A 57,671-nucleotide genomic window follows, 5' to 3' on the forward strand; every position below is an offset into this window, starting at 1 on the left:
AGTCAAAGGTTTTGTTTCCGCAAGCGTTTGCCTATAATAAGCAGCTCTATTTTTGCGGGAATAAGTCATGTCTCAAAAGATTAATGCAACAGATATTACTGAAGAAGAAGCGTTAAATGCGGTTTTCTTTGAGCGTGCGGATGAATTTATTAAACAAGCTAATGATTTTTGTCGCCCGCCAAAAGATAAAAAAGTTGATCCAGCTGAGCTACGTGGTCAAGTGAGCGCTGCAATGTTATTTGCCACTGCCCGCTTCAATACATGGGTAGCAGCAAATAACTTTAAAGATGGTAATGAAATGCGTGATGCGAAAGATCAGGTCATGTCTTATCTTCTTCAGCAATTTCAAATGATGCTTGAAGATAACTTCGATGAATATTGTGAACAATTCGAAAATTATTTACGTTTCCGTAAAAATGAAGATTTTCACGCTCATAAACATGATCATTAATATGATTTAAAGATCCAAATAAAAAGCCACATTTGAGTGGCTTTTTATTTGCGAGAAGACTTTATTTCTTTGCGGCCTGACCATATTGATCAGCCATCACTTCGACCAAATGTTCAGGTTTAATATACTTCTTAATTACTCTGTTAACGTCAGCAACAGTCAATTTAGTTAACTCTTGATCATGACGAATTCGGTCTTGCAATGTTTTGTTTGTTTCAAGCTGTAGATTTAACATGCCATGAATATTACGTTCATCTTCTAAAGCCGTAACTCGTTTCTTCATGATATCTGCTTTAGCAGCTTCAAGCTCTTGCTCAGTTACCCCATTTTTAACCAAGTCATTTAACACTTTGTGTATTGATGCAGACACTTGTGCTGAGCGACCCGAAGTATAATTTGCACTAATACTCAAAGCCCCTACATTCGTATCACGATCAAGTTGCAGCCCACTTCCAAAACCGTAGACTAGCGCATTTTTCTCACGAAGCTCTTGAGCTAAACGTGATGAAATTTGAGATTCCCCTAAAATATAATTCATTAAAATGAGAGCAGATGCATCTGGATGGTTTTTCCCAACTGGAATTGAAAGCACACTTTGGTAGCTACCAAATTCGCGCTGCTCAGATAAAACATGAACTTGCTGTGCTGGAAAATCAACGTGATCAATCAAGATTTTTTGATATGGCTGCTTACCGTTCCAACGACCAAATTCCTGATTCAGTAATATCTGCATCTTTTTCGCATCAAATTCGCCTGTAATAGCAATTTGAGCATGGTTCATTGCAAAGAAACGCTCATATAACTCTTTCACTTGCTCTTGAGTTGCGTTTTTCAACTGTTGTTTTGCCAGTTCAGGTTCAAAGTGATAACGCAAATCACCCGGTTGATATTCTTCAAGTAAACGTGAAAGTGTTAAGCCCGCTACTACATCTGGTTCTGTATAAGGACGATCAAGGCTTGATAAGCTTTGCGATTTAATTAAATCAAATTGAGATTGTTCAAATTTCGGATTTTTCATCACATCAAGAACAAACTTGAAAAACTCATCAAATTTTTCTGATTTAGACTGAATATTAATGGTCATGCCATTGCCATCAGCACTTGCATAAGCCGCACCGCCTGCATCAATTGATTTATCAGCAATATCTTGCAAACTGTATTTATCAGAACCACGAAGCAATAAGTATGACGTTAAATCAACTACCGTACCTTTATTAAATAAAGATTTTTCTGTTCCGAAGTCCATCGTAATCGTTGCGTAAGTACGATCATCACGTGTTTCAACTGGGAATAAAGCATACTTCATTCCATTTTTTAGTTTTCCACGGATAATCTTTTTCTCATTGCTTTCAACATATTGCTTTGAAGTTTTTAAAAACTCAGCAACTTCTTGTTGATATACCTTCGGATCTTTTAAAGGCTCTGCTTTAACATCTGTTTGATCTAATGTTTTAGGCTTATCTTTTGCATCGAGTTGTAATGCTTTTTTCTGGTCTTCAGGTGTTGGCAAAATATCGCCATCAATACGATGCTCAGCCACAAGGAACTGCTTTAAAGTTTGATTTACCTCATTGAGCTTCACTTTATCAATTGAATCTAAATCTTTAAAATATTGGTCCCATTGCCCATCCGCTACAGTGTAATCACTTAAACGGGAACCCAAAGCAACGGCGTCTTTATTGACTAACTCACCTTGTGTTTTCATTAAGCTTTTTACACGATTTAATTCAACTTCAGTAAACGGCTTCCCTTTTTCAATACCTGCTAACAAAGAACTTTCAACTTTTTTAGGGTCATTACTTGGTGAATAAATAGCACCTAAAAACACCACGTTAAAATCTTGGTCTAACCAAGTACTCGCTTCAACATTTGTGGTAATACCTGTTTCCACCATGTTTTGGTATAAGTGACCACTTGGCTGCATGGTATACAACATAGGTGCGAAAGCCAGTTCGGGTTGAATTTTGGTATTTTTACCATTCATATAGATATGGAATTTAGCCAGATCACTGCCCTTTTTCACCATGAATTGACGATTTTTTATTTTTGTAGAGTCAAGCACAGGAATCTGTACAGTTTTAGGAACCGCTCTTGCCGCAATTGGACTAAAATATTGATCTATTGTTTTTAAGACATCAGTCTTATCAAACTTACCTGAAATCACCATGACTGCATTATTAGGTGCATACCAGCTACGATAGAACTGATTCAATTCAGGCATTTTAATAGATTTAAGCTCAGGCAAATCGCCAATCGGTAAACGTCCTAAATATTGATTACCATAAGCTGACTTCCACATTTGATCCATCAGCACAGCAAAAGGCTGATCCATGCGGACTTCGCGTTCACGCTTTACAATTTCAATCTCGGAAGGAACAAACTTTTCTTGAAGAACTAATTTATCCATACGCTCAGATTCAAGATACAGCACCTGATCAAGCGCAGTTTTTTCTGGACGAACGATATTAGTATATTTTGTTGAATAATAATCGGTGCTGGCGTTTGTCATCAATGTATATTGATCTAAACGGCGCTGGAATTCTTCCCCTTTAACATTTTGTGTCCCCTTAAAAGCCAAGTGCTCAAGCAAATGAGCTAAGCCACTTTTACCTTGCGGGTCATTTAATGAGCCTGTTAAATAAATGGTATTAATAAAGATTTTATTTTCTTTGTCATTCGGCGCAAGCACTACCCGAAAACCATTATCTAATTTATATTCCTCAACATTTTGCTTACTTTTTACTAGTGTAGTTTGTGCCCAAGACGCAGCACTTAAACCAAGAATACATAGGGAGAGTGTCAGTTGTTTAAACTGCATAAACATATAAATACCAATTAATTTGAATAATAAAAAATCAATAGTTGTGGGACTATAGTAGGAAATTTGAACTAACTTTCATAGTAAAGTTTTGAAAAAAAAGCCGTTTATTTAAACGGCCTTATATTTTAAGGAAAAATTTCAGCTTGCATATAAAGCTTCCCATACCCTGAAACTTCAATACGTTCCTGATTCAGAACTTTGCAATATAAAACGCCCCCACGGTTAGAAGCCTGATAAGCCATAATATTATTTTTATCGAGTTTCTCTGCCCATAATGGTGCTATTGCCGTATGAATTGAACCCGTAACTGGATCTTCCTCAATGCCCGCGACAGATGCAAAATAACGCGATACACAATCATATTGTTGATCGGCTTTTGAGGTGATTGCAACATCCATCCCTGCAGTGGTAATCGCAGTCCGTTTACCTAAGGCTTTAAGTAAGTTCATGTCAGGCTGCTCATCTAACACGTCCTGCACTGATTCATATTCAACAATGTAGGCTTGAACATTTTGATAAACTGCTTTAAAAGGTTTTGTTAAAGCTTGACGTAAAATAGCTGGATAATCTTCAACTTGATGAGCTTTGCGAATTGGAAAATCCATTCTGATTTTACCGTCTTCATCTTGGTGAACTACAAAAAGACTTAAGTTTCGAACATGGAAATTAATGGTCTTTTTCTCGGTAAAATCTTTAAATAATACGAAAGCGCTGGCAAGCGTGGCATGCCCACAGAAATCAACTTCAACCGTTGGCGTGAACCAACGGATTTCATAGTTTTCAGAGTCTATAATTTTTACAAAAGCAGTTTCAGACAAATTATTTTCAAGTGCTATCTTCTGCATTAAATCTACATCTAACCACTCTTTTTCAACAACGACAGCGGCCGGATTTCCACGAAATAACTCTTTTGTAAAAGCATCGACTTGATACATTTTCATGATAGTGCTCTCTTTTGTAATAGGCCTATTTTCGAAAATTATTTAAAAGAAAAACAGATACAGTTTTTTTAAAATTAACATCACAGTAGCAATTTATGCATATAAAAAAACGGCTCATCCAGAGTGGAGAGCCGTTTAATACTCATTCTTAATGATGTTGAGTTAACTCAATTTCATCTTCATTGTTTAATATTTCTTTATCAGTCTGACCCATCAATTGGCTCGTAACAACACCAGCAGTCATTGATCCATTTACGTTTAATGCAGTACGCCCCATATCAATGAGTGGTTCAATTGAAATAAGAAGCGCAACCAATGTTACAGGTAAACCCATTGCAGGAAGCACAATCAACGCAGCGAAAGTCGCACCACCACCTACTCCGGCAACTCCAATTGAACTTAAGGTCACAATACCGACTAACGATGCAATCCACATTGGGTCTAAGGTGTTAATACCCATAGTTGGTGCAACCATCACTGCCAACATTGCAGGATACAAACCTGCACAGCCATTTTGACCAATAGTGGCACCAAAAGAAGCAGAGAAACTTGCAATAGATTCAGGCACACCCAAACGACGAGTTTGTGTTTCAATGCTCAGTGGAATACTTGCTGCACTTGAACGGCTAGTGAATGCAAACGTTAAAACTGGAGCAACTTTCTTAAAGAATTTAAGAGGAGAAACACCCGTCATAGTCAAAATAATGGCATGTACGACAAACATAATCGCCAAGCCTAAATAAGATGCAACCAAGAAACCGCCTAGATTTAAGATATCTGCGACGTTTGAACTTGCCACGACTTTTGTCATAAGCGCAAATACGCCATATGGTGTAAGTGTCATTACTAAGCGCACAAGCTTCATTACCCATGACTGCAACGTCTGAATCGCAGTCAGAATACGTTGACCTTTTTCCGCATCGTCCTTCATTAGGTTAAGCGCTGCTATACCTAAAAAGACGGCGAAAATAACTACACTGATAATTGATGTTGGGTTTGCACCAGTCAATTCAGCAAATGGATTACTTGGAATAAAGGAAAGAATAAACTGCGGTACACTTAAATCGGTAACTTTACCTACATAATCCGTATTAATCGCAGTTAAGCGTGCAGTTTCAGCAGCACCTTGCACTAAACCTTTTGCCGTTAAGCCAAACAGGTTGGTAACAAATACCCCTACCAGTGCAGCAATCAGCGTTGTAAAGAGTAAAGTACCAATCGTATAAAAACTGATTTTGCCTAAAGATGAGGCTTGGTGTAATTTTGCAACCGCTCCCAAAATAGACACAAATACCAAAGGCATCACGACCATTTGTAAAAGTTTTACATAGCCGTTTCCAACGATATTAAACCAGCTAATAGATTCAGCAAGAATCGGATGGCCACCGCCATAAATCAAATGTAGTCCTAAACCAAACCCCCCACCTAGAACTAAGCCAGCCAGAACTTTTTTAGATAAGCTCCAGTCCGTTTTACGTGTTTGGGCGAGTAAAAATATTAACCCGACAAAAACCACAATATTGATGATTAAGGGTATATTCATTCCCAAACTCCAAATTATTGCTTGTGTCATCTTTCAAGGGGGCATATTTGACCATAGCCGGCCTATATAAACTACCCTTTTCAACAATTTTATAGCATCAAGATGATTACAAACCTCTGTGAGAATATAAAATGACTTTTTCATACATATATATCACTTTTAATTTATAAATTAAGTTGGATATTTACGTATGAAAATCAATCACAACCTAAGCAACCTTTAATTCAAATTGTTGCTCAATAAAATTAATAAACTGCTTTAAATTGGTTCCCCAGGTTTCAGGCGACTGGGCAACCAAGTAGGTAGTAAAATGAGCGGATTCAGTATTAAGTTCAAAACAACTTAATGACACTTTCTCGACTACTTTGTTTAGATATGACTTTGGCAATAAAGCAAAACCAACACCTAATTCCACACAGCTTACAATCCCGTCCAGACTGCCCATTTCCATAATTTGTGAAGGCGGAACACTGTGATCATTTAAAAATAACTCGATTGCATGACGATAAGAACAACCTTGTCGAAACGCAATAAATCGGGTCTTTGCAAGCTTGGCAACATCTGGAAAGTGAGTTTGCTGTTTCGGACAAACCAAAACCAATTGTTCTTGCCAAACAGGTAAACTATACAACTCTGGAATTAAATATTTAGAAGCAACAAAAGCACAGTCGACCTCTCCTTGCTGCACAGCGCTTAACAAATATCGTGTCGGGTGAGTTTGCAGCTCAATCGGCAAATTCGGATATTGCTGCATACATTGATTGAGTAATTGAGGTAGACGTATTGCTGCTGTCGTTTCCATACTGCCCAAACGAATGGTTTCGTTCGGGTCAATATCACCCTCTTGAAAGATTTTTTTCGCTTTATTATGTAGAGCAATCATTTGAACAGCATAACTATGCAGCTGTTGTCCAGCATTCGTTAAAGTCACAGGGTTATTACGATTGAATAAAATAACCCCTAACTCTTCTTCAAGTTTTTTCACATGGCTCGTGATATTCGATTGCACGGTATACATTTTTTGTGCAGCTAAGGAAAAACTTCCACTCTCTGCAACAGCTAAAAAAAACTCTAGGGACTTAAGTAACATTTCACTATCTCAAAACAAGATAATCACCATCATATTAAATCATTTTTAAAGATTTAAAAACTCGCTTTTAATAATAAAAAAAATGAGCGTCCTCTCATGTCTACGTTTTATCGAATGAGCTTAATTGTCTTTTTGGCAACTTGTTTGGGAATTGGTGTTTTTAGATTTTCATATACTGCGCTTATGCCCATCATGATCGAGCAATACCACTGGACTCACGATTTTGCCAGTTTCTTAGGTAGTGCAAATTTATTGGGATATCTCATTGGTGCCTTATTAGCGCTATTAAGTATTAAAGAGAAGTACATCTCACCCTTCATCGTACTTTCAGCTATAGCGGGCAGCCTTAGCCTACTCTGCTGTTCATTCATGGATATGCCTTTGGTGTGGTTCATTGTCTGGCGTACGATTTCAGGTATTGCTGGCGGCTTACTAATGATTTTGGCGCCTAGCTTTGCAATGAAATACATTCCCACCACGCAAAGATTAAAAGTTAACTTTTTAGGATTTAGCGGGATTGGTGTAGGGGTTTTATCCGCCACTATTATTATTCCTCTACTTCAAAATATGCCTGTTCATTATGTTTGGAATATTTTTGCGGGTCTTTCGCTATTAGGAAGCTTAACTCTTTACCGATTATTAAGCCGTAATACTGCCCAATTTATTAAGCCACAATCGAGCGCTCTTCAAGCCTCACAAAAATCACGTTTAGGCCTTGTCATTATTATTGCCTATATGTGTAGTGCCTTTGCATATATTCCACACTCTTTGTTTTGGATGGATTATTTATCTGGAACTCTGCATTTCCCATTACAGCAAAGAAATTTATTTTGGGTTCTCTATGGAGTAGGAAGCTGTATTGGTGCACTTGTCGCTTATTGCTTAAGCAGACTAATCGGATATCTACAGGCCATTAAATGGTTATATACCATTTACTGCTTAGCCGTTGTTTTACCGTTCCTTTCACATACCGCATCTTTACTAGCCTTATCTTCGCTTCTGACAGGCTTACTGACTCCCGCAACAGTATTTATTAGTTCTTTTAGCCTGCTACAGATTTATGAGCAACGCTATCAAAAGCTTTGGAGCCTTGCCACCATTGGCTTTGCCAGTACTCAACTTTTGGGTGGTGTTGTCATTAGTACTTTGCATCATTTGCATTGGTCTTATGCCCATCTCTTTCTTTTGGGTGGAACTGTTCTTCTCTTTGCGGTTTGCCTTTTAATTCCCCTACGCCCTTCTTTCACCTCAACTTTCGGAGAAACCAAATCATGAAAACTCTGCTCTTTCCTTTATTTCTAGTTGCTTTCGTTCTTATTATTCAAGCCCTAGACCAGAGTTATCAAAAGAAAACTGGCTTTATTAAAACTCCGAAACATCCCGAGTTTATGCAATAAAAAAAGCCCTCAACCGAGGGCTTTCCTATATAAGATTTATTTAATCTTCCATGTGTTTGATAATCGCATCACCAAATTCAGAACAACGTAACAAGGTTGCACCCGGCATTAGGCGCTCAAAATCGTAAGTTACGGTTTTGGCAGCAATCGCTCCAGAAATTCCTTTAATGATCAAATCAGCTGCCTCTGTCCACCCCATATCACGCAGCATCATTTCCGCAGAAAGAATAATAGAACCAGGGTTTACTTTATCCTGACCTGCATATTTAGGTGCTGTGCCATGAGTTGCTTCATATACTGCAATAGCACCACCAATATTTGCACCCGGTGCAATACCAATACCTCCGACTTCTGCTGCCAAAGCATCAGAAATATAATCACCGTTTAAATTTAGCGTGGCAATCACAGAGTAATCGGCTGGACGCATGAGAATCTGCTGTAAAAATGCGTCTGCAATGACATCTTTGATAATGATGTCTTTACCCGTTCTAGGGTTTTTAATTTTAACCCATGGACCACCATCAATCAGTTCTCCACCGAAACGATCTAGAGCCAATTCATAACCCCACTCTTTAAATGCGCCTTCGGTGTATTTCATGATATTGCCCTTGTGAACCAACGTCACAGAAGGCTTGTCATTTTCGATTGCGAACTGAATGGCTTTACGGACTAAACGCTGTGTTCCTTCTTTCGATACAGGTTTAATTCCAATGCCACATCCTTCAGGGAAACGGATTTTTGTGACACCCATTTCTTCTTGAAGGAACTTAATGACTTTTTTTGCCTCTTCAGAATCAGCTTTCCATTCAATCCCTGCATAGATATCTTCCGAGTTTTCACGAAAAATCACCATATCGGTTAATTCGGGGTGTTGAACGGGTGATGGAACGCCTTCAAACCAACGCACTGGACGTACGCAAACATATAGATCTAATTCTTGGCGCAATGCAACGTTGAGTGAACGAATACCTCCACCTACTGGTGTGGTTAAAGGACCTTTGATTGATACAACAAACTCGCGAAGTGCTTCAAAAGTTTCTTCAGGCATATAGTTGCCATAAATTTTATTGGCTTTTTCGCCGCAATACACTTCCATCCATTCGATTGAGCGTTTGCCACCGTAAGCTTTTAAAATCGCAGCATCTACGACTGCTTTCATGGTTGGTGTAATATCCACACCAATACCGTCGCCTTCAATGAAAGGAATAATTGGATGATTTGGTACGTTCAGTGATAGGTCTGCATTTACTTTGATTTTGTCGCCGTCGGCAGGAACCACGATCTTCTGATAACCCATTGTGTAGATTCTCCCTTTTATAATACTTAATTAACTAAAAATAATTATCGATAAACAATACTTTCAACTTTTATTAACGCATAATAGCTTAATCGAATTTAATTCTTTTTGAGATTTATGTGGGAAATAAGCAAATTTCCCACTTAAATATAGCTCAATGTTTTCTCTAGTTATTTGAAAGAAGAAGCCATTTTTTATGAAAATTGTGATTCTCAACAAGCCATATGACGTTCTCTCCCAGTTTCGTAAAGACGAAGCGCACATGACCGTCTCTGACTTTGTTGATGACCCGACTTTGCGCTTAGCAGGCCGTCTTGATATGGACTCTGAGGGTTTAGTTTTTTTAACCGATCATGGTGGTCTGAATCAGTTCATTACCAACCCTGCAAATAAAAAATACAAAACGTATTTAGTTCAAGTTGATGGCGATATAACCGAAGAAGCACTTGAGCAACTTCGTAAAGGTGTGGAGCTAAATGATGGTATGACGCTTCCTGCCAAAGCCATTAAAGTCAGTGAACCTGAATGGTTATGGGAACGCAATCCACCCGTACGTTACCGTGCGAATATTCCAACTTCTTGGATTGAGATTTCAATTTGCGAAGGCCGTAACCGTCAAGTTCGTCGTATGACTTCTGCGGTAGGTTTTCCAACTTTACGTTTAATTCGTACTAAAATTGGCTCAATTGACTTAGTTCAACTTGGTTTAAGACCGGGTGATGTAAAAGAAATTGAACCATTACTCTACCCTGACTTTAAAGATGTACCAGCTGAACAGCCTTATCGCTCGCGTTCATACGTGAAAAAGCCAGGCGGTACAGGTGGCAAACCAATGGTTCGCAAGAACAAAGATGGTTCTGCGAAAAAGTCTGGTACAAAACGTATTTGGCAAATGGATGAAAGTGAAAAGCCACGTCGTAAGACCAATGGTACAACTCGCCCAAATACAAAAGCACCACGTGGTCGCGGACGTAATGGTCGATAAGATTTAATCTTTTAAAAGCTCACACCAGTGGGCTTTTTTAATGTCTTTTATTTTTAGGCAATAAAAAACCGGTGCATATGCACCGGCTCTTAAGCTATTTACTAACGTGTTAGTAATTAAGCCTCAACTGTTGCAAGAGCTGCATTAAATGTAGCACTTGGACGCATTACAGCATTTACTTTAGTTGGGTCAATTGCGTAGTAACCACCGATGTCCGCTGGTTTACCTTGTACTTGCGCAAGTTCAGCAACAATCTTCTCTTCATTTTCAGCTAAAGCTTTAGCAAGAGGAGCAAATTTAGCTTTCAACTCAGCATCTTCATTCTGAGCAGCAAGCGCTTCAGCCCAGTAAAGTGACAAGTAGAAGTGGCTGCCACGGTTATCGATTTCACCAGTACGACGTGATGGAGACTTGTCATTGTCAAGCAATTTACCAGTCGCTTCATCAAGTGTCTTCGCAAGTAACTTAGCACGAGCATTATTTTCTTTAATGCCCATTTCTTCTAAAGATACTGCAAGCGCAAGGAACTCACCAAGTGAATCCCAACGTAAGTGGTTTTCTTCAACAAGCTGTTGTACGTGTTTAGGAGCTGACCCCCCTGCCCCAGTTTCGTACATCCCCCCGCCCGCCATAAGCGGAACGATAGACAACATTTTTGCAGAAGTACCAAGTTCCATAATTGGGAACAAGTCAGTTAAGTAGTCACGTAAGATGTTACCAGTCACAGAAATCGTGTCTAAACCACGTACTACGCGCTCAAGTGTGTAACGCATTGCACGTACTTGAGACATAATTTGGATATCAAGACCAGTCGTATCATGATCTTTTAAGTACTTTTGTACTTTCTTGATCAATTCGTTTTCGTGTGGGCGGTACGGGTCAAGCCAGAAGATTGCAGGCATGCCTGAGTTACGTGCACGAGTTACTGCAAGTTTAACCCAGTCACGAATCGGAGCATCTTTAACCTGACACATACGCCAGATATCGCCTTCTTCAACATTTTGAGTCAATAACACTTCACCAGTGTCAAGATCGGTAATATTTGCAATACCAGCTTCTGAAATCTCAAAAGTCTTGTCGTGAGAACCGTATTCTTCAGCTTTTTGAGCCATCAAACCAACGTTTGGTACTGTACCCATAGTCTTCGGATCGAAGTTACCATGCCATTTACAGAAATTGATCATTTCTTGGTAAATACGGGCAAATGTTGATTCTGGCATTACTGCTTTAGCATCGTATTGCTTACCATCAGCACCCCACATTTTACCACCAGCACGAATCATTGCTGGCATAGAAGCATCTACGATGATGTCGTTTGGAGAGTGGAAGTTTGTGATGCCTTTTGCCGAGTCAACCATTGCAAGTGCAGGACGGTGTTCTTGACAAGCATGTAAGTCTTCAATGATTTCTTCACGTAATGAAGTTGGAAGAGTTTCGTTTTTCTCGTACAACCCAGCCATACCGTTATTAACGTTAATGCCTAATTCGTCAAATAACTTACCGTGTTTTTCGAAAGCTTCTTTATAGTAAATTTTCACACAGTGACCGAAAACGATCGGGTGTGAAACTTTCATCATTGTCGCTTTTACGTGTAAAGAGAATAAAATTCCCGCTTCTTTACAATCATCAAGTTCTTTTTCATAGAAATCACAAAGTGCTTTCTTGCTCATGAACATTGAATCAATGATTTCACCTTCTTGAAGCGCAACTTTTGGCTTAAGAACAATGCTCTTACCACTATTCGTGATAAGTTCCATTTTCACATTACGTGCGCGATCAAGTGTCATTGATTTTTCACCATGGTAGAAGTCACCTTCTTCCATATGTGAAACATGAGTTTGTGACCACTGTTTCCACTCGCTCATTGAATGAGGGTGTTTTTTCGCATAGTTTTTAACTGCTGCAGGAGCACGGCGGTCAGAGTTACCTTCACGAAGGACAGGGTTTACTGCTGAACCAAGGCACTTACCATAACGAGCTTTGATTGATTTTTCTTCTTCAGTCGTTGGATTTTCCGGATAATCTGGAATTGCGTAACCTTTTGATTGAAGCTCTTTAATACATGCAGTTAATTGCGCAACAGACGCACTAATGTTCGGGAGTTTGATAATGTTTGTATCTGGATCTTGTGTAAGACGACCTAGCTCTGCAAGGTTGTCGGATACCTTTTGCTCTTCACTTAGGTAATCAGCGAATTCTGCGAGCACACGTGCAGCTACAGAGATGTCACTTTTAATAATCTCGATGCCAGCTGGCTTGGTAAAGGTCTCAATGATCGGCAGTAGCGAATAGGTCGCCAATAATGGCGCCTCATCAGTCAGTGTGTAAATAATAGTTGACTTTTCACCAGCCATATATAGCCCCTTCCGTTTGATTGAGTGTTGAGGACCGAGCTTGTGGCCCAGTGCCTACGAACCGATATGCTTAAATAAAACCCTGAGAGTATCGGCTCTCATTGTCTTCCAGTCAACGAAATATCCAGTGATAACGACATTTCGCAGCGAAATAATACATAATTTAAATCTATTGATAATATTCCTATACCCAACTTTAAGTAATACATAATTCATCATTACTTTTTTATGGACTGAATACGATTAAATTACATGAGATATCTTTCAGAGTTCTGACAATTATTATACTTTTCATTCAAAACAAACTCAAAGATAAAACGGATTTCATCTTTTAGTAGCACTTAAAAATAAAAAACCGATGTACAAAACATCGGTTTTTTTTAAACTATTTATCTGTTATTTAAGCTTTTAACCATTTTTCAGTTTTAGCCTGATCTTCAATAATAAGTTCAACTTCAGTTAAATCAGATGTAGCACACTCAACTTCAAAAGATAGTAACTCATCGCGACGGAAAGCAAACACGGTATAAATACCGCCCTGCTTTGCATACTTCTCAACAAGTTTAGTGGTCGCTTTTAAACCATCAATTGCAATAATTACATCATTGGCAGAAATACCTGCTTTAGCTGCTGCGCTATCACGGCGAGCACTTTGCACGAGTACGCCTTCTGGCTTATCAACAAGTTTCAAACCAAGTGGCAAAGATTTGTCAGTTTTAACTCTATAACTTAAGCCAAACTCAGGGAACAGTTGATCAAGTGGCAATTCATCAGTGGTATTAATTAAATGATTAATTTGTTCAATCCAGCTATCACCCGTCAGTTCTTTACATAAATCAAAAATGGTTCTTTCATTTACTTGAAGACCATTTTGAGTGTTTTCATATAACCGACGCATTAAAGCATCAAGACTAGAACCACGCAGGCGTAAACCTAAATCTAGACATAACGCAACTAACGAACCTTTATTGTAGTAACTGGTGCCCGCATTATTCGAGTTCTCATCTTGACGATAAAATTTAATCCATGCGTCAAAACTTGATTCAGCAACTGTTTGAACAAAACGGCCCGGGTTTTGCAAATAACGGTCAATTTGTGCTTTGAGTAAATCAAGATAAGACTTCTGAGAAATTACGCCACTACGTAATAAAATCAGGTCATCGTAATATGAAGTAAAGCCTTCAAATATCCAAAGTAAAGAAGTATAGCCTTCTTGATGCAAATTATAGTTTGCAAAGTTTTCTGGGCGGATAAACTTGACTAACCATGAATGAAAATATTCATGACTACATAAGCCTAAAAAGCGTTGATAATCTTTAGAAGGTTCAGTTGGTTCATTCGACTTTGGCAAATCATCACGCGGTGTAATCAAGCTTGTGCTATTGCAATGCTCTAATCCGCCATAACTATTACCTGTTGCCATGGTCATAAAGGTATAGTTTTTAAATGGTGCCGAACCGAACATATTTATTTCAGCTGCACAAATCTTTTCAATATCGGCTTTTAGGCGATCAATATTGGTATTGTGCGAGCCAGAAATTACGAACTCATGTTCAATACCGTTCGTCTCAAAACTAAAGCGTGTTTGATCAGCCAATTCAAATGGACTATCAATGAGTTGATCGTAGTGATCTGCTTTTAAAGTAAATCGACCTTTAACTAAGCTTTTTGAAGCTAAGCCTGTTGCTAACTGAAAATGCTTTAATTCATCCGGCAAGAAAACTTCGACTTCACAAGCAGACTGCTCCTGCCCCTCTAAAGCCAAACATACACACGCTGGATTAATATATAGACGAGTCTGGTCTACATAAGCACCACGGACAGACAAATCATATGCATATACATCATATTCAATCGTCATTAATTCATGATCTGTATTAAATAAACGCCAGCGATTCTTGCTCGTTTTTTTAATGTCCAGCAGACGTCCAGCTTCATCATAAGCTTTAACGGATTCAATATGTTTTGAGAACTCTCGAATTAGATAACTACCCGGAATCCACGTTGGTAGCCAAAGTTCCTGATTCGGGTTGGCTAAAAAACGAATTGTCACGTGAACTAGGTGTTGTTTGTAATCATCGAACTCAATTTGATAATGCAACATAAATTCTTCAATTTAAAATAAGAACGGCTTCACATTAGATTATCACTTTTTTGTATCGTCTTGCGTAGATGTATTTTTTGGCAACAATTCCCACTAGCCTTCCATGAAAAAAAGGCATAGCATGCTGTGCATCTGTGTCCCGTATTTGCCAGTGAAAGTTAAGGTCATCCGTGAAATTTTTTCTATCTCTTTTTACCCTCTTTAGTATTTTTTGTACTACTCTAACCAACGCTGCATTACTGAACATTGCACCTGAAAGTGTTGAAGCTGCTGCATGGACTATTGTAGATACTCAATCGGGTCAAATCATTGCTGAGCATAATAGCCATGTTCAACGCGCACCAGCATCTTTAACCAAAATGATGGTTGCATACATTGCCCTAAAAGAGATTAAAGCTGGAAAACTGAAAAAAGAAGAAATCATTACTGCAACTCCTGTGGTTAGTGTTGTGCAGTGGGATGAATCACAAATGTATCTTAAAGCTGGTGAACAAATTTCAGTTGATCAGTTATTGGCAGGGTTAATCGTGATGTCTGCTAATGATGCAGCCGTGACTTTAGCTGAAAAAATCTCTGGTGATGTTCCGCGCTTCGTACAACGTATGAATCAGGAAGCTCAAGCTTTGGGTATGAAAGATACTCATTTTAGTAATCCTGCCGGAATTACGATGCCTGATCATTTCACTACAGCACACGACCTTAGCTTATTAAGTCAGGCGTTAATTAAACAAACTCCTGAATATTTGCATTATTCAAAAATGCCAAGCTTTAGCTATAACCAACGCTTCCATCATGCGACAAACCTTGCTCTAAAATATGACCCATATGTAGATGGCCTAAAAACGGGATATACCAAAGCAGCGGGTTATAATTTGGCACTCACAGCTTCACGTCCTTCATTCTCATCTGACTTAACTCAAAGACGTTTATTAGTCATTGTTTTAGGTACACCGAGTGCTGTAAAACGCGCTGAGATTGCAGATAAATTAATGAATCTTGCTTACGCCTATACACGTGATGAAGTGATTATTCCTGAGCAGAAATTAATTGCTGAACTACCTGTTGTAAAGTCGACTTTAAAAATGTTTAAGGTTGAAACAAAGCAACCAACAATTGTAACGACATCTTTATATGCAGACCCAGCACCAATTGACCTAAATACTTTTGATAATGCAACTCAACGCGTTCAAGTACTTGATAGTAACCAACAGCTCAAGGTGATTGCTCCACTTGAAACGACTCAAACACATGTAAACATTGAGCTCAATGAAAAACAATTAACTGCGCCATTAATGAAAGTCGTAAGTTTGGCAACAGTATCGATTTATCAAAATAATCAACTGATCCGTAGTCTTCAAATCGAAGATAACGTACATATTGAAGAAGCCAATATTTTCCAAAAAATCGCAATGTGGTTTTCTAGCCTCTTCTCTATTTTTTCATCAAGTGAACATAGTGCTGCAAAACTCTACCCTGTAGATTCGCACTAAAAACATCAAATTGTGCACAGACGCACAATAATTTTTATAAATAAAAGATGGCATAATTTAGCCATCTTTTTTTATAGAAAAATAATTAGGTGAAAAAATGACCCAAAATTTACATCATATTGTAATTGTTGGTGGTGGTGCTGGCGGCTTAGAACTGGCCACACAACTCGGTGAAACTTTTGGGAAAAACCGTAAAGCAAAGATTACATTGGTTGACCAAAACCTTACCCATATTTGGAAACCCTTGCTTCACGAAATTGCTGCCGGCTCTTTAAATCCCCACGAAGAACAAACTAACTATTTTGCGCACTCAGAAAAACATCATTACGAATTTGTACTCGGAACATTAGTTGGGATTAATAAAGATAAAAAATTAATTGAACTAATGCCCCCTCAAGTGTCTAAGGATCAACAGAATCATTCGCAAGAGCTAAGTTATGACACACTTATTTTAGCGCTTGGTTCAGTATCAAATGACTTTAATACCACGGGAGTGCGTGAAAACTGCCATTTCCTTGATAGCAGAAAGCAAGCCGATATTTTCCAGCAAGATTTATTACATCTTTATATTGAAGCTCAGAATCAACCCAATCAACGAACTTTAAATATTGGAATTGTTGGTGCGGGAGCAACAGGTGTGGAGCTGGCAGCTGAGTTAATTGAAACAACTAAAAACTTTTATCGATATGGTTTAAAGAAGATTCATCCAAACCAAGTCAAAATTACACTAATTGAAGCTTCTGAGCGTATTTTACCTGCCCTAAGCGATAAAACTGCTGAACACAGTGCTGGGCAACTCAAAAAAATGGGTGTTGAAATTTTAACTCAACACCGCGTTGAAAAAATTGATGAGCATTGCATCTACTTTAGCAATGGCAACCAACTTAAAAGTGATATTACCGTTTGGGCCGCAGGCGTAAAAGCACCAAAGGTATTAGAAAGTTTTACCGATTTTAAACGCGATAACATTAACCGCCTCATGGTCTATGCAACATTGCAAACCTATTCTGATCCAAATGTATTTGCGTTTGGTGACTGTGCTCATTGCCAACTTGATGCAAGACACCCTCCACTTGGCCCACGTGCTCAAGTTGCAAGCCAACAGGCCAGCTTCTTAGTCGACGCTATGGCTGCTCGACTAAATGGCCGATCACAGCCAATGTTTACATTTAACGACAAAGGTTCTCTCGTGTCTTTAAGTCGTAATAAAGCCGTTGGAGAATTACTTGGAGATGTCAGCGTGCAAGGCTATATTGCGAAAACTATGTATGTCTCTTTATATCGTTTACATCAAGCAACGATTCACGGATATACTCAGGCTGGACTACTCACAATGAAAGATTTACTTACAAGACGTGTACGTCCAAAAATTAAGCTGTATTAAGTTGAATTTTTTAAGTTCATCCCTATTTATATAAAAACGCATCAGAAAAAGTGCCAAAGATTAAGATTTTGTAGTCTACAAAATTTATTTTTCACTTTATGATGTACGCTTCAATTGATTGAATGGATCAAAAACATGACTGCTATTGCAAATAACCACGTGGTTTCATTCCACTACAAATTAACAAACGCTGAGGGTGAAACACTTGATCAATCTCAAGGTGAACCACTTGCCTATTTGCACGGTGCAGGCAATATCATTCCTGGTTTAGAAAATGCATTAACAGGTAAAACTGTTGGTGAAAAATTCACTGTTAACGTTCCAGCTGCTGAAGGTTATGGCGAATACAACCCAGACCTAGTACAAGAAGTTCCAGCTCAAATGTTCCAAGGTGTTGAGAACATTCAACCTGGTATGCAATTCCAAGCTCAAACAGATGACGGCGTACAGATCGTTACTGTTAAAGCGGTTGAAGGCGACAACGTTGTTGTTGATGCTAACTTCCCACTTGCTGGTCAAGATTTAACTTTTGAAGTTGAAATCGTAGAAATCCGTGATGCTTCTCAAGAAGAATTAGATCACGGTCACGTACACGGTGCTGGTGGTCATCACCACTAATTCATCTTTAAAGATGATAAGAGCAAAGCTTCGGCTTTGCTTTTTTTATGTATTTATTTTTATATAATATTTTGATAATAATCCTTTAACTCATCTCACTCTATAAGGGCCAATTTTCATGTCAAACGTAAATCAGCTAATTTGGTTTCGTCAAGATTTGAGAGTTCGAGACCATGCTGCTTTATGGCATGCCTCTCAACAAGGGCCTTGTATTGGGTTAATTATTTTATCTCCTGAACAATGGAAAATGCATCAAGATGCGCCTATAAAAATTAATTTCTATTTACGTCAACTTCAACAACTCAAAAAAGAACTAGAACAACTTAATATTCCCCTTATTATCCAAGTCATTCCTTACTGGAAAGATATCGCTGATTATATTAGTAAACTTAGCACTCAACTTAATATTGAAAATGTCTATTCAAATATAGAGATCGGCGTTAATGAATTAAAAAGAGATAAAACTGTACAAGATTTTTTAAATCAACAAGGTAAAGAGCTCTTTTTATTCCATGACCGTACGATTTTTCCTTTACGCTCTATTCGCAATCAATCACAGCAGCCCTATCAGGTTTTCGGTGCATTCAAAAAAGCATGTTATTCAAAATTGGATATCAGTGGTTTACCTCAATGCTATCCAATTCCTGAAAAGCAAAATGCCTACCCGACCTCTTATTCAAAAATAAACAGCTTAACTCTAGAAGATATTAAAGCTTTTTTTGACCCTTCTGTTTCTAAAGAGCAACAAGACTTATGGCCAGCAGGAGAAGATTTTGCTCTAGAGCAGCTCGACATATTTATTAAAGATCATTTATCTGATTATAAATTAGAACGTGACTTCCCCAATGTAAAAGGAACTAGCCAACTTTCTCCCTATTTAAACCTTGGAATTTTATCTATTCGTCAGTGCTTGCAAGCTCTTTTTAGGGCTGAACATGGTAACTTTCATTTGACAAATGAAGGCCAGCAGACTTGGTTAGATGAACTGCTTTGGCGAGAATTTTATCAACATATTTTATTTGATTTCCCTCATGTCTCTAAACATATTCCATTTAAAAAAGACACTCAGAAAATTAAATGGAGTCACAATCCAGAGCACCTAGCCGCATGGCAAACGGGCCAGACAGGTATACCAATTATTGATGCGGGTATGCGTCAACTTTTAAAAACTGGCTGGATGCATAATCGTGTACGCATGATTACTGCCATGTTTTTATGTAAAAACTTGCTCATCGATTGGCGAGCAGGTGAACAATGGTTTATGGAACATTTAATCGATGGGGATTTAGCAGCAAATAATGGTGGCTGGCAATGGTGCGCTTCTACCGGCACTGATGCTGTACCTTACTTTAGAATTTTTAACCCTGTTGCTCAATCAAAGAAATTTGATCCAAATGGAGATTATATTCGTCAATGGGTTGAAGAATTAGCTCATCTAGACAATAAAACCATTCATGAGCCCTACTCGATCAAAACAAATACTCAGTTAAATTATCCAAAACCAATAGTTGATTTAAAGGTAACCCGCCTTAAAGCAATTGAAACTTTCAAGAGTATTTAGATAAGAGTTACGTCTTATCTGTTTATTTTTAATTAAAAAATAAGAACAATATTTGACTAAATAGTGACTTTGATCTACAAATAAACATAATAGTTACTTAAAAAGGCCATAAACAACAATAACTTCGCAATGTCTCACGTTTAGTAATAAAAGTATAAAAAAATTAACATTACAAGAAGGTAGCCATAGCTCGCATGCAACAGCAACAAAAAAACCCTGGAAGAACACTCGTCTTATGGATTATCGCAGCTCATCTATTTATGGGCATAGTGGCGTATGAGTGGTTGCCTGTAAGTTTTAGAGGAAGCTGGATCTTTATTCTCATTCTTTTAATTTCTGGAGCTTTTTTACAAGTTGGCGCATCTTTAATTGTGGGCTTAGTCGCTTTTATCGGTGTTGCAGTATATTTTCTACTCGACTTAGGGGCTCAGACCCATATTGAACGTCAGCTTCTTTTACTTTTTATTATTCCCCTCATTCCTCTTTTTCTGAGTGCTGTACGCCACAATATTGAAATTAACGTTCAAAAATACCGCGATATTCAAAGTTATGACCGTAATTATCGTCGTGATATTTTCCCACTTAGTGCACTCAAGTATTTCCAACGTAGTTTCTTTAAGCTTCTTGATCATCATAACATACAAGACTATGAAGTCTTTGAAATTAGAATTCTCAACCGAAGCTTAATTAAAGAAATGTTAGGCGATGATGTATGGAAAACCACTCAAAATGAAATGATTAAGATTTTGAGCCAACATCATCCACAAGAAATCGTTTTCCAGTTTGCTGATGATGATCTTGAAACTATATACAGCATTGTAATTCGCAAGCAAAAAACGGATGAAGAACCTGAATTTATTAAAAAGCTAAAAGAAATTATGACTTTGCGGCTTGAAGTCGAATATAAAGTTATTCAGATTCCACCTGAAGAGGAGATGACCTAATGTCTAATCTTCTTAATATTTGTGGAATTATTATTGCATCTAGTCAGTATCCTGATGCCACTTTACAGCAGTTCTATCGACAATATTATCATTGTGAGATTAAAACTGAATACACCAAAACAGAAGTTCAAAGTACCTATGATCTTTCCATGTTTTTTCCATATCAGGATACATGGTGGCCTATCTTTACAATTGACCAGATCAGCTCGGATAGCTTTCAACGTCTTATTCATAAAGGGATCAAGCCCGGCATTATATTGCCGGATGAAGTTTTTAGCTTTTCTCATTATTTCTTGCTCAAAGAAGCAGTCAGCCAAGGTGCGATTCCGATTGCACTTTATAAATCAGAGCAACCTCAATATTTTGCGGCCAAAGCCACCTTTTCCACTGCCATTGGTTTACGGCCTATGGCTGCATTTGTCTCAACAGGTTGGGATGAAAACTTAATTTCACAGACCGCTGGTAGCTATATTATTCAATTTAATCCGTCACAGCTTCCTCTCCCCTCTAGAGAGATTAAGCAAAAACAGCATTTATTTTATTCGGCTAAACCTTTTAACAGTCATATTTCTGGCTATGAAATTATTATTAATCCCCCTGCCGATCTACCCACAACAAATATTCGGTATCCTCAACTCGGAATATCTTGGAAATTTAATAAGATTAATTACATAAGTACGCCTGAAGAAGTAGAGACAAGTCTTATTGGCTATATTTTCATTGGGTTAAGTACCGTTGTAGTTCCACTCGATCTAATTCTCACGAGTACCTACCCAGACCTCCTTGGTACATTTGGTAGCTATATTTCATGGATCTCCTTAGTAGTTGGGTTGATTTTATTGATATTGCTCATCTCGTCTATTATTAGGAGGGTTAAATCAAATGGCTCCCATTGATATTCTCTTCTTATTTGGCTTTTTAGGGATTTGGATTCCACAAGCATTTTGGGCGTGGTTAAGTTATCAAGCTTGGAAATATTCAAAAACAGCTGAAAAAGAGCTACAAAACCTTCCTATACCAGAGAGATGGCCTGTTTTGAGCGTCTTGATCCCTGCCTATAACGAAGGGGTTGTGATTGAAGATACTTTGCATGCAATTGCTCAACAAGATTACCCAGCCGAAGCATATGAAGTTTTACTTATTAATGATGGTTCAAAGGATAACACCCTAGAAATCGCCGAAAATTTGGCAAAAATTTATCCTTGCATAAAGATTGTTAATGTTCCTAAAGGAATGGGTGGTAAAGGTAAATCTAGAACGCTTAATAATGGCCTCCCCCATGCCAGAGGCGAATTGATTGTTGTCTATGATGCAGATAGTACACCTGAACCCGACTGTGTCCGCTTGCTAGCTCAAACCCTGCTTGCCGATAAAAAATTAGTAGCCGTTAATGGAAAAGTAAGAACACGTAACTGGCAAGATAGTATTTTGACCAGATTTATCGCAATTGAGTTCATCTTTTTCCAATGGATTTTCCAAGGCGGTCGTTGGCAACGTTTTGAATTATCAACATTGATGGGTACTAACTATGTGATTTGGCGTGATGCTTTAGAAACCTTAGGTGGTTTCGATGAAAAGTCATTGGTCGATGACACTGAAATGAGTTTTAGGATTTTTATCGGCCAAAAACGAATTAAATGGGTGCCCTATGCGATTGGTTGGCAGCAAGACCCCCCATCTCTAAGTGTATTTGTTAAACAGCGCTCACGTTGGACCCAAGGTAATTTTTATGTAACTCGTAAATATTTACCCGTAGCATTAAGAACGCCTTTTCCTATAGGGATTGAAATTCTAAATAACATTATGTGCTACATACTTTTTGTACCCGCTTTATTCTGGAGTCATATCACGTTAACCCTTGGGTTGCTTGATATAGCAGGCATTTCAGTTCCGGGTCCATTTACCACGTTGTGGGGACTCTCATTCTGCTTATATATTGCACAAATGTGGTTTACCCTTTCACTCGAAAAAGTAAAACCAGAACTCTATTTTTATTCAGTTCTATCTTATGTAAGTTACTCACAAGTTTTTCTATTCATTGTATTTAAAGCCGCATATGACATGCTTAAAAATAAAATACAGGGTAATTCCCTTCAATGGTACAAAACGGAACGTAGCAAGGAGAAAAAATAAATGAAAAAGACTTTTGATCTCTACAACACAGCTCAAGTGCTCCTTGCCAGCACCAGTCTTATGCTCGCCATGTCTGCTCATGCTTACACATGGAAATTGGACGACATTAGTACTTCTACTAAATACACAGTCGAGCCTCATTTTTTCTATATTGGCAAAGGTGCCCAGTGGCAAAACATTCAATTTTCAAGTGATTATTCCACTGAAAGTGATACAACTTTACTTGTAAAATATGATGATAAACTCATTTATAACACTACGCTAAGTGGTGATGGTCAATTCAAATTTGATATTCCAGTAAGCCAAAGTGGTTTCCACCGTTTAGATTTTATTATTCAACAATATGCAAAACCGACTACGCTGAATCAAACCAAAGAAACCTTTTGTACAGAAGATATTGATCACCTAACATATTTAAGCAATTCCCAACTCGACTTTACACCTGTTCGTAATGAGTATCGCATAAAAGATTTGCCAGATGCTTTATATAACCCACAAGCGAGACGACCTACTCCATTTGTTGGCATTTTAAAATATAACCGTAAAGAGATTATAGAAGCGTCTATGCTCGCTAGATTAGCAAGTTCATGGACTTCAATAACACCCGTTGAATGGGTTGATTCAGGACAAACCAATTTAAATCCTGAAACAAACTTTATTATTGAAGTTATTCACTCACCAACACCATTAAAAGGCGGAGCATTAGTACAAATCGCGAAACCTGTAGAAGGTGTGCCGACTCTAACAATTACCTATCACACTCAACAAGATTTAACGAGCGCAGTAAACGGGCTAATTAATCCTTCTTATGTGCAACAACTTAGTACAGGAAGCGCAATTTTTCCAAATGCGATATCTAACCCGACCTGGGCTCAATTTAAAAAAATAGATACTCTCGCTGATTTGGGAATTGAAGATTTCAGATTAAATCATGCTGAAAAAAACTTATTCCTTGACTTCCCTTCAGTATGGCAACCAACCGATATCTTGCAAGGGCAAATTGCACTTCGTATTCAAAGTGGTTTATTACAAGGTTCCAATATTACAGCTTGGATTGATGGTGGGCTCGCAGGAAGTATGAAAACAGCGGATCTTGCTTCAGACCCAGTAAACCGTCAATTCAATATTTTTGCAAAAGCCATTTCTAATACGACAAATTTTAGTCTAAAGCTTGAAAACTCAGTAATTGCCAATTCCCAATGTTTACCTAACGCGCATGGTTCACTCTGGATTGATACAGCCAAGTCTACTGTAAAGCTTCCCCACAAACTTAAAAATGGTGTAGCTGCAATTTCAATGACTTTAGCAACGACTCCTACAATTGCGATTGATGATCAATCTGGTGCATTAAATATTGCTATTGTCTTAGGTCAAACCGCGAAAAAAATGCTTTTAACACCAGCACCAATGCCTCTCAACCTAGTCCGTTATTCACCGAGTGCACCTCAATCCATAAATGTCCGTGTGAATAAAGATATTTATCAACAACAGGTATTAATGCATCAGGATATTATCTATGCACCTGCTGCGCAGAATGGTTTCATTGTTAGTTATAACAATAATCGCTTTGATGTAATTACCGACTCAGAGGGTGGCGCACAAACTTTTATGCATCTTTGGGAAAAAATACAACATAAAATTCCAAACAACGTGACGAAAATGCTGGTTTCTGAAAATGGAAATATCTATGTTTTACAAAAACTCATTGTCGGAAATCAAAAGGCGCCTCTAGTCCAACAGTCTTCTTTCTTCTTACTAGTTGTGATTATCTCTGCAATTATGATAATAATTATCTTCTTGTGGTACTGGTTAAGACGAAATAATGAGAAAACAGATACCAATTAAAATAGCTGCTTTTATTATTTTAATTATATGTAGTGTCGTCGTATATGCGGGGCTTTTCAAACATCAAGGTCAAGCCCCTCATATTGAAGGTATTTTCTGGCAACCTGACAATAACACGACTCCTCCAGAGGGAAATTGGCACTACTTAGGTGTCGATACCTTTGTTCCTCAATGGTCTGTGGTTGAATCTAAATCTTGGTGGAAAGAATCAAATTTTCCTCAATGGGAAAAAGCCATTAATTTAGAAAAGATTAAACAAGAACCTTGGGCAAAAAATCTCATATTGGGCTTAGCCGGTGAATATAATGAACCTAAAGCTCGGGCTAATGTCATTGAATTAGGCGAAAAATCTGCCCAAATTATAAAAGAGCAAAAAACAGCATTTAAAGGTTATTACTTTCCAGTAGAAGCAGATCCAACTTGGCTACGAGTTAGTACTTTAGGTCATGTGCTATCGAAGCTTCCTTCACCAGTCTGGGTGAGTATTTATAGTGGCGAAAGTGAACCTGAAAATTATGATTTATGGGTTAAAAGCTGGCTGCCTGACCATACTGGAGTTTTTTTCCAAGATGGTGTTGGTGTTGGCGTTCGATCACCTAAACAGGCCAAACATATTTTAGATCAGCTTGAACATAAACTTGGAAAAGACAAAGTAATTATAGTATTAGAAGCTTTTAGAGTGAAAAAGAATGGACAATTTAGAGCCGCGTATCCTTGGGAAATTATTTCTCAGCTAAAAGCATATGAAGGTAAAACTGTTTATATTTTTGATGGCCCTCATTACATGAGCCGCTGGTGCGTTAATATTGTGAGCTTATGGTATCGCCTCACTTATGGTCATGCCAACAAAACCATAAATGAGACAAGATCCTTAAATCATGATTATGCCAATTCATAAGATTTAGCAATTTGATTGAGAATACGTTGAGCTGCTTGCCCATCGCCGAATGGGTTTTCTACATGCGCCATTTTTTCATAGTGCTGTTGGTCAGTGAGTAACTTTTCAGCTTCTTCAATAATTTTTTCTTGATTTGTACCCACCAAAACGCCTGCTCCCACCTCAACCACTTCTGGTCGCTCGGTAGTGTCCCGCAAGATTAAAACTGGCTTATTAAATGATGGACTTTCTTCTTGTAAGCCTCCCGAATCCGTCAAAATAAAAGTAGATCGGTCTATCACTGCCAATAGACTTGGGTAGTCTAATGGTTTAACAAGATGGATTTGGGAATGGTCTTTAAACTTATCATGAACCACATCATGTACTGCTGGGTTCAAATGTACAGGCCAAATAAAATGTAAATCAGGATGTGCTTGGGCTAAGTACTCAACCGCGTTGCAAATATTTTGAATTCCACCGCCAAAATTTTCACGACGGTGGGCAGTAATAAGTACTACTTTGTCATCCTGCTTTAATTGAATTCCATAAGGTTCAAGCTGGTTCTTCAAATCAGATTTTTCAGCAATTAATTTACGCCCTAAATACACAGCGTCAACAACTGTATTGCCTGTAACCGTAATGAGCTCTGGCGGAATTTGTTCATTGAGTAAATTTCTTTTTGATTGTTCAGTCGGGGCAAAATGCCATTTAGTAATACGTGAAACCAACTGACGATTTCCCTCTTCTGGAAAAGGATGATCTAAATCATAAGAACGTAAACCAGCTTCAACATGCGCAACAGGAACTTTCATTGAAAACGCGACTAAGCCAGCTGCTAAAACAGTTGTTGTATCTCCCTGAATAACAATTGCATCTCGTTTTTGCCCATCAGTGTATACATTCTCGATTTGGCTCAAACCATGAATTAAGAGCTGATTTAAACTTTGTCCAGCATTCATAATTTTAAGACGGTGGTCAATTTCAACCCCAAAGAAATCTATCGCATCTCTTACTAGTTCGTCATGCTGTCCAGTAAAAATCACTTCAACTTGAAAGCGAGGGTCTTGTTTTGCCAATAAAATAACAGGGGCAAGTTTGATTAATTCAGGACGGGTTCCAAATACAATAGATATAAAAATTTTATTCACTTTAGAAATCCTTATAAAAAACGAGCTCTACTCGAGTATTGTTGTAATGATCTTTCGTATTTACTGGCACATCTTTAAAGTAATTGCCATATAGACGTTCAACACGTAGTTTTATTGGTTGATAATTAAAAGGCTGCCATGAAATACCTGGGCCATATTCAAATAAATTATTGTAATATTCATCTTTACTGTCAGCTAAGCCATGCAATTTCACATACGCCTGTACAGTGCCCGTTTCCCCCTTATAGACATTCAAACCCGTACGTAATCGCAAGTCACCAATAACGTTATAATCTTCTCTAGAATAAGTTGCTGCGTTGCCATATAAATCAGTGAAGTAATCATTAAAACAAAGTGACTGATTACAACTATTTTGAGAGTACCACTCTTGATAACCTGCTACCCCACCCACAACACTTTCACGAAATTTATCTCTATTTCGATCGATCAGATCATAGCTACCACCTACTTCTAAATACATGCGTACAGGTATAGAAGTCCAAGGTTGATAATTAGCGCCTACACCTAGAGTTACTGCATTTTCATCAATAATTTCAGGTCGCACACCACCTTGAGATTGAGTATCGCGGTTTAGATTTAAAAAGCCATACACCTGCGCTCGACCATTATCGAGGTTCTTACCATAACGAGCTTTAAGTGGGAAAATTACATCGTCGTAACGTGATTCATATGAAGGTGCAAAATACACATCACGAAAATAAGTTTTGACCTCTCCTCCACTCAGATTTTTTACAGCCTGTGTCGCTTTAGTCGCAATATCAGTATCTTTAGACTGGGTAAGTTCCTTAAAAACCACCAAAGCCTCTTTGTTATTTTTTTGAGAATTCAGTAGATAAGCTTCTTGGAGTTTTAAATTATCATCTGCTGGATCTAATGCCTCTGCTTTTCTTAGACTTTGCAAAGCAGCATCTTGTTTCCCTAACCTAATCTGTAAATAAGTTAAACTTTTCCATACTTTAATATCTTGTGGCGTCATCTCTCCAAGTTCTAATAATAACTTCTCGGCATTTTCAGGTTGAGTCTTTTCAATTTTATAAAATTGATCCCATTTATCATAAATCGGATTACCTGGTTTATATTCTTGATTAACAATCTCTTGCGCAAAACTAGTCTCCATGCTTAAGAGGCCTAAAGCTGGGCAGATCGAACCAATAACGATAAAGGAACGGGTTATAGATTTTATTGTTTTGCTATTCATTGGGACCTCTAGAGTAAAATAGGTAGAATGCTTGCGTAGCAATCAAATTAAAATTTAATCAATAAGTATGATAATTAAACCCATAAATGACACTGTTTATATAAATAGATGAGTTCTTTAAATTGTTCATTTTATCTCCTTTAATATTATGTTTTAAAACCGTTCTTATCTGTTTGTTTTTCCTATAATGACACATTTTTTAATCGTATTATTGTAAATAATCTTATAGGATAAGATAAAAATTTATAACTACAAATAGGGGAAAACATGTCCTTTTCTCAGCATCCAGAACATCATTTTATTCACCGCTCAGGTTGGTTAAGGGCGGCCGTTTTAGGGGCAAATGATGGAATTATTTCTGTTACTAGTCTAATTATGGGAATAGCTGCAAGTGGGGCCTCTGCTCATACACTTCTTATTGCCTGTATTGCTGGTTTAATTTCCGGTGCAACCTCTATGGCTGCAGGAGAATATATTTCAGTAAAATCACAAGAAGATATTGAAAAAGCCGACTTAAAATTTGAAGAACAAGAACTCAAAAAGCATCCGCAGCGTGAACTGGACGAACTCACCCAAATTTATATATCCAGAGGCTTAGCACCTGACTTAGCTCTACAAGTTGCTACTGAACTTACAAATCATGATGCATTAGGGGCTCACGCGCGTGATGAAATTGGTATTCATGAAAATCCCGCAGCAAATCCTATTCAAGCCGCATTAGCTTCAGCTGGCTCATTTTCATTTGGGGCATTGTTTCCTATGCTGGCTATTTTACTCAGTCCAGAGATATGGATCGAAAAAATAGTCTTAATATTTGGCATTATTTCATTAGCTTTTTTAGGAGCGCTATCAAGTCATTTCGCGGGCACTTCTAAGCTTAAAGGGAGCCTACGCATTACCTTGTGGGGAATTTTAGCGATGGGCTTTTCAAGCTGGATCGGCTCTTTATTTCATGTTACTCCACTTTAAAAAATCAGAACTTATCAATGTTTAAGAACTAAATATTTAAAAACTAAATGCCCAATATTATTTGCTCTTGGTTCTGCTTTCACGTTATGGTGAACAGAAAGAAATGAGGTGAATAAAATGGACCTATTACAACAACTTGAAATTAAACATCCAATTTTTCTTGCCCCTATGGCAGGTGTATCTACACCTGAACTTGCAGCAGAAGTTTCTAATCAGGGTGGTCTCGGGTCCTTAGGTCTAGGTGCAAATACGGCGCAAAGTGCACGTGAACAGATTTTAAAAACCCAAACACTTACAGAAAAATCATTTCAGGTTAATTTTTTCTGTCATCACCCCGAACAACTTAACCTCCAAGCTTCTGCTCAATGGATTGAATATTTACGCCCACAATTTGAAAAGTTCGGAGAACAGCCTCCTCAAAACTTAAACTGTATTTATCCAAGTTTTCTTGATAACGATGATTTTCTAAATGTCGTATTAGAAACCAAACCTAAAGCGGTAAGTTTTCATTTTGGGATTCCCCATCCCCATCAAATTCAAGCATTAAAAGATGCCGGAATTATTACGATGGTGTCTGCTACTAATTTAGTTGAAGCACAAGCCATTGAAGCAGCTGGTATAGATATTATTATTGCTCAAGGGATTGAAGCAGGCGGACATCGTGGAATCTTTAATAAAACCTTTGATGCAGCAATTAAAACGAGTGATTTAGTACACCTTATTGTCAAGCATTGCAAACAGCCTGTGGTAGCCGCAGGCGGTATTATGAATGGAGCACAGGCACGACACATGTTGAGCTTAGGAGCTGCTGCTGTTCAACTCGGAACAGCATTTGTTCAATGCCATACATCAAATGCATCTGCCGAGTATCGTAAAGCTTTATTTAGTGAGCCTGTGACACAAATCAGCGCCAGTCTTTCTGGACGTCCAGCCCGTGGCCTGCTCAACCATTGGCACACACAAATTGATTTACCTAATCGCCCACCTCAACCCGAATATCCATATGCATATGATTTAGCTAAGCAATTAAATGCCATTGCAAGCAAGAATAAAGACTATGGCTTCGGTGCTTTTTGGGCAGGTAGTAATGTCTCGCAAATACGAGAGCTAGATGCTGCTGATCTGGTTAACCAGTTAGTCGTAGAAATGCTAGAAGATGAGTAAATCTAAAAAAGTCAGTAATCAGATACTGGCTTTTTATTTAATGAGTTTCTAATAAGTTAACCTGCTCTACTTGCACATCACTCATCAAATTGCCTTCAGCCAATAACTGATTAAAATAGTTCTCAACTACTAGTGCTTGCTCAGCGGTACTTTCAACTTTATACATATTTTGGCGGAATTCATTACTCGAACGTAATCCTTTGGTGTACCAAGCAATGTGTTTACGGGCAATACGGCAGCCAGAGTATTCACCGTAAAATTGATAAAGTTCTGATAAATGGCCTAGTAGTACCTGTTTCACCTCTTCAATATTAGGTGCAGCTAAGTGTTCACCAGTTTTTAAATAATGAGCAATTTCACGGAAAATCCATGGTCGGCCTTGAGCAGCGCGACCAATCATAATTGCATCGGCCCCTGTATAGTCGAGTACATATTTTGCTTTTTCAGGACTATCAATATCACCGTTCGCAATAAGTGGAATATTGATTAATTCTTTGACATGTTTGATCAAATCATAACGTGCTGTATTTAAATACATGTCTTCACGGGTGCGGCCATGTAAAGCTAGCGCGGCAATCCCCGCTTCTTCTGCCCTTTTTGCGACTCTTAAAATATTTTCCTGACCATTTAAAAAGCCTAAACGGGTTTTCAAAGTCACGGGAACATCAACAGCAGCAACAACCGCATCAAGAATTGGAGCCACTAAGTCTTCATCTTGTAATAACGCTGAACCAGCGAGCTTATTACATACTTTCTTGGCAGGACATCCCATATTAATATCAACAATTTGTGCGCCATTTGCTACTTGATAGCGTGCAGCCTCTGCCAATTGCTCAGGATCAGAGCCTGCAATTTGAGCAGAGATCGGAGCGAGCTCACCATCAAAGTTCGCACGGTAGAGGCTCTTTTTGCTCATCCGCAAAGTTTTATCAGCAGTCATCATTTCACTGACTGCATGGCCTGCGCCAAAATACTTGCAGAGTGTTCTAAATGGACGGTCAGTAACTCCCGCCATAGGAGCAACAATTAAATTATTTGACAGTTGATAGGGACCAATATACATATATATTCATACAATTGATGATCAACATAGTATACTTCATCCGCTTAATCGGCTCATCTTTTTATGCAGGTGCTTTCCTCGCCATGAACAAACCGTTGTCTTCCCGTTTTTTATTAAAATCATTCGGCATGGCTGCCGTATGCATGAGTTTAGCTGCTTGTGGTGATAAAGCTTGGTGGTCAAACAATGATGAGCCTGAACTAGAAAGCCAACAGATTAAACGTCTAATTCCATCACGTGTGCATGACCGTGAGTCATGGGCTAAAGATATTGATGACATTATGAAAGACTTGGATATTCCTAAAACCAAGAAAAATGTCTGTAGTATTGTAGCTGTAGTGGATCAGGAATCTAACTTTGTTGCCAACCCTCAAGTGCCTGGGTTAGGACAAAAGGCAGTTGAAGAAGTTAGTACACGTTTAAATGAAAAATTTGAAGATAAGCTTGGCAAAACCGTTGGTGGAACAATTGCTGGTTACTTTGAAGAAGTTCTAAGAACTCAGCCCTCTCCTGATAACAACTATATGAGTCAAATGCGTAAAGTTAAAACCGAGAAAGAACTCGACTTACTTTACCGAGAAATTTTCGACTTCATGGCTAAACACTATCATGTGAGTGCCTTAACTGGTGCAGCCAAATTGGTTGGTCAAGATATTGGCGAGAAAATGAACCCTATTACGACTTTGGGCTCAATGCAAGTTCATATTAACTATGCGAAAGCCAATAAGCGTTCGAGTATGAGTACTGCTGCGCTCCGCGATGACCTATATACTGAATACGGTGGTTTATATTACGGCATACATCGTTTAATGGTTTATCCGGCAGACTACGATAAAGCCATTTATCGTTTTGCGGATTATAACTCTGGTATGTACTCTAGCCGTAATGCTGCTTTTCAAAAAATGCTACAAGAACTTACCGATAAAGATATAAGTCTTGATGGCGATCTACTTCTTTATACAAAAGATGGTGATCCACGCGCAGCTCAAAGCGAGTCAGAAAAAGAACTGATTACGGTATTTGCAAAAAATAATGTATTGGTTACACCAAGACAAATTCGTGATGATCTTAAATTAGAAAAAGAGAAAAAGTTTGAAAGTACTCAAACTTATATTGCGCTGACTAAACTTTATAAATCAAAAACTGGCAAAGAACCACTTTATGCGATTATGCCTCAAGTGGTGATTTCTGGGCCTAAATTAAGTCGTGATTATAATACCAATTGGTATGCAACCCGCGTAAACGGACGATATGAAACATGTATGCAACGAGCGAAACGAATAAGACTATAAAAAGTCTCGCCCTGTTCGATTTTGATGGAACCTTGTGTAGTAAAGATAGTTTTACAGGGTTCATCTTTTATGCTTTATCTAAGCGTCACATTGTTAAGCAAGGCTTGAAAATTCTGCCATGGATTCAAGCCTACTATCTTAACTTTTATCCTGCCCATGCTATGCGTGCCAAGTTATTCCGTAGCATGTTTAAAAATACGCCTGCAATTGAATTACAAAAATTAGGTGAAGAATACGCACAAGAGTTAGTCTCTGCGCTTTCGCCTGAAATTTTTAATCAGTTACAACACCATCAATTGCGTGGTGATCAGGTCGTATTAGTTTCAGCTTCAATTGATGTCTATCTTGCTCCACTTTGCAAGTTACTAGATATCGAATTAATTTGTACTGAAACTCAAATTAAAAACGGCATGATGACGGGTTACTATTCCACTCCAGACTGTAGTAGTGAACAAAAGAAGTTAAGAATACATCAGCAATATACGCTACAGCATTACCACCAGATTTATGCTTATGGTAATAGCTCGGAAGACTTAGACATGCTCAGTCTCGCCACACATCCATATATGGTAGGTGAAGACCGTGTTTTACCTCGTTTAACACCAGAAAAAAAGCTCGCTTAAAGCGAGCTTTTTTATTTGAGTAAAACTTAATAAATTGCCATATGATCACGGTGAATCATTTCAAGTGAACGAGCTTCACCAAGCACTTGATAAACCTTATCTGAGGCTAAGCCTTTAATAATTTCGGCTGATCGTGAACTAAAGTTCACTCGACCTACCGCAATACGTTTACCTTGTTTATCGACACATTCAACCACATCACCACGATCAAAATGTCCTTCAACATTTTTAACTCCCACAGGGAGCAAACTGCGATGCTTCAATTTAATCGCTTCAACAGCACCATCATCAATCACAAGACGACCTGCTGTTTGTAAATGAGCAGCAAGCCACTGTTGATGAGCAGTCATGCGGTCTTTATCTGTAGTAAACAAAGTGCCTAGCATCTCACCTGCCATCGCACGTGATAAGACATTATCACTTTCGCCACTCGCGATGAGGGTTGGGCAGCCCGATTTAGCAGCTAAACGTGCAGCACGAACTTTAGTGACCATCCCACCTCTGCCAAGCACACCGCCACCGCCGGCCATATCGAATAAATCATCATCCATAGCACGAACAGTAGAGAGTAATTTAGCATCAGGATTATGACGCGGATCTGAGTCAAACATACCTTGCTGATCGGTTAAAATGATCAGCAATTCTGCATGAACCTGACCTGCCACCATCGCAGCTAAAGTATCATTATCACCAAAACGGATCTCATCGGTAGACACCGTGTCATTTTCATTAATGACAGGAATCACACGCCAATCAATCAAGTTTTGCAAAGCATCACACGAGTTCAGATAACGACGGCGATCTGCCAAATCATCATGAGTCAATAAAACCTGAGCAGTACGAATACCGTGGTTTTCAAGCACACTAGACCAAGTATGAATTAAGCCCATCTGCCCAATTGCAGCACAGGCTTGTAGACTGGGTAGATCGGTGGGGCGACTCGCAAGCTTCATACGAACCATACCTTCTGCTACAGCTCCTGATGACACTAAAATAATCTCGTGTCCAGCATTGTGCAGATCTGCAATCTGTTTCGCCCAATGCGAAATAGCATCTAGATCTAAACCTTGCCCATTAGCCGTAAGTAAAGATGATCCGATTTTAACAACGATTCGTTTACACTCACTGAGCTGACGTTGCCCATCGACCACTTCTATCATGTTTCCCTCGGTTTTCTAGTCACGAACGTAGATGACTTCTACATCATTGTCGTCTTCATCATCGTCAAAATCATCATCATCGTCCATCATGCTTTCGAGACGTTGTGCTCGACGCATTGCACGATATGCTTCTTTTGCCGCAATGGTTTGTTCACGTGTTTCAACTTCTAGTTGTTCACGGAAAGCTCTTACTTCTGCTGCGTATTCAGGATCTTCAACTTCGCGTTCACGTTGTTGTTCAATCTGATCCATCAGGTAATACACAACTTCTTTTGTACCTTCGCTTAATAAGCCCGATGTCTTAAAGACAGGTCCAGTCCACTCTAGTTCATCTAGAATGTGCTGACACCACTCTTCGCGGCTTTCTTCAGCAATCTGATCAAGTTTATTGAGTACTAAAACAACTGGTAATTTCGCCAAAGTTGGTGAGAACTTAGCCAACTCATTCATAATCGCTTTTGCATTATGCGCTGGATCTGAACCATCAATTGGTTGTACATCAATAATGTGTAAAAGAATACGAGTACGTGCCAAATGTTTAAGGAAACGAATTCCTAAACCTGCACCTTCTGCTGCACCCTCGATTAACCCAGGAATATCGGCCATTACAAATGAACGATGGCGGTCAGCATCGACTACACCCAAGTTTGGAACCATGGTTGTAAATGGATAATCTGCCACTTTTGGTTTTGCAGCACTTACAGCACGAATGAAAGTAGATTTACCGGCATTTGGCATACCTAGCAAACCAACATCTGCCAATACTTTTAATTCAAGACGAATTTCGCGAAACTCACCTTTTGTACCAGTCGTACATTTACGAGGTGCACGGTTAGTTGATGATTTAAAGTGAGTGTTACCTAAACCACCTTCACCACCACCAGCAACCAGAATTCTTTGGCCGTCTTCAACCAAATCGCCAATAATATCGCCTGAATCTGTATCAACAATTGTTGTACCAACGGGTACTTTTAAAACCACATCTTCACCACCACGTCCAGTACAGTTAGCACCTGCACCGTTTTTTCCACGCTCAGCACGGAATTTACGTGTGTAACGGTAATCGACTAGCGTACTTGTATCGTCATCAGCTTGAATATAGATACTTCCACCACGTCCGCCATCACCACCATCTGGGCCACCAAATGGTACAAATTTTTCACGGCGAAAACTGGCTACGCCATTGCCACCGTCGCCAGCCTCTACGGTAATGACTGCTTCATCAACAAAGCGCATCTGCCAATCCTCTAAAAACTCTAAAACCGCCTATTCTGCCATATTTTCATAAAATTCTCGAATAGAAAATGGAACAATTCCATTTATAACGATCTGTTTTATCTTTAATCCAGCAGATGCTTTTAGTTTTGTAAATAAGATCCTTATAAAAAATAAAATTTAGCCAATTTATTTAATTATCAAGGATGAACATTACGCAGAGGTAAGGTCATTTGCATATCAAGATTTGCTTTTGTTTTTGGCACAGAATTATACATGATGGCATTAAATGAAGAGACATTCCCCATTTCCATAGGATCATTTACGTTTAGGCTTGGTTTAAACTGATGTTTCACCGATAAATTTACAGGTTCATCGAATTCAAAATAAACTGGACCATCAAAAACAATTTTAACGGGAACGGTATAACTACGTTTTAAATTAAAAGGCACATCTAATTTAATAGGGATATCTAATTTAAGGGGAAATTTTGGTAAAAACTTACTTTGATAAACCAAATCTGTGGTGGTTTCTAAAGGCATAACCTGATCAATTTTTAGAGTCGTTGAATAATCGACACTTACCGTAATAGGTGTTTCTACAGCAAAATTTAAATCTGCCAAATATTTCCCTTTTAGGGGTAAAGTTAATTGGCGATCTATATCTAAAGTTGTATCAAGTTTACCAATAGACTGAACCTGCAAAGTATTACCAACTTGAATTTTTGTTTCTAAAGAGTCAGGTAAACTAATATCGGCATTATGAGCCGAAACGACTAAATTTGCTTGAATATTGAGATACACCCAAAACATAATAGCGGCAAGTATCATCATTAAAAAGAAACTGATTAACATACTCTTGAGTGAACGGAACATTAGCATCCACCCTATTGATCAGCTGTCTTTTGTGATGTTTCTGAACCCAATACTCGATTTAATCGCATAGTGGACAGAGGAATCTTTAACTCACCATTTGCAATCTTAACAGGCAAAGTATTTTTCACATCAACCGAAGCATTTAATGCAGTTTTAACAGGTACACTTAAATTACCCTCAATTGGGATATTCGTGTCTAATCTTGCTTTTAAAGGAATATGTAGATTTTCTTTTAATACCGTGCGTACTGGAGCATCAAATTTTAAATGAACCTTTTGCTCAAGCGGAACATTAATATCAATTGGCACATCAAGTTTTAATGGAATCGTTCCTTTTAATGGCAATGTAATATCACGCCCCAAAACACGCACCTGAACCTTGGTATCAATTGGTAGATTTTGCTCAACTTTTAATGTTTCTTTGACTGGAATGGTTGTACTAATCGGCACCATATTATCGAAATAAACACGCGGAGTTAATGTTTGTGTTAAAGGAATATTCAGTTTCTCATCAATTGGAATACTGGCATTTACGCGCCCCTTTACATCCACATTTAAAGCATCTTGTACTTTAACCTTAACCTGTAGAGGCTCTTGTAAATCAATAGCAACTGCCTGATTTTTCAGTGGAATATAAATATTAAAGTGCTTAAATACCCATATTGCAATGAGTACACCACATAAATTGGCAATAATGATGAATACAAAAACGACCAACAAACGTTTAAACTGCGACAATTCCTATCCCTTACTATTTTCTTTTTTTCCTTAATTTGTATTCTCATTTATTTACAAAAAATAGTCAGCATATATTTTGTACGGTTGTAAAAAAACCCAGTCTAGACTGGGTCTTTTTGTGAAAATATTTTATAGATCGTTAAATGATCTTAAGCATTCAATTCTGCTGGGATTTTTTTGTAGCTTACGCCGCACATTTGTTCAGCAATACGTAATACCTGACAGCTATAACCAACTTCGTTATCGTACCAAACGTAAGCAGTTAAACGGTTACCAGAAGTAATCGTTGCTTGAGCATCGTATACACCTGCTGTACGAGAACCGATAAAGTCACTCGATACAACTTCAGTCGAGTTGGTATAACCAATTTGACCTTGAAGGTTAGAGTTAATCGAAATTTGACGAATGTATTCGTTCACTTCTTCACGATCAACTTCTTTATCAAGCGTTAAGTTCAAGATTGCAAGAGATACGTTTGGTGTAGGAACACGTACAGAGTTACCAGTTAATTTACCTTTCAATGCAGGTAATGCTTTAGCAACTGCTTTAGCTGCGCCAGTCTCTGTAATTACCATGTTCAAAGTAGCAGCACGGCCACGACGATCTGCTTTATGGTAGTTATCGATTAAGTTCTGGTCATTTGTAAATGAGTGAACAGTTTCAACATGACCGTTAAGAACTTTATATTTGTCATCCAATACTTTAAGAATTGGAGTAATTGCATTTGTTGTACAACTTGCAGCAGAGATGATTTTGTCTTCATCCAAGATATCTGTGTTGTTTACGCCAAATACAACGTTTTTCATTTCGCCTTTACTTGGTGCAGTCAATACAACACGTGCAACGCCTGAGCATTTCAAGTGTTGGCTTAGACCTTCAGCATCACGCCATTTACCAGTGTTGTCGATTAAAAGTGCGTTTTCAATACCGTATTCAGTATAGTCAACTTCACTTGGGCTAGACGCATAAATCACTTTAATGAAGTTACCGTTAGCAATGATTGCTTCGTTTTCTTCATCAACAGAAATTGTACCAGCGAAAGTACCGTGAATAGAGTCACGACGAAGTAAAGAAGCACGTTTTGCCAAGTCACCGTCAGAAGACTTACGTACAACGATTGCTTTAAGGCTTAAACCACGACCTAAACCTGATTGGCTAATGATTAAACGAGCCAAGATACGACCAATACGACCAAAACCGTAAAGAACTACATCTTTAGGTTGTTCAGAAGTTGCGCTACCTTTGATTGACTCAACTGATTGAGCAACAAAAGCATCAACATCACCGCCTTTTTCTTTGTATTCAACAGCAAGTTTACCGATATCAACTTCTGCAGAACCAATATTTTCAACTTTTGCTAAAGCTTCTAAAATTGGGAATGTGTTTACAACAGAAAGTTCAACGTCTACAACACGTGTACGACGGTGAGTTTTCAAAATTTGGATAACAGAACGGTTAATTAAAGAGCGACCGTAAACAGATACGACAATATTTTTTTCACGGTATAATTGACCGATTAATGCAATCATACGTTCCGCGATTTCTTCACGGTTTTTCCAACGGCCTTGGTGTTCAGCGTGCAGGGCGATGATAGTGTCTTTGCTCACAGATACGTCCTCTAATTAATTATATCTAGGCGTGATTTTTAAAACCCCGTAATTGTAATGGAATTATTGGCAAGAATGAATCAAAAGCTGACGTTAGTGACTAGATTTTCCTAAAATTCATCATAAATTCATAAAATACCTATAATTATTTTTTATTATCTTATTGTTTAAAGCAGCTAAATTTTTGCTTTTTCTTACTTTTTAGGTTCTGACGACCTAATTGAACTCATCATTTTTTAATCTTTTTTGATATTTCGTGATATTAAGTTGCAGATTTTGGGCTTTTTGCCGTTGTTGATAAAGATGAATTGCCCCTTCTAAAACGAGTACAAAAACAGCACACCAAATCGGAATATAAGTGAACCATTCTTCTTGACCAATGCTCTCCCCTAAAACCAAAGAAGCTAAAGCAAGTAATACAGGTTCCAAATATCCTAAGAGTCCAAACACAACTAAAGGTAAAAAGCGGCTTGCTAGAATATAACTTCCCAGACCAATAGCACTTAAAATTCCAAGCCCAATAATGATCAAAGAAAGACTCGGTTGGTCTATAAATTTACTGTATGGCAGCAAACCGGTATGAGTTAAATAAATCGCAACGGGCATAATAATGACCAAATCCCACCAAAAGCCCCCTAAATTATCTGTTTTAATTTTTTTACGTAATAAAAAGTAGGCAGAATATCCAACTGCTACCAATGCAGTTTCCCACGCAATACTTCCTAAACGCCATATCTCATGGCTAACACCAATGACTGCAAGAATAATTGCTACCCATTGAAATTTTGATATTTTTTCGCCATACAACACACTTCCAGCTAAGACAAGAACCAGCGGTAATAAGAAATATCCCAAAGAGACTTGTAACCCACGCCCATGCATCGGCCCCCACAAAAAAAGCCAAAGTTGTACTGAGGTTAAAATAGAGGTTGTGATTAACAATAAGAGTAAAGAAGGCTTAGCCAAAATACGTTGGTAGATATTCTTGATATAGGCTAAATCACCACTCCACCACATAAATAAAGTAAGGAACGGTAGTGTTGCAATAATCCGCCATCCAAAAGTTTGTTCACTATCGAGCTGGCTTAATAATTCAGTATAAAAATAAAGTACACCAAAAGTGAATGATGCCATGACAGACAAGATCACGCCCTTAAACATCATCAACCTCTTAGACTTTAGTAAAAACAACTCACTACAATACTTGATTTATCCACTATAAAAAAGAAAAAACCATGTAAAAACATGGTTTTTTCTTAATCAGACATATACCACTATTCTTTATGTTCTGTACGAATAACATCTCGAATATCAAAACCTAATGTTTTTGCATAATTTAAATATTCATCCACCACTTCTTGCTCTGGATGAGGATTTCTTGATAGCACCCAAAGGTATTTACGTGAAGGCTCCCCGACTAAAACAGTCTGATAGTCTTCATCTAGCTTTAAAATCCAGTAATCCCCACGAATTACCGGAATCCATCTTACAGCTTCCGGTAAAAAACTTACCTTCAATTTGGTGTTATATGGCGGGTTAACCACAAAGGCCTCCCCGATAGATTGCTGTAATTGTTTTCTATTATCGTAGCAGCGATTATCTACTACTACATTTCCATTTTCGTTTAAGGTGTAGGTCGCAGATACATTATAAGCACACTTTTTTTGGAAAAATGCAGGCTTACGCGCGACTTCATACCAAACACCTAAATATCGGTCCAGTTCAACTTTATAGACAGTTTGCAAGGGTTTCGGCTGGGCATAGACATAGGTTCCAACAGCCAAACCAGCCAAAACGACACCGCCCAACGCAATTTTAGCCAAACGCCAGCTGGCTTGCGGAACATTATTTCGAAATGCCATTGTTGCCCTCAACGATTAGTTGTGAATACAAAAGAACTCAAATACCTACAGTAGCTTGTTTTTTAAACACATTATGTAGCGTTATGTATTCGTTTATTGCAACATTTGCGCTTTTAGTCGAATGATTTCATCACGTATCCGAGCTGCCTGCTCGAACTGTAAATCTTTCGAAGCTTTTAACATCTCTTTTTCAAGCTTAGTAATATGCTTACTAAACAATTTTGGATCAGAGAGAATATGTCTTTCGTCAGCACTTAAAGCTTGTGCTTGTTCAAGCACCTTCTCATCAATTTCGTCGTCTGAAAGCACTTCGCCTGAATCAATTTCTTTGATGACCTGACGAACAGCACTACGTGGCGTAATACCATGCAACTCGTTGAACTCAATTTGTTTAGCTCTACGGCGTTCAGTCTCATCTATTGCTTTTTGCATAGAATCAGTAATTCGGTCAGCATATAAAATTGCTTTACCTTTCACGTTACGCGCGGCACGACCAATTGTCTGAATGAGTGAGCGTTCTGAACGTAAAAAACCTTCTTTATCTGCATCTAAAATAGCAACTAAAGAAACTTCTGGCATGTCGAGACCTTCACGCAACAAGTTAATACCGACTAGAACGTCGAACACACCTGTACGTAACTCATGAATAATTTTGACACGTTCAACAGTATCAATATCAGAGTGTAAATAAGCGACTTTAACCCCGTATTCTTTTAAATAAGAAGTCAGATCTTCCGCCATACGCTTTGTTAAAGTGGTCACCAACACACGTTCATTTAGGTTCTTACGAATATTAATTTCAGAAAGAACATCATCGACTTGAGTAAGTACTGGGCGAACTTCAATTTCAGGGTCAATTAATCCTGTTGGACGTACCACTTGTTCAACCACTTGGTCAGACTTTTCTAGCTCATATTTAGCAGGTGTTGCACTGACAAAAATAGTCGTCGGCACAATGCGTTCCCACTCTTCAAATTTCATTGGTCGATTATCAAGTGCGCTTGGTAAACGGAACCCGTAATTCACTAAATTTTCTTTACGTGATCGGTCGCCTTTATACATCGCCCCAATTTGCGGAACTGTAACGTGTGACTCATCAATAATCAGCAATGCATCTTCTGGTACATAATCAAATAAAGTTGGAGGCGCTTCACCAGCTGGACGGCCCGATAAATGACGTGAATAGTTTTCGATACCATTGGTATAGCCCAACTGTTGCATCATTTCTAAATCATAACGGGTACGCTGCTCAATACGCTGGGCTTCCAGCAATTTGTCATGTTCACGGAAGAATTTAAGTTGATCTTGTAACTCATCTTTAATTGTATCAATAGCACGAGTCAGATGATCTTTCGGTGTTACATAGTGGCTTTTTGGATAAATCGTAACACGTGGAACTTTACGGACCATTTTACCCGTTAACGGGTCAAACCAACGGATCGAATCGACCTCGTCATCAAATAGTTCAATACGAATCGCATGTTGGTCAGATTCGGCAGGGAAAATATCAATAATTTCGCCGCGAATTCGATATGTACCACGTAAGAACTCAAGTTCATTACGCGTATATTGCATTTCAACCAAACGGCGGATAATTTCATCACGACTTACACGGTCGCCCTCAACCACATGCAGTAACATTTGCATATAAGCATTTGGGTCACCCAAACCATAAATTGCAGAAACCGAGGCCACAATAATTGCATCACGACGCTCTAATAAAGCACGTGTTGCTGATAGTCGCATCTGGTCAATGTGATCGTTAATGGCAGCATCTTTTTCAATAAAAGTATCTGAGGATGGAACGTAAGCCTCGGGTTGATAGTAATCATAGTAACTTACGAAATACTCAACCGCATTATTAGGGAAGAATGCTTTAAACTCTCCATAAAGCTGGGCAGCCAAAGTTTTGTTATGAGCCATCACAATTGTAGGTCGCTGTGTTTGAGCGATCACATTCGCCATGGTATAGGTTTTACCCGAGCCAGTTACACCCAGCAATAACTGATTACGAAAACCATGCTCGATACCATTTACCAGCTTTTCAATGGCCTGTGGCTGATCACCTGCTGGCTGATAATGAGTGACCAAATCAAAAGGTTGATTTTCGTTCAAAGTTATCTCTCTTTATGAAAAATTGAATTTAACGTCTCCCCTTTTAATGGGGATTTTTATCTTAATTTAAAGTCTAAATTGAGCTTGAAATTCAATGTAAAAGATTAAGCATCTTAACACTTGACCAATACCCTAATCGGTTGCAACATGAAGCTATCCATTAAACAAAAAGTATAACCATGACCTATCAATATCATGATGAAAGTATTGTAACCGAACTTCCCGAGGATACAGTTTTTGTATTTGGAAGTAATCTTGCTGGACAACACGGTAGTGGTGCAGCGCGCGTTGCAAGTCAGCACTTCGGAGCAGTTGAAGGTGTAGGTCGTGGCTGGGCTGGTCAAAGCTTTGCAATCCCAACTTTAAATGAACACATTCAACAAATGCCACTTTCACAAATTCAGCATTATGTTGAAGACTTTAAGATATACACAAAAAATCATCCTAAAATGAAATATTTCATTACTGCATTAGGTTGTGGCATCGCAGGCTATAAAGTTTCTGAAATCGCTCCTCTTTTTAAAGGTATTTATCACAACGTTATCTTTCCGGAGTCTTTTAAACCCTATGTAGAAGATAATGCAGTATCTCAATTTCCGACTTTAACTCAAAAGATGGTACAAAGTTTCATTAATGATGAAGTTATTTTTTACTTTAATCATGGCAGTGAATCATTTGAAGAAGCTTTAGATAAAACTGATTTATCAGAAGCTGAGAAAGCCATAGCTCTTATTGTTTTAAATGAAGAGTTGTATCCACGAGATCGTTATGGACGAGGTCGTGATCATGAGCTTAGTGATATTTTAGGGAAGTTAAACGGTAAAATTTTCAATCTTCATGGAAACTCTGAGGGTGCCATGATTTTTGTAAGTGCAGTTGTTGCACTGATGGAACTTTACGATTTTGATGAGCAAGATTTTATTAAGTTATGGCGTGGTGAAAAAAACATTGATCACCCTATTAATCGTTAATTTTTCTTATGAATTTATGAGTTAAGCAGATAATCTCTGCTTTCTCATTATTTTATTTTTAATTACATTTAATCCTTTTATTTTTAATTATTCTAATATATTTAAACTCTTTATTCTCCCAAATCTTAATTTTTCTCATTATACTTTAAGACAAACTGAATACTTAAAGAAACATATGGAAACTTTAGATTCTTCGATTTTTGACCTTAGCCCAATTCCGATGTGGATTGAGGATTTCAGTGAAGTTAAACAACAATTTAATTTATGGAGAAAGCAAGGAATTGAAAACCTCCATGAATTTTTAAATCAAAATAAACACTTAGTTATCGAATGCGCTCATAAAATTAAAATTATTCGTGTTAACAAAAAAACCTTGGAACTTTTTGAAGCAACAACGCGCGAGGAACTATATTCAAATTTGAATCTTATTTTTAAAAAGGAAATGTTCGAATCACATATTTATGAGCTTGAAGCGTTATGGAATGGCAAAACCCATTTTTCAAGCACTACCGTGAATTACACCTTATCAGGCAAACGTATTGATGTTCAGTTAAGAGGTTCCATTTTACCTGGTTCTGAATCTACCTTTGAACGTGTATTAATTACTACAGAAGATATTACCCCTTATCAAAATGCACTCCGTCAGGAAGAAAAAAACCGTCGACTGGCTGAATCTATGTTTATCTACTCGCCTACTTCGCTGTGGGTCGAGGATTTCAGCCGTATAAAAAATAGAATTGATCAACTTAGGCTATTGGGAATTGAAGACTTTAGAACTTTTCTAGATGTTCATCCTGAGTTTGTCCGCCAGTGTGTAGAAGATATTTTAATTTTAGATGTTAATCAGGCCACGATAGATTTATTTAAAGCTCCTGATAAGTCGACACTTTTAAGAAATACACACAAGATTTTTGCTGAAGAAATGGTTGAAACCTTTCGAGAACAACTCATCGAGTTATGGCAAGGTAATATCCATCATAAACGTGAAGCCGTTAACTACGCTTTAGATGGCCAAATAAGAAATGTCTTGCTTCAATTTACCGTTTTTCCGGGATATGAAGAGACTTGGGGATTAGTGCAAGTTGCGCTGACAGATATTACTGCCCGGAAAAAAGCGGAAAACTATCTTGAATATTTAGGGCAACACGATGTTCTTACTAAACTATATAACCGTGCTTTTTTTACAGAGGAACTTAATCGTTTAAATCGAAGTATTATTCGACCAGTTTCTTCAATTTTTTTAGATATGAATGGATTAAAAGAAACAAATGACCAGTTTGGGCATGATATTGGAGATGGTTTATTACGCCGTGTTGGAAATATTTTAAGTCAGGCTATTTCAAATACAGCCTATACTGCATCCAGAATCGGTGGTGATGAATTCGTGATCTTAATGCCAGGCGCAGATGAAGCGAACGTTCAAATTATGCTTCAAACGATTCAAGAGCTTTTTAATATCGACAATCAATACTATTCAAGCCATCCAGTAAGTATTGCAATTGGACATGCAACCACTCAAACAAATGAACAAATTGAGGACATGTTAAAACGAGCAGACCATCACATGTATCAAAAGAAAAAAAGTTATTATCAAGAAATTTTATTCAATCAATAAAAAACAGGCATATTGCCTGTTTTTCAAAATTAGCGTTTTCCCATAGAACGACGCGTACCACGGGGAGGCATCCATGTTCTATCCGCGTATTGCTCTGGTTTTGGACGCACTTGGTTGTGTACCGCATCATCTGCTTGATTGCTTTCATTCGGCATTGGGAATGGCAATTTCACCAAAGCCTTTTTCTGTTTTGGCTGTTGCTCAGTCATGATTCATTCTCGAAATTTCGATTGCGACCTATTATAAATGATTTTTATCATTTCTTTTCAAAAAAGCTTCAATTGAGTAAAACAGCAACAAGAACCTTCTTAAATTAAACTTTTTTTCATCTAAAAATACCCGTATCCGCAAATTGCTTAATTTTTGCGATAAGATAGTATGCTTTTTATTTTTTAATCCCATAAGAGGAATATTGCCGTGGACGTACGTCTTTCTGATCGTGTCAATGCTATCAAACCGTCCCCTACACTTGCTGTAACAAATAAAGCTGCTGAACTTAAAGCTGCTGGCAAGAACGTGATTGGTTTAGGTGCTGGCGAGCCAGATTTTGATACCCCTCAACACATCAAAGATGCTGCAATCGAAGCGATTAATAATGGTTTCACCAAATATACGGCTGTAGATGGTACTCCTGGGTTAAAAAAAGCAATTATTGCTAAGTTCAAGCGTGATAATAATCTTGATTATCAAGCGAACCAGATTTTGGTTTCTTGTGGTGGTAAGCAAAGCTTCTTTAACTTGGCACTTGCCCTATTAAACAAAGGCGATGAAGTTATCATTCCGGCACCTTTCTGGGTAAGCTATCCAGATATGGTCATTATTGCTGAAGGTACTCCAGTCATTGTGAAATGTGGCGAAGACCAACGCTTCAAAATCACTCCTGAACAATTAGAAGCTGCTATTACACCTAACACTCGTTTAGTTGTATTAAACAGCCCATCTAACCCAACAGGCATGATTTATAGCAAAGCTGAATTAGAAGCTTTAGCTGAAGTTTTACGTCGTCATCCACAAGTATTTGTTGCATCTGACGATATGTATGAACCGATTCGTTGGGAAGACGAGTTCTACAATATCGCAACTGTTGCACCTGATTTATATGACCGCACAATTGTTCTAAACGGTGTTTCTAAAGCATATGCAATGACAGGTTGGCGTATTGGCTATGCAGCCGGTCCAGCAAAAATCATTGGTGCAATGAAAAAGATCCAATCACAGTCAACTTCTAATCCAACTTCTATTTCGCAAGTTGCTGCTGAAGCTGCATTGAATGGTCCACAAGACGTTTTACAACCTATGATTGAAGCGTTTAAACGCCGTCATGACTTAGTTGTAAATGGCTTAAATGATATTAAAGGTATCTCTTGCTTACCTGCTGATGGCGCTTTCTATGCCTATGCAAACATTCGTCCTCTTATTCGTGCAAAAGGCTTAAAATCTTGCACAGAGTTCTCTGAATGGTTACTAGAAGAAACTGGCGTAGCAGTTGTTCCTGGTGATGCATTTGGTTTAGGCGGTTTTATGCGTATTTCATATGCAACAGCTGACGAAGTACTAGTTGATGCGTTAGCACGTATCAAAAAAGCTGCTGACTCAATTGAAGGTGTAGACGCTGCTATTGCTTCAATTGAAGCTGAAAAAGCTGCGAAATAATCTGCATTTTGCATAAAAAGGGTTCTCTTGAGAGAACCCTTTTTTAATTCACTTATGCATTTTTGGCTTTTTGAGGTCTTATATAAATGACTAATAAAATTCCAAATAAAACCATAAAACTCGATAAAATCACTTGCCCTGTCACAGTCTCATTTACAAATAGGCTTCCACCTATAATCGCCAAACATGGCACACTTAGCTGTACTGTACTCGCTGTCACCCGATCAATATGCTTCAAAATCGCATACCAGAGTACATAAGCCCCGCTTGAAGTGACACCACCCGACAAAATCGCTAAGACCCATCCTTGCACGTCAATGTATCTATCTTGGGTAACCAATACATTCGCCAACAAAACCATTGGCACAGCTAGCGAAAAATTTGCCAACGTACTACCAATCGGTTGTGTCATATTACGACCAGCAATGCTGTATCCTGCCCATGCTAAACCAGATATCACCATAATTAGAGCATATCCCCAATCAGGCGCATGAGCACCCGGTAATAGCAAAACAATGATTCCAGCCAAAGCAATACATAAGCCTATACCACGGTATATGCCAATCTGCTCCCCCTGCCAATAGCCGTAAAGCACCATAGTCAGCTGTACAACCCCAAACAATAACAAAGCACCAATACCAGCGTCGATTTGAAGATAAGCATACGAAAATGCCAAAATATAAACCGCTAGAAAAAATGCGTTTTTTAAACTCCATTGGACTTTGGTTTGAGACGATTTTGAATATAAAAACAGTCCTAATAAAACAACTGCACCACTTGCTACTCGTATGAGGCTAAAAGTCATTGGGTCAATATGTTGGCCTGCCAAAGCCAAACGACACAATACAGAATTTGCTGCAAAAGCCACCATAACGAGTGCAATTTTAAAAAGCATTGTCCTTATGCTCCTGTTATTTCTTATAGTGTAAAAGAAGTCTTTCTTATCTATCTAATTCATTATGCAACTCATTTAATTCAATTTTTATAATAAAGGAATTTTATATTAAATGAACAAAATTTTAAGATTCAACTTATCAGTTCAATCTTTAACTATAGAATTGACTTATCGATGACTTAATAATAGGCTAATATCAAGTTCTATTTTAGAACTTAAAGAATTAAAGGACCCAAAAAATGAAAAATCCGATGGAAATGACTGGCCTTGAATTTTTACAAGCAATGATAGAAGGCCATATTCCACCTGCCAGCATTAGTAAAACAATACCTATGCAACCTACTGAAATTTCAGAAGGATCTGTTACCTTTAAAGCCCAAGCAGATCATAACCATTTAAATCCACTCGGTGGCGTACATGGTGGTTTTGCTGCCACCGTCCTAGATTCAGTGACTGGCTGTGCAGTACATACGATGTTACCTGCGGGTGTAGGTTACGGCACAATCGACCTTAACGTAAAAATGTGCCGCCCTATTCCCCAAAATCAGGCTTTAATTGCAACAGGCAAAGTTATTAATTTAAGTAAAAATTTAGGTATTTCTGAAGGAAAGATTATTGATGAGGAAGGTAAACTGTATGCTTATGCAACAGCAACCTGCATGATTATTCGTCCATAATCGTTAAAGGCAGCCTTAAATCGCTGCCTTTTTTATTGAATCACCTGAATTATCTGGACGTTTACAAGTTTGTGCAATCACATACGGCGCCCAAATATTTTTAAGTTGGAGCTCTATAATTTCTTGATGCTCTACAGACCAAGCTAAAACTTTATTTTTACCCAGCAATAACTCACCTTCTAATTGGAAAATATATAAAGATTCAGAGGAGTTTAGTAGTTCCGAGCTTTTTAAAATCTTAAGTGAATTATGCACATTCCATTTAGAGCTAAACCAAAGCTGCAATAAATCGCCTAAATACAAATTCTGCTTTTTGAAAGGATAAGTATTAATCCATGCACTTTCTACAGGTGTGTAATAAGATTCTGATTGATTTAAGATATTCAGATAATTGTGTTGATAGAAATCAAAATTAGAAAAAATAGAAGCGATCGTAAGCGTTTTCATACTTATCTCCGATTTAGCCATTTTAGTGCTGGCAAGTTGGTTTAAATCCACACTGTTTGGATTTCTCCAAACGCTTGTTCTTTTTTGAATCTAGCAATTGATTTTTTAAAGTGCAAGTAATTTCTTAACTCACCGCTCAACTGATCAAATAAAAAGCATACGACACAAAAATGAAGTAAACATGACAATTTAGACTTGACCCTTCTCAAAATCTCCTTATAATCGCATGCAGATTCTCCCATAGCTCAGTCGGTAGAGCGACGGACTGTTAATCCGCAGGTCCCTGGTTCGAGCCCAGGTGGGAGAGCCAAATACTAAAAAGCCCGCAGCATTAAAGCGGGCTTTTTTTTTGCCATAAATTTATCAATAACTATAAAAAAATCCTCTATCAGCAGATAGAGGATTTAATTTTTTATTAGCGTCTTGTTAGGTTTAAGGGTCCAATTTAACTCTAAAGAATCTATTCTATTCTCGAATTATTATTCGACTTCAACCACTTTTAAAGGATTAAAAGATTGGGTGGTCGGCATCATTTCAATACGATTAATATTAATGTGTGGCGGTTGTGAAGCAATCCAAGCTACCGTATTTGCAATATCTTCAGGCAAGAGTGGATTCTTTTTATCATATAGGCTGTTTACTTTATCCTCATCACCTTTAAAACGCACAAGAGAAAATTCAGTACCTCCACACAATCCTGGTTCAATATTAGTTACGCGCACACCAGTACCAGCCAAATCAGCACGAAGATTTAGACTAAATTGCTCCACAAATGCTTTGGTTGCCCCATACACATTGCCCCCTGGGTATGGGTATGTACCTGCAATAGAGCCCATATTAATGATTAAACCTGATTTTTTCTTTACCATACTTGGTAAAATTAGTCGGGTAACAGTAACAAGCCCTTTAACATTGGTATCAATCATCGTATACCAATCATCTAATTCTGCTTTATCTGCTGGTTCCAATCCTAATGCCAATCCAGCATTATTCACCAATAAATCAATTTGACCGATTTGAAATTCGGCTGGCAAATCAACCAATGCCTTATTTATATTTTCTGCCGTATCCGTCATGTCAAATACTAATGGGTAGAATTTCTCACCAAGTTCTTGTTTTAGTTCTTCTAGTTTTTCTGCTCGTCTTCCACAGCCAATAACTTTATATCCTAGCTCAATCAGCTTTTTTGAAATGCTATAACCAAAACCTGCCGATGCGCCTGTAACTAATGCTAACATTCTTATATCCTTAGAAATGATCAACTATTTCAGTTGAACTCATGATGAACATATCAGTCTTTATATTTACACAATATTTATTATTAGCCTAAAAAAATAAAAGTTTTTTAAAAATTTTAAGAGAAATTAAAATCTATAAAAAATATATTTATTAAATAATTATATGCATTAAAAAACTAAAAGCAGAGCATGCTTACTGTCTAAGAGATAATGTTCACCTAATAAAAAAGTTTACCGTGAAAGGTAAACTTTTTTATTTGAGACATCCAAGACTAAGCAGGGATACCACTATGAAAACGGAAAGTATTATCTGGCGTTAAAATCAGATTCTTTTCAATTTCACGGATATGATCAATTCGCTGCTGAATATCCTCTTTAGGATCTTTCATTTTTGCAGTTTTTGCCACATCAAGCGCAAGTGCGAGATAGTCTTCAAAATGACGAGACTCTGACTTAAGCAAGTATCGATAATAACGTCCTAACTCATCATCTACACGCGGAGCAAGTGCATAAAAACGCTCACATGAACGAGCCTCTACGAATGCACCAATCACCAGCACATCAATTAAAGCTTCAGGTTCATACGTACGAATCTCTTTACGTAATCCACCTGCATAACGTCCGGCACTTAAACCAGTCCACTCTTGACCACGCTTAGCCATAAGCTCAAGCACTTGTTCATAGTGAAGCATTTCTTCTCGTACAAGCTGAGCAAGTTTTATTTGTAAGTCAGGAAAGAAGCTATAACGGAACATTAAGTTCATTGCTGTACTAGCTGCTTTCTTTTCACAATTAGCATGATCTTGCATCAAGATATCTAAATTATTGATTGCTTCATCCAACCATGCTTTTGGTGTTTGACAACCTAAAAAGGCGATCACAGGTTGCATTAATTCATCGTAATTGATACTCGACATAACCAACTATCCTGCGGCCTTAATCGCGGTTTTCATATCTTTAACAGCTTGAACCAGACCTACAAAAACACTTTCAGCAATAATTGAATGGCCAATATTTAATTCATGAATTTGTGGAATAGCTGCAATTGGTGCAATATTTTTAAGGTTAAGGCCATGACCAGCATTTACAACCAAACCTTTTGAAGCTGCATATTCAACGCCTTTGATAATACGCGCCAACTCAGCTTGTTGATCTTGCTCTGTTTCCGCATCTGCATATGCACCCGTATGCAACTCAATCGTAGGTGCGCCACACGCAACTGCTGCATCAATTTGAGCTAAATCAGCATCAATAAATAATGATACGTCGCAACCAATAGCCGCTAAAGTTTGAGTTGCAGCTTTAACTTTTTCAAAGTTACCCACTACATCCAAACCACCTTCAGTTGTTACTTCTTGGCGTCTTTCAGGAACAAAACATACGTGCTGAGGCTGAATTTCTTTCGCAAACTCGACCATTTCATCAGTAACAGCCAACTCTAGGTTCATACGCGTTTTTAATAATGGGCGCATGCGACGTACATCGTCATCTTGAATATGGCGACGGTCTTCACGCAAATGCAAAGTAATCCCCTCTGCACCAGCTTGTTCACAAATAAGAGCAGCTTCCACAGGGTCTGGATAAGTAGTACCGCGCGCCTGTCTCAAAGTAGCAACATGGTCTATGTTTACACCAAGCAATGCAGCCATAAATAAATCCTAATTACGATTGAGTTTGAGTATTTTGAATCCACAATTGTCGACTTTTTAGGGGACGATCTCCTAAAAGCGATGTAATCATTTGACGGTATAGTTTACCTAATAATTGCAATTGTTCGTGAGAAAAATCCTGACCTTGCTCATAATCCAACATAGATAAAATTGCTTTACCTGACAATGAGGAACGGCTTGCCTGAACAACGGGCGCAAAAACTTCAGTCACCTGAAATTGATAAAACTGGTGAGCCTGTATTAGCTGTTGTTGAGTATCAATTGAGAAATCAATCGCGTAACCCAGCTCAGGAAGTAAAACATGTTCGAACTGACGCAAAATCTGTCTCAGAAAAAGATCAGGATTTTCATGGGAAGATAATTGCTGTAATTGAAGCAGGGTTAATTGATATTGCTCAAAAGATTGCGGCATTGCCTCTTCTAACGGGCAAAGTCTAAGAACAATTTCATTTAGATAAAAACCAGCAAAAAAAGCATCACCAAAAAAGAAAACAGGCTGATTTAATATTTCCAGCTTAGTAAAATTTTTGAGTTCACTTTTACCCGTGGCTTGTAGCCGAATAGGCTGATATTGAGGGGGCGGAGTCTGCCTTAAGATGCCATCGACTCGCCCATATTCCTGAGTAAAAAGATGCACAATATGACTTTTTTCACGGTACTTACGGTGATGAATCATATATCCATGGAGGACTTCATTGCGCATCATAAAAAGAATCTATTCCTCAGATTCTTTTTCTTTTTTGTCATCCTCATCATCACCATCAGGAATAACAGCACCTACAACAGCTGCTGTACCTTTAACTACACCTTTAGTAGTTTTATAGGCGATACCTACTGGTACGGTTACAAGCTTATATACACAACCTTGTAACATCAATGTACATCCAACTATAGCAATTAACGATGTAATTGTTTTCATACCAGCATCCTTATCCTTTAGATATCACTATACCCTAAGCTTTTTAGAGCACGCTCATCATCAGACCAGCCACCCTTCACTTTTACCCAAAGTGTAAGCATAATTTTTTGCTCAAACATTTTTTCCATGTCTTTACGAGCATCCATACCAATCGTTTTAAGCTTAGTACCTTTTTCACCAATCACAATGGCTTTTTGACCAGCGCGATCTACAAAAATCGTTGCATCGATATAGGTACAAGCTGGTTTTAAACGACCAGTTTTTTCATTAACAGTTGCTTCTTCCGTTTTGAAAGATTCAATTTGTACTGTTAAATCATAAGGAAGCTCTTCACCCAACTGACGCATGATTTTTTCGCGAATAATCTCACTTGCCAAGAAGCGTTCAGAGCGGTCAGTAATCTGATCAAAAGAATACAATGGTGGTTGGTAAGGAAGGTACTTCTCAATCGTTTCACTCAAGTGTTCTAAGTTTGCACCACGCAAAGCAGAAACAGGAACAATCTCAGCAAAATTCATAAGTTTGGCACGTTCTTGAATGAGAGGAAGAATCTCTCTTTTATCTTCAAAAGTGTCCGCCTTATTAATGACTAAAATAACCGGCATTTCAGCGTTCTTGAGTTTTTCAAGCACTAAATCGTCGTTTTGAGTCCACTTATAAGCATCAATAACGAATAAAACTAAGTTAACGTCACGTAATGCAGAATGAGCAGCACGGTTCATCATTTTATTAATAGCACGCACTTCTTTTTTATGCATACCTGGGGTATCTACATATACCGCCTGCATTTTTTCACGTGAATCAATACCAATAATTTTATGACGTGTTGTTTGAGGTTTACGCGAAGTAATAGAGAGCTTTTGACCCAATAAATGGTTCATGAGGGTAGATTTACCCACATTTGGACGTCCCACAATCGCCACAAATCCGCTCTTAAAATCCGAAGGGATTGTTACGCCTTTGGAACTAAAAAATTGATCAATCAGATTATTAGGATCTTGGTTTTCATTTGAATCTGGATTGATTTGATCAGAATGCATCGACATGCAGGTTATTGCTCCAATAACTTTAAAATTTCCGCCGCTGCTGCCTGCTCGGCAAAACGACGACTTGAACCCTCACCATAAATCTTCGGTAAACCATCTACTACACATTCCACTTTAAAGTGCTGATGAGGTGCATCACCCTGAATATCTACAACCTCGTAAACAGGGAGAGGTTTTTTACGTGCTTGTAGATACTCTTGTAAACGTGATTTCGGATCTTTGAGTTGATCCGTAGGTTCTATATGGTCTAAATAGGGTATGTACCATTTTAGCACAATATCTTTAAGTAAGTTGAGATCACCACTATCAAGATAAATTGCACCAATAATCGCTTCTACCGTATCGGCTAATATTGACTCACGATGATGACCACCAGATTTCAACTCACCTGTACTTAATATTAAACACCGACTAAGTTGCAAATCGGTTGCAATCTTACCTAACGCTTCTTGGCGAACTAAGGTCGCACGCATACGCGTGAGACGACCTTCATTTTCATTTGGATAGGCATGATATAGATAATTGGCGATTATCATGCCTAATAATGAATCACCGAGAAACTCTAAGCGCTCGTAATTGTATTTGTGACTCACCGAACGATGAGTCAAAGCTAACTGTAACAATTCAAGCTGCTTAAATTGATATCCGATTCGACTCAGTAAGCGAGGATCACTTAGTTTGAACTGATGTTTTATCAAAACTCTTCTCAAATGTTAAAACTAAATCAATATTGAATAAGAAAGGTTTTCTTACTTCATATTTCTTTTTGACCGTTAGACCTGACTGATTAAACACTTGAGCGATCTCTTTAAAGTGGAGATCACGAATATTGTTCATTTCGAGTCGCTGATCCATTTGTGTTACAAACTTTTGTGGTGTGATCTCAGAAGAGCTTTCTTGTAAAAGCTCTTCTATCTGATTATTAATCAGCCGATCATCCCAATATGCTGGCCAAACTGCAAGTACAGCTTTTACTGCAACCGCAAATATAACCACCCCAAATAAAATTGCTAAATACGAAGTACCCTGTTGTGCCTTACGCATTTCTTTTTTTCCTAATGGTTGTTTTTAATCTATTTTTCCATTTCGGCTAAAGTTAGGAAGGTGTAAACCCGGTTCTTTATGCATCCACACGTAGAATGCTCGTCCTGTTAAGTTTTCTTCAGGAACGAAACCCCAGAAACGACTGTCTGCACTTTGATCTCGGTTATCCCCCATTGCAAAGTAATGTCCTTTTGGTACAGTCACTTCCCAATATAAACCGTCTTGGTTCGCATATTTACCATTTTCAACATAGTTGATAAACGGTGCTTGGCGCGCCACATTTACGCCTTCAAGCTCACGCATCGTAAAGGTATGCTCACCAATCGTCTCTTTATGATAAATAGACGTTGGCGTATCCATCACATCTTTTTCACGACTGAACTGTGTTAATACTTTCGGTACTTTTTGCCCGTTAATAATTAATTGCCCATGGTCATAAACAATATGATCACCAGGTAAACCGATTACACGTTTAATATAACTAATAGTCGGTTGAGGTGGGTAACGGAATACAATTACATCACCACGCTTCGGCTCACCTACATCAATAATTTTTTTATTAACGATAGGTAAACGTACACCATAATCAAATTTATTCACCAGAATAAAATCACCAGTTTCTAAAGTTGGTACCATAGAGTCCGATGGAATATTAAATGGTTCATAAAGAAATGAACGAAGCACAAGTACTACAGCTAAAACTGGCCAAAAGTCATAGGCCCATGTAATGACAAAATTTTCGTTCCCGCGTCCTTTATTTGCACGCTGTTTTAATACAAGTTTATCTAACAACCACACTGCAAATAGAATCAGCGTAACTGGAACAAGAATTAAATTAAAATCAAAATCCACATGACCTCACTCGCAGCCTCGCTGCTTGTATTACAGTGGGGAAAAGAAATTATTCACTTTCCCCACCCTCATTTCTTATCTTTCTACTTTCAATACAGCCAAGAACGCTTCTTGTGGAATTTCAACACTTCCCACTTGTTTCATACGTTTCTTACCTTCTTTTTGTTTAGAAAGTAGTTTTTTCTTACGCGAAACGTCACCACCATAACATTTTGCCAATACGTTTTTACGCATCGCTTTTACGGTAGAACGGGCAATAATTTGTGCACCGATTGCTGCCTGAATAGCAACATCGAACATTTGGCGAGGAATCAAGTCTTTCATTTTCTCAACCAATGCAATACCACGATGACGTGCATCATTACGGTGACAAATCATAGCCAAGGCATCAACCTTTTCGCTATTAATTAACACATCAACCTTAACTAAAGCTGAACTTTCAAAACGTACAAAGTTATAGTCTAAAGATGCAAAGCCACGAGAGCATGACTTTAATCTATCAAAGAAATCCATAACGACTTCAGCCATCGGGATTTCAAAAGTAATAGAAACTTGGTTACCCAAGAATTTCATATCTTTTTGTACACCACGACGTTCGATACAGAGCGTCATTACGTTCCCTAAGTATTCTTGAGGAACAAGGATATGACATTCAGCAATTGGTTCACGCAAATCTTCTACGGTCGATCCATCCGGCATTTTTGATGGACTATCGATATAAATCGTTTCACCTTTCTTGGTTAATGCTTCATAAATTACGGTAGGTGCAGAACTGATGAGGTCAAGATCGTACTCACGCTCTAAACGCTCTTGTACAATTTCCATATGTAGCATACCTAAGAAGCCACAACGGAAACCAAAGCCTAATGCATCAGAACTTTCTGGTTCAAAGAATAAAGCCGAGTCGTTAATCTGCAATTTTTGTAGCGCTTCACGGAACGGTTCAAAGTCACTCGCATCAATCGGGAAAAGACCAGCATATACTTGCGGTTTAACCTTTTTGAAACCAGGTAAAGTTGCAACGTCTGGTGTAGAAGCAAGAGTAATTGTGTCACCTACTGGTGCACCAAAAATATCTTTAATACCAGCAATAACAAAACCTACTTCACCAGCTTCAAGAATATCTGTTTCAGTATGCTTAGGATTAAATACACCTACAGAAGTGACCGGATGAGTTTGTCCTGTCGATTTAACCAACATTTTGTCGCCCTTGCGGATACGACCTTGTTTAATACGAACAAGAGAAACTACGCCTAAGTAGTTATCAAACCATGAGTCGATAATTAATGCTTGTAATGGTGCTTCACGATCACCTTCTGGTGCCGGAATAACATCGACTAAACGCTCGAGTACACCTTCAACACCTAAACCAGTTTTTGCTGAACAAGTTGGTGCATCTGTCGCTTCAATCCCGATAATTTCTTCAATTTCATGAATTACACGTTCAGGTTCAGCCTGTGGTAAATCAATTTTATTTAGAATAGGAAGAACTTCTAGACCTTGTTCAATTGCTGTATAACAGTTTGCAACTGATTGAGCTTCAACGCCTTGTGCAGCATCTACAACCAATAGTGCACCTTCACACGCAGCTAATGAACGAGAAACTTCATAGGAGAAGTCAACGTGCCCTGGCGTATCAATAAAGTTAAGTTGGTATTCCTGACCATTTGGATGGGTGTAATACAGCGTGACAGAAGCGGCTTTAATGGTAATCCCACGTTCACGCTCAAGCTCCATTGAGTCTAAGACCTGAGCTTGCA

Annotated in this window: 53 protein-coding genes and 1 tRNA gene (1 of these 54 cut by a window edge); 22 read left to right on the forward strand and 32 right to left on the reverse strand. The window is 38.2% G+C overall.

Features of this window, described 5'->3' with window-relative positions; genetic code table 11:
- Positions 1 to 67: 67 nt before the first annotated feature.
- On the forward strand, positions 68 to 451 hold the full coding sequence (locus tag J663_RS03500) for a DUF3144 domain-containing protein (protein ID WP_002118682.1): 384 nt from the start codon (positions 68 to 70) through the stop codon (positions 449 to 451).
- 61 nt (positions 452 to 512) lie between these two features.
- Here J663_RS03500 and J663_RS03505 read toward each other — a convergent pair whose 3' ends face one another.
- From J663_RS03505 to J663_RS03520, 4 genes are all read right to left on the reverse strand, one after another.
- Complete coding sequence (locus J663_RS03505; RefSeq protein WP_033847810.1) at positions 513 to 3,275, reverse strand: M16 family metallopeptidase; 2,763 nt, start codon at positions 3,273 to 3,275, stop codon at positions 513 to 515.
- 122 nt (positions 3,276 to 3,397) lie between these two features.
- Positions 3,398 to 4,213, reverse strand: a complete 816-nt coding sequence (locus J663_RS03510) for a PhzF family phenazine biosynthesis protein (protein ID WP_033847812.1) — start codon at positions 4,211 to 4,213, stop codon at positions 3,398 to 3,400.
- A 148-nt stretch (positions 4,214 to 4,361) separates the two neighbouring features.
- Positions 4,362 to 5,756, reverse strand: coding sequence for an L-cystine transporter (locus J663_RS03515; RefSeq protein ID WP_033847813.1), 1,395 nt, complete (start codon positions 5,754 to 5,756; stop codon positions 4,362 to 4,364).
- A 208-nt stretch (positions 5,757 to 5,964) separates the two neighbouring features.
- Positions 5,965 to 6,846: a LysR family transcriptional regulator gene (locus J663_RS03520; RefSeq protein ID WP_033847815.1), complete on the reverse strand. Its 882-nt coding sequence runs from the start codon at positions 6,844 to 6,846 to the stop codon at positions 5,965 to 5,967.
- Positions 6,847 to 6,942: 96 nt separating this feature from the next.
- Between J663_RS03520 and J663_RS03525 the strand changes: the two genes are divergently transcribed.
- Positions 6,943 to 8,121, forward strand: coding sequence for a YbfB/YjiJ family MFS transporter (locus J663_RS03525; protein WP_033847817.1), 1,179 nt, complete (start codon positions 6,943 to 6,945; stop codon positions 8,119 to 8,121).
- Entirely contained in the window at positions 8,118 to 8,243 is a 126-nt protein-coding gene (locus J663_RS18740; RefSeq protein ID WP_075383506.1) for a hypothetical protein, read from the forward strand. The genes J663_RS03525 and J663_RS18740 overlap by 4 nt, the downstream gene beginning before the upstream one ends.
- A 40-nt stretch (positions 8,244 to 8,283) precedes the next feature.
- On the opposite strand, the gene icd is transcribed toward J663_RS18740, so the two are convergent.
- A complete protein-coding gene (gene icd / locus J663_RS03530; RefSeq protein ID WP_016146080.1) occupies positions 8,284 to 9,540 on the reverse strand; it encodes an NADP-dependent isocitrate dehydrogenase in 1,257 nt (418 codons plus the stop codon).
- A 196-nt stretch (positions 9,541 to 9,736) separates the two neighbouring features.
- Here icd and J663_RS03535 point away from each other — a divergent pair, with 196 nt between their 5' ends.
- Positions 9,737 to 10,525, forward strand: a complete 789-nt coding sequence (locus J663_RS03535; protein ID WP_033847819.1) for an rRNA large subunit pseudouridine synthase E — start codon at positions 9,737 to 9,739, stop codon at positions 10,523 to 10,525.
- Positions 10,526 to 10,641: 116 nt separating this feature from the next.
- On the opposite strand, the gene J663_RS03540 is transcribed toward J663_RS03535, so the two are convergent.
- Positions 10,642 to 12,879, reverse strand: coding sequence for an NADP-dependent isocitrate dehydrogenase (locus J663_RS03540; RefSeq protein ID WP_033847820.1), 2,238 nt, complete (start codon positions 12,877 to 12,879; stop codon positions 10,642 to 10,644).
- Positions 12,880 to 13,279: 400 nt separating this feature from the next.
- Positions 13,280 to 14,983 carry a M61 family metallopeptidase gene (locus J663_RS03545; protein WP_033847821.1) on the reverse strand — a complete coding sequence of 568 codons (1,704 nt, stop codon included), beginning with the start codon at positions 14,981 to 14,983 and terminating at the stop codon, positions 13,280 to 13,282.
- Between the two features lie 170 nt (positions 14,984 to 15,153).
- Between J663_RS03545 and J663_RS03550 the strand changes: the two genes are divergently transcribed.
- The 9 genes from J663_RS03550 (at position 15,154) to J663_RS03590 (ending at position 25,856) form a co-directional block, all read left to right on the forward strand.
- Positions 15,154 to 16,473, forward strand: a complete 1,320-nt coding sequence (locus tag J663_RS03550) for a D-alanyl-D-alanine carboxypeptidase PBP6B (protein WP_017399276.1) — start codon at positions 15,154 to 15,156, stop codon at positions 16,471 to 16,473.
- A gap of 97 nt (positions 16,474 to 16,570) precedes the next feature.
- Positions 16,571 to 17,857 (forward strand): NAD(P)/FAD-dependent oxidoreductase, encoded by a 1,287-nt coding sequence (locus J663_RS03555; protein WP_033847822.1) that lies wholly within the window; start codon positions 16,571 to 16,573, stop codon positions 17,855 to 17,857.
- A 135-nt stretch (positions 17,858 to 17,992) separates the two neighbouring features.
- Entirely contained in the window at positions 17,993 to 18,475 is a 483-nt protein-coding gene (locus tag J663_RS03560) for an FKBP-type peptidyl-prolyl cis-trans isomerase (protein WP_002118581.1), read from the forward strand.
- A 118-nt stretch (positions 18,476 to 18,593) separates the two neighbouring features.
- The gene (locus J663_RS03565; RefSeq protein WP_033847824.1) at positions 18,594 to 20,036 is read left to right on the forward strand and encodes a cryptochrome/photolyase family protein; all 1,443 of its coding nucleotides are present in this window, start codon (positions 18,594 to 18,596) and stop codon (positions 20,034 to 20,036) included.
- Between the two features lie 194 nt (positions 20,037 to 20,230).
- Positions 20,231 to 20,980 (forward strand): hypothetical protein, encoded by a 750-nt coding sequence (locus J663_RS03570; protein ID WP_033847826.1) that lies wholly within the window; start codon positions 20,231 to 20,233, stop codon positions 20,978 to 20,980.
- Positions 20,980 to 21,876 (forward strand): hypothetical protein, encoded by an 897-nt coding sequence (locus J663_RS03575; RefSeq protein WP_033847828.1) that lies wholly within the window; start codon positions 20,980 to 20,982, stop codon positions 21,874 to 21,876. Before J663_RS03570 ends, J663_RS03575 begins: the two co-directional genes overlap by 1 nt.
- Entirely contained in the window at positions 21,863 to 23,113 is a 1,251-nt protein-coding gene (locus tag J663_RS03580) for a glycosyltransferase family 2 protein (RefSeq protein WP_033847830.1), read from the forward strand. The genes J663_RS03575 and J663_RS03580 overlap by 14 nt, the downstream gene beginning before the upstream one ends.
- Entirely contained in the window at positions 23,114 to 24,958 is a 1,845-nt protein-coding gene (locus J663_RS03585; RefSeq protein ID WP_033847832.1) for a hypothetical protein, read from the forward strand.
- Positions 24,936 to 25,856: a hypothetical protein gene (locus tag J663_RS03590; RefSeq protein ID WP_033847834.1), complete on the forward strand. Its 921-nt coding sequence runs from the start codon at positions 24,936 to 24,938 to the stop codon at positions 25,854 to 25,856. Before J663_RS03585 ends, J663_RS03590 begins: the two co-directional genes overlap by 23 nt.
- On the opposite strand, the gene wecB is transcribed toward J663_RS03590, so the two are convergent.
- Positions 25,841 to 26,983, reverse strand: a complete 1,143-nt coding sequence (gene wecB, locus J663_RS03595; RefSeq protein ID WP_033847836.1) for a non-hydrolyzing UDP-N-acetylglucosamine 2-epimerase — start codon at positions 26,981 to 26,983, stop codon at positions 25,841 to 25,843. The genes J663_RS03590 and wecB overlap by 16 nt on opposite strands.
- A 1-nt stretch (position 26,984) precedes the next feature.
- Complete coding sequence (locus J663_RS03600) at positions 26,985 to 28,202, reverse strand: tetratricopeptide repeat protein (RefSeq protein ID WP_033847838.1); 1,218 nt, start codon at positions 28,200 to 28,202, stop codon at positions 26,985 to 26,987.
- A gap of 267 nt (positions 28,203 to 28,469) precedes the next feature.
- Between J663_RS03600 and J663_RS03605 the strand changes: the two genes are divergently transcribed.
- Together J663_RS03605 and J663_RS03610 are read left to right on the forward strand one after the other, a co-directional pair.
- Positions 28,470 to 29,171 (forward strand): VIT1/CCC1 transporter family protein, encoded by a 702-nt coding sequence (locus J663_RS03605; RefSeq protein ID WP_033847840.1) that lies wholly within the window; start codon positions 28,470 to 28,472, stop codon positions 29,169 to 29,171.
- Positions 29,172 to 29,288: 117 nt separating this feature from the next.
- Positions 29,289 to 30,335 carry an NAD(P)H-dependent flavin oxidoreductase gene (locus tag J663_RS03610; protein WP_033847842.1) on the forward strand — a complete coding sequence of 349 codons (1,047 nt, stop codon included), beginning with the start codon at positions 29,289 to 29,291 and terminating at the stop codon, positions 30,333 to 30,335.
- A 37-nt stretch (positions 30,336 to 30,372) separates the two neighbouring features.
- On the opposite strand, the gene dusB is transcribed toward J663_RS03610, so the two are convergent.
- On the reverse strand, positions 30,373 to 31,398 hold the full coding sequence (dusB, locus tag J663_RS03615; protein WP_033847844.1) for a tRNA dihydrouridine synthase DusB: 1,026 nt from the start codon (positions 31,396 to 31,398) through the stop codon (positions 30,373 to 30,375).
- Between the two features lie 83 nt (positions 31,399 to 31,481).
- On the opposite strand from dusB, the gene J663_RS03620 reads away from it, so the two are divergent.
- Together J663_RS03620 and J663_RS03625 are read left to right on the forward strand one after the other, a co-directional pair.
- Positions 31,482 to 32,690, forward strand: a complete 1,209-nt coding sequence (locus J663_RS03620) for a DUF1615 domain-containing protein (RefSeq protein ID WP_025466547.1) — start codon at positions 31,482 to 31,484, stop codon at positions 32,688 to 32,690.
- A complete protein-coding gene (locus J663_RS03625) occupies positions 32,657 to 33,313 on the forward strand; it encodes an HAD-IB family hydrolase (RefSeq protein ID WP_032035916.1) in 657 nt (218 codons plus the stop codon). The genes J663_RS03620 and J663_RS03625 overlap by 34 nt, the downstream gene beginning before the upstream one ends.
- A 26-nt stretch (positions 33,314 to 33,339) precedes the next feature.
- On the opposite strand, the gene proB is transcribed toward J663_RS03625, so the two are convergent.
- The 8 genes from proB to uvrB form a co-directional block, all read right to left on the reverse strand.
- The gene (gene proB / locus J663_RS03630; RefSeq protein WP_002118789.1) at positions 33,340 to 34,473 is read right to left on the reverse strand and encodes a glutamate 5-kinase; all 1,134 of its coding nucleotides are present in this window, start codon (positions 34,471 to 34,473) and stop codon (positions 33,340 to 33,342) included.
- Positions 34,474 to 34,488: 15 nt separating this feature from the next.
- A complete protein-coding gene (gene cgtA, locus J663_RS03635) occupies positions 34,489 to 35,709 on the reverse strand; it encodes an Obg family GTPase CgtA (RefSeq protein ID WP_002118576.1) in 1,221 nt (406 codons plus the stop codon).
- 179 nt (positions 35,710 to 35,888) lie between these two features.
- Positions 35,889 to 36,563 carry a hypothetical protein gene (locus J663_RS03640; RefSeq protein WP_005073191.1) on the reverse strand — a complete coding sequence of 225 codons (675 nt, stop codon included), beginning with the start codon at positions 36,561 to 36,563 and terminating at the stop codon, positions 35,889 to 35,891.
- An 11-nt stretch (positions 36,564 to 36,574) separates the two neighbouring features.
- The gene (locus J663_RS03645; RefSeq protein ID WP_032004447.1) at positions 36,575 to 37,300 is read right to left on the reverse strand and encodes a hypothetical protein; all 726 of its coding nucleotides are present in this window, start codon (positions 37,298 to 37,300) and stop codon (positions 36,575 to 36,577) included.
- A gap of 149 nt (positions 37,301 to 37,449) precedes the next feature.
- Complete coding sequence (locus J663_RS03650; protein WP_033847847.1) at positions 37,450 to 38,907, reverse strand: glyceraldehyde-3-phosphate dehydrogenase; 1,458 nt, start codon at positions 38,905 to 38,907, stop codon at positions 37,450 to 37,452.
- Positions 38,908 to 39,123: 216 nt separating this feature from the next.
- Positions 39,124 to 40,071: an EamA family transporter RarD gene (gene rarD, locus J663_RS03655; protein WP_081320163.1), complete on the reverse strand. Its 948-nt coding sequence runs from the start codon at positions 40,069 to 40,071 to the stop codon at positions 39,124 to 39,126.
- A 110-nt stretch (positions 40,072 to 40,181) separates the two neighbouring features.
- Complete coding sequence (locus J663_RS03660; protein WP_032055225.1) at positions 40,182 to 40,769, reverse strand: lipocalin family protein; 588 nt, start codon at positions 40,767 to 40,769, stop codon at positions 40,182 to 40,184.
- 93 nt (positions 40,770 to 40,862) lie between these two features.
- Complete coding sequence (gene uvrB, locus J663_RS03665) at positions 40,863 to 42,884, reverse strand: excinuclease ABC subunit UvrB (RefSeq protein ID WP_002118463.1); 2,022 nt, start codon at positions 42,882 to 42,884, stop codon at positions 40,863 to 40,865.
- A 179-nt stretch (positions 42,885 to 43,063) separates the two neighbouring features.
- Here uvrB and J663_RS03670 point away from each other — a divergent pair, with 179 nt between their 5' ends.
- Together J663_RS03670 and J663_RS03675 are read left to right on the forward strand one after the other, a co-directional pair.
- Positions 43,064 to 43,855, forward strand: a complete 792-nt coding sequence (locus J663_RS03670) for a hypothetical protein (RefSeq protein ID WP_014207357.1) — start codon at positions 43,064 to 43,066, stop codon at positions 43,853 to 43,855.
- Between the two features lie 175 nt (positions 43,856 to 44,030).
- A complete protein-coding gene (locus J663_RS03675) occupies positions 44,031 to 45,470 on the forward strand; it encodes a sensor domain-containing diguanylate cyclase (protein WP_033847852.1) in 1,440 nt (479 codons plus the stop codon).
- A 29-nt stretch (positions 45,471 to 45,499) separates the two neighbouring features.
- Here the strand turns inward: J663_RS03675 and J663_RS03680 are convergent, their stop codons facing one another.
- Positions 45,500 to 45,679 carry a hypothetical protein gene (locus J663_RS03680; RefSeq protein WP_002118942.1) on the reverse strand — a complete coding sequence of 60 codons (180 nt, stop codon included), beginning with the start codon at positions 45,677 to 45,679 and terminating at the stop codon, positions 45,500 to 45,502.
- A gap of 208 nt (positions 45,680 to 45,887) precedes the next feature.
- On the opposite strand from J663_RS03680, the gene J663_RS03685 reads away from it, so the two are divergent.
- Positions 45,888 to 47,123 carry a pyridoxal phosphate-dependent aminotransferase gene (locus J663_RS03685; protein WP_002118408.1) on the forward strand — a complete coding sequence of 412 codons (1,236 nt, stop codon included), beginning with the start codon at positions 45,888 to 45,890 and terminating at the stop codon, positions 47,121 to 47,123.
- A 52-nt stretch (positions 47,124 to 47,175) separates the two neighbouring features.
- Here the strand turns inward: J663_RS03685 and J663_RS03690 are convergent, their stop codons facing one another.
- On the reverse strand, positions 47,176 to 48,018 hold the full coding sequence (locus J663_RS03690) for a DMT family transporter (RefSeq protein WP_033847854.1): 843 nt from the start codon (positions 48,016 to 48,018) through the stop codon (positions 47,176 to 47,178).
- Positions 48,019 to 48,257: 239 nt separating this feature from the next.
- On the opposite strand from J663_RS03690, the gene J663_RS03695 reads away from it, so the two are divergent.
- Positions 48,258 to 48,695 (forward strand): PaaI family thioesterase, encoded by a 438-nt coding sequence (locus J663_RS03695; protein WP_002119022.1) that lies wholly within the window; start codon positions 48,258 to 48,260, stop codon positions 48,693 to 48,695.
- Positions 48,696 to 48,710: 15 nt separating this feature from the next.
- Here J663_RS03695 and J663_RS03700 read toward each other — a convergent pair whose 3' ends face one another.
- Together J663_RS03700 and J663_RS18745 are read right to left on the reverse strand one after the other, a co-directional pair.
- On the reverse strand, positions 48,711 to 49,142 hold the full coding sequence (locus J663_RS03700; protein WP_033847856.1) for a hypothetical protein: 432 nt from the start codon (positions 49,140 to 49,142) through the stop codon (positions 48,711 to 48,713).
- Between the two features lie 41 nt (positions 49,143 to 49,183).
- Positions 49,184 to 49,330 (reverse strand): hypothetical protein, encoded by a 147-nt coding sequence (locus tag J663_RS18745; protein WP_014207362.1) that lies wholly within the window; start codon positions 49,328 to 49,330, stop codon positions 49,184 to 49,186.
- Between the two features lie 46 nt (positions 49,331 to 49,376).
- On the opposite strand from J663_RS18745, the gene J663_RS03705 reads away from it, so the two are divergent.
- A tRNA-Asn gene (locus J663_RS03705) sits at positions 49,377 to 49,452 on the forward strand.
- A gap of 169 nt (positions 49,453 to 49,621) precedes the next feature.
- Here the strand turns inward: J663_RS03705 and J663_RS03710 are convergent.
- From J663_RS03710 to lepA, 10 genes are all read right to left on the reverse strand, one after another.
- On the reverse strand, positions 49,622 to 50,380 hold the full coding sequence (locus tag J663_RS03710) for an SDR family oxidoreductase (protein ID WP_033847858.1): 759 nt from the start codon (positions 50,378 to 50,380) through the stop codon (positions 49,622 to 49,624).
- A gap of 272 nt (positions 50,381 to 50,652) precedes the next feature.
- Entirely contained in the window at positions 50,653 to 51,297 is a 645-nt protein-coding gene (locus J663_RS03715) for a tRNA-(ms[2]io[6]A)-hydroxylase (RefSeq protein ID WP_033847859.1), read from the reverse strand.
- Positions 51,298 to 51,303: 6 nt separating this feature from the next.
- A complete protein-coding gene (gene pdxJ, locus J663_RS03720; protein WP_033847860.1) occupies positions 51,304 to 52,029 on the reverse strand; it encodes a pyridoxine 5'-phosphate synthase in 726 nt (241 codons plus the stop codon).
- Between the two features lie 13 nt (positions 52,030 to 52,042).
- Complete coding sequence (recO, locus tag J663_RS03725; RefSeq protein ID WP_033847861.1) at positions 52,043 to 52,756, reverse strand: DNA repair protein RecO; 714 nt, start codon at positions 52,754 to 52,756, stop codon at positions 52,043 to 52,045.
- 9 nt (positions 52,757 to 52,765) lie between these two features.
- Positions 52,766 to 52,969 carry an NF038104 family lipoprotein gene (locus tag J663_RS03730; RefSeq protein WP_005067833.1) on the reverse strand — a complete coding sequence of 68 codons (204 nt, stop codon included), beginning with the start codon at positions 52,967 to 52,969 and terminating at the stop codon, positions 52,766 to 52,768.
- A gap of 17 nt (positions 52,970 to 52,986) precedes the next feature.
- Positions 52,987 to 54,009 (reverse strand): GTPase Era, encoded by a 1,023-nt coding sequence (era, locus tag J663_RS03735; protein ID WP_014207367.1) that lies wholly within the window; start codon positions 54,007 to 54,009, stop codon positions 52,987 to 52,989.
- 11 nt (positions 54,010 to 54,020) lie between these two features.
- Complete coding sequence (gene rnc, locus J663_RS03740; RefSeq protein ID WP_005067830.1) at positions 54,021 to 54,713, reverse strand: ribonuclease III; 693 nt, start codon at positions 54,711 to 54,713, stop codon at positions 54,021 to 54,023.
- A complete protein-coding gene (locus tag J663_RS03745) occupies positions 54,685 to 55,059 on the reverse strand; it encodes a DUF4845 domain-containing protein (RefSeq protein WP_032055219.1) in 375 nt (124 codons plus the stop codon). Before J663_RS03745 ends, rnc begins: the two co-directional genes overlap by 29 nt.
- Before the next feature lie 24 nt (positions 55,060 to 55,083).
- Positions 55,084 to 55,911 carry a signal peptidase I gene (gene lepB / locus J663_RS03750; RefSeq protein ID WP_005067825.1) on the reverse strand — a complete coding sequence of 276 codons (828 nt, stop codon included), beginning with the start codon at positions 55,909 to 55,911 and terminating at the stop codon, positions 55,084 to 55,086.
- A 75-nt stretch (positions 55,912 to 55,986) separates the two neighbouring features.
- Positions 55,987 to 57,671: the 3' portion of a translation elongation factor 4 gene (gene lepA, locus J663_RS03755; RefSeq protein ID WP_002118606.1), read on the reverse strand. 133 nt of this gene lie beyond the right edge of the window; only the last 1,685 of its 1,818 coding nucleotides appear in the window; its start codon lies off the right edge, out of view; the stop codon is at positions 55,987 to 55,989.

Origin of the sequence: Acinetobacter sp. 826659, assembly GCF_000588515.1 — a bacterium.
Classification (GTDB): domain Bacteria; phylum Pseudomonadota; class Gammaproteobacteria; order Pseudomonadales; family Moraxellaceae; genus Acinetobacter; species Acinetobacter pittii.

What these genes read in the sequence shown, in the direction of transcription:
- J663_RS03540 (WP_033847820.1), bottom strand. Translation starts at nt 12,879, where the DNA reads ATGGCTGGTGAAAAGTCAACTATTATTTACACACTGACTGATGAGGCG.
- J663_RS03640 (WP_005073191.1), bottom strand. Translation starts at nt 36,563, where the DNA reads ATGTTCCGTTCACTCAAGAGTATGTTAATCAGTTTCTTTTTAATGATG.
- J663_RS03745 (WP_032055219.1), bottom strand. Translation starts at nt 55,059, where the DNA reads ATGCGTAAGGCACAACAGGGTACTTCGTATTTAGCAATTTTATTTGGG.
- J663_RS03585 (WP_033847832.1), top strand. Translation starts at nt 23,114, where the DNA reads ATGAAAAAGACTTTTGATCTCTACAACACAGCTCAAGTGCTCCTTGCC.
- J663_RS03600 (WP_033847838.1), bottom strand. Translation starts at nt 28,202, where the DNA reads ATGAATAGCAAAACAATAAAATCTATAACCCGTTCCTTTATCGTTATT.
- J663_RS03620 (WP_025466547.1), top strand. Translation starts at nt 31,482, where the DNA reads ATGAACAAACCGTTGTCTTCCCGTTTTTTATTAAAATCATTCGGCATG.
- J663_RS03700 (WP_033847856.1), bottom strand. Translation starts at nt 49,142, where the DNA reads ATGAAAACGCTTACGATCGCTTCTATTTTTTCTAATTTTGATTTCTAT.
- recO (WP_033847861.1), bottom strand. Translation starts at nt 52,756, where the DNA reads ATGATGCGCAATGAAGTCCTCCATGGATATATGATTCATCACCGTAAG.
- J663_RS03515 (WP_033847813.1), bottom strand. Translation starts at nt 5,756, where the DNA reads ATGAATATACCCTTAATCATCAATATTGTGGTTTTTGTCGGGTTAATA.
- J663_RS03730 (WP_005067833.1), bottom strand. Translation starts at nt 52,969, where the DNA reads ATGAAAACAATTACATCGTTAATTGCTATAGTTGGATGTACATTGATG.
- J663_RS03525 (WP_033847817.1), top strand. Translation starts at nt 6,943, where the DNA reads ATGTCTACGTTTTATCGAATGAGCTTAATTGTCTTTTTGGCAACTTGT.
- rarD (WP_081320163.1), bottom strand. Translation starts at nt 40,071, where the DNA reads ATGATGTTTAAGGGCGTGATCTTGTCTGTCATGGCATCATTCACTTTT.
- J663_RS03715 (WP_033847859.1), bottom strand. Translation starts at nt 51,297, where the DNA reads ATGTCGAGTATCAATTACGATGAATTAATGCAACCTGTGATCGCCTTT.
- J663_RS03500 (WP_002118682.1), top strand. Translation starts at nt 68, where the DNA reads ATGTCTCAAAAGATTAATGCAACAGATATTACTGAAGAAGAAGCGTTA.
- J663_RS03670 (WP_014207357.1), top strand. Translation starts at nt 43,064, where the DNA reads ATGACCTATCAATATCATGATGAAAGTATTGTAACCGAACTTCCCGAG.
- icd (WP_016146080.1), bottom strand. Translation starts at nt 9,540, where the DNA reads ATGGGTTATCAGAAGATCGTGGTTCCTGCCGACGGCGACAAAATCAAA.
- dusB (WP_033847844.1), bottom strand. Translation starts at nt 31,398, where the DNA reads ATGTATATTGGTCCCTATCAACTGTCAAATAATTTAATTGTTGCTCCT.
- J663_RS03590 (WP_033847834.1), top strand. Translation starts at nt 24,936, where the DNA reads ATGAGAAAACAGATACCAATTAAAATAGCTGCTTTTATTATTTTAATT.
- J663_RS03625 (WP_032035916.1), top strand. Translation starts at nt 32,657, where the DNA reads ATGTATGCAACGAGCGAAACGAATAAGACTATAAAAAGTCTCGCCCTG.
- J663_RS03695 (WP_002119022.1), top strand. Translation starts at nt 48,258, where the DNA reads ATGAAAAATCCGATGGAAATGACTGGCCTTGAATTTTTACAAGCAATG.
- cgtA (WP_002118576.1), bottom strand. Translation starts at nt 35,709, where the DNA reads ATGCGCTTTGTTGATGAAGCAGTCATTACCGTAGAGGCTGGCGACGGT.
- J663_RS03535 (WP_033847819.1), top strand. Translation starts at nt 9,737, where the DNA reads ATGAAAATTGTGATTCTCAACAAGCCATATGACGTTCTCTCCCAGTTT.
- J663_RS03570 (WP_033847826.1), top strand. Translation starts at nt 20,231, where the DNA reads ATGCAACAGCAACAAAAAAACCCTGGAAGAACACTCGTCTTATGGATT.
- pdxJ (WP_033847860.1), bottom strand. Translation starts at nt 52,029, where the DNA reads ATGGCTGCATTGCTTGGTGTAAACATAGACCATGTTGCTACTTTGAGA.
- J663_RS03660 (WP_032055225.1), bottom strand. Translation starts at nt 40,769, where the DNA reads ATGGCATTTCGAAATAATGTTCCGCAAGCCAGCTGGCGTTTGGCTAAA.
- J663_RS18740 (WP_075383506.1), top strand. Translation starts at nt 8,118, where the DNA reads ATGAAAACTCTGCTCTTTCCTTTATTTCTAGTTGCTTTCGTTCTTATT.
- era (WP_014207367.1), bottom strand. Translation starts at nt 54,009, where the DNA reads ATGCATTCTGATCAAATCAATCCAGATTCAAATGAAAACCAAGATCCT.
- J663_RS03680 (WP_002118942.1), bottom strand. Translation starts at nt 45,679, where the DNA reads ATGACTGAGCAACAGCCAAAACAGAAAAAGGCTTTGGTGAAATTGCCA.
- J663_RS03675 (WP_033847852.1), top strand. Translation starts at nt 44,031, where the DNA reads ATGGAAACTTTAGATTCTTCGATTTTTGACCTTAGCCCAATTCCGATG.
- J663_RS03520 (WP_033847815.1), bottom strand. Translation starts at nt 6,846, where the DNA reads ATGTTACTTAAGTCCCTAGAGTTTTTTTTAGCTGTTGCAGAGAGTGGA.
- J663_RS03560 (WP_002118581.1), top strand. Translation starts at nt 17,993, where the DNA reads ATGACTGCTATTGCAAATAACCACGTGGTTTCATTCCACTACAAATTA.
- J663_RS03505 (WP_033847810.1), bottom strand. Translation starts at nt 3,275, where the DNA reads ATGTTTATGCAGTTTAAACAACTGACACTCTCCCTATGTATTCTTGGT.
- J663_RS03605 (WP_033847840.1), top strand. Translation starts at nt 28,470, where the DNA reads ATGTCCTTTTCTCAGCATCCAGAACATCATTTTATTCACCGCTCAGGT.
- proB (WP_002118789.1), bottom strand. Translation starts at nt 34,473, where the DNA reads ATGATAGAAGTGGTCGATGGGCAACGTCAGCTCAGTGAGTGTAAACGA.
- J663_RS03690 (WP_033847854.1), bottom strand. Translation starts at nt 48,018, where the DNA reads ATGCTTTTTAAAATTGCACTCGTTATGGTGGCTTTTGCAGCAAATTCT.
- J663_RS03580 (WP_033847830.1), top strand. Translation starts at nt 21,863, where the DNA reads ATGGCTCCCATTGATATTCTCTTCTTATTTGGCTTTTTAGGGATTTGG.
- J663_RS03575 (WP_033847828.1), top strand. Translation starts at nt 20,980, where the DNA reads ATGTCTAATCTTCTTAATATTTGTGGAATTATTATTGCATCTAGTCAG.
- J663_RS03545 (WP_033847821.1), bottom strand. Translation starts at nt 14,983, where the DNA reads ATGTTGCATTATCAAATTGAGTTCGATGATTACAAACAACACCTAGTT.
- J663_RS03510 (WP_033847812.1), bottom strand. Translation starts at nt 4,213, where the DNA reads ATGAAAATGTATCAAGTCGATGCTTTTACAAAAGAGTTATTTCGTGGA.
- J663_RS03610 (WP_033847842.1), top strand. Translation starts at nt 29,289, where the DNA reads ATGGACCTATTACAACAACTTGAAATTAAACATCCAATTTTTCTTGCC.
- J663_RS03565 (WP_033847824.1), top strand. Translation starts at nt 18,594, where the DNA reads ATGTCAAACGTAAATCAGCTAATTTGGTTTCGTCAAGATTTGAGAGTT.
- J663_RS03710 (WP_033847858.1), bottom strand. Translation starts at nt 50,380, where the DNA reads ATGTTAGCATTAGTTACAGGCGCATCGGCAGGTTTTGGTTATAGCATT.
- J663_RS03555 (WP_033847822.1), top strand. Translation starts at nt 16,571, where the DNA reads ATGACCCAAAATTTACATCATATTGTAATTGTTGGTGGTGGTGCTGGC.